Origin of the sequence: Streptomyces sp. NPDC060000 (genome assembly GCF_042737375.1) — a bacterium.
Classification (GTDB): domain Bacteria; phylum Actinomycetota; class Actinomycetes; order Streptomycetales; family Streptomycetaceae; genus Streptomyces.
Window position 1 is genome coordinate 1 of the sequence record NZ_JBHWUU010000017.1, and the last position, 56966, is coordinate 56966.

Annotated in this window: 48 protein-coding genes and 4 pseudogenes (1 of these 52 running past the window's edge); 25 read left to right on the plus strand and 27 right to left on the minus strand. The window is 72.1% G+C overall.

The features are described from left to right. Positions 1-230 precede the first annotated feature (230 nt). Complete coding sequence (locus tag ACFWBB_RS11665; protein WP_385269654.1) at positions 231-1112, plus strand: SIS domain-containing protein; 882 nt, start codon at positions 231-233, stop codon at positions 1110-1112. 17 nt (positions 1113-1129) lie between these two features. Continuing rightward, positions 1130-1972, plus strand: a complete 843-nt coding sequence (locus tag ACFWBB_RS11670; protein WP_385269656.1) for a ketose-bisphosphate aldolase — start codon at positions 1130-1132, stop codon at positions 1970-1972. Here the strand turns inward: ACFWBB_RS11670 and ACFWBB_RS11675 are convergent. Then, positions 1959-3098, minus strand: coding sequence for a methyltransferase (locus ACFWBB_RS11675; protein WP_385269818.1), 1140 nt, complete (start codon positions 3096-3098; stop codon positions 1959-1961). The two genes, ACFWBB_RS11670 and ACFWBB_RS11675, sit on opposite strands and share 14 nt — an antisense overlap. A 78-nt stretch (positions 3099-3176) precedes the next feature. Between ACFWBB_RS11675 and ACFWBB_RS11680 the strand changes: the two genes are divergently transcribed. Together ACFWBB_RS11680 and ACFWBB_RS11685 are read left to right on the plus strand one after the other, a co-directional pair. After that, positions 3177-3839: an alpha-ketoglutarate-dependent dioxygenase AlkB family protein gene (locus ACFWBB_RS11680; RefSeq protein WP_385269658.1), complete on the plus strand. Its 663-nt coding sequence runs from the start codon at positions 3177-3179 to the stop codon at positions 3837-3839. Positions 3840-3867: 28 nt separating this feature from the next. Beyond that, positions 3868-5112, plus strand: coding sequence for an ROK family protein (locus ACFWBB_RS11685; RefSeq protein ID WP_385269660.1), 1245 nt, complete (start codon positions 3868-3870; stop codon positions 5110-5112). A 93-nt stretch (positions 5113-5205) separates the two neighbouring features. Here the strand turns inward: ACFWBB_RS11685 and ACFWBB_RS11690 are convergent, their stop codons facing one another. Beyond that, entirely contained in the window at positions 5206-5424 is a 219-nt protein-coding gene (locus ACFWBB_RS11690) for a hypothetical protein (RefSeq protein ID WP_385269662.1), read from the minus strand. Between ACFWBB_RS11690 and ACFWBB_RS11695 the strand changes: the two genes are divergently transcribed. The 3 genes and pseudogenes from ACFWBB_RS11695 to ACFWBB_RS11705 form a co-directional block, all read left to right on the plus strand. Then, positions 5416-5586: a hypothetical protein gene (locus tag ACFWBB_RS11695; protein ID WP_385269664.1), complete on the plus strand. Its 171-nt coding sequence runs from the start codon at positions 5416-5418 to the stop codon at positions 5584-5586. The genes ACFWBB_RS11690 and ACFWBB_RS11695 overlap by 9 nt on opposite strands. Positions 5587-5595: 9 nt before the next feature. Beyond that, positions 5596-6480, plus strand: coding sequence for an NAD(P)-dependent oxidoreductase (locus ACFWBB_RS11700; RefSeq protein WP_385269666.1), 885 nt, complete (start codon positions 5596-5598; stop codon positions 6478-6480). 26 nt (positions 6481-6506) lie between these two features. Next, positions 6507-6926 (plus strand): annotated as a pseudogene (locus ACFWBB_RS11705) (pyridoxamine 5'-phosphate oxidase family protein); the annotation flags it as partial. A 70-nt stretch (positions 6927-6996) separates the two neighbouring features. On the opposite strand, the gene ACFWBB_RS11710 reads toward ACFWBB_RS11705, so the two are convergent. The 3 genes from ACFWBB_RS11710 to ACFWBB_RS11720 are packed head-to-tail and all read right to left on the minus strand — an operon-like array spanning position 6997 to position 9061. Then, the gene (locus tag ACFWBB_RS11710) at positions 6997-7905 is read right to left on the minus strand and encodes a phosphotriesterase (RefSeq protein ID WP_385269668.1); all 909 of its coding nucleotides are present in this window, start codon (positions 7903-7905) and stop codon (positions 6997-6999) included. After that, positions 7902-8486 carry a DUF4865 family protein gene (locus ACFWBB_RS11715; protein WP_385269670.1) on the minus strand — a complete coding sequence of 195 codons (585 nt, stop codon included), beginning with the start codon at positions 8484-8486 and terminating at the stop codon, positions 7902-7904. The genes ACFWBB_RS11710 and ACFWBB_RS11715 overlap by 4 nt, the downstream gene beginning before the upstream one ends. Then, entirely contained in the window at positions 8486-9061 is a 576-nt protein-coding gene (locus ACFWBB_RS11720) for a TetR/AcrR family transcriptional regulator (RefSeq protein WP_385269672.1), read from the minus strand. The genes ACFWBB_RS11715 and ACFWBB_RS11720 overlap by 1 nt, the downstream gene beginning before the upstream one ends. 187 nt (positions 9062-9248) lie before the next feature. Here ACFWBB_RS11720 and ACFWBB_RS11725 point away from each other — a divergent pair, with 187 nt between their 5' ends. Then, the gene (locus tag ACFWBB_RS11725; protein WP_385269674.1) at positions 9249-9542 is read left to right on the plus strand and encodes an SHOCT domain-containing protein; all 294 of its coding nucleotides are present in this window, start codon (positions 9249-9251) and stop codon (positions 9540-9542) included. A gap of 567 nt (positions 9543-10109) precedes the next feature. Here the strand turns inward: ACFWBB_RS11725 and ACFWBB_RS11730 are convergent. Then, the gene (locus ACFWBB_RS11730) at positions 10110-10646 is read right to left on the minus strand and encodes an ATP-binding protein (protein ID WP_385269676.1); all 537 of its coding nucleotides are present in this window, start codon (positions 10644-10646) and stop codon (positions 10110-10112) included. 214 nt (positions 10647-10860) lie between these two features. Continuing rightward, complete coding sequence (locus ACFWBB_RS11735) at positions 10861-11184, minus strand: hypothetical protein (protein WP_385269678.1); 324 nt, start codon at positions 11182-11184, stop codon at positions 10861-10863. A 400-nt stretch (positions 11185-11584) separates the two neighbouring features. On the opposite strand from ACFWBB_RS11735, the gene ACFWBB_RS11740 reads away from it, so the two are divergent. Continuing rightward, positions 11585-12709 carry a PLP-dependent cysteine synthase family protein gene (locus ACFWBB_RS11740; RefSeq protein WP_385269680.1) on the plus strand — a complete coding sequence of 375 codons (1125 nt, stop codon included), beginning with the start codon at positions 11585-11587 and terminating at the stop codon, positions 12707-12709. A gap of 34 nt (positions 12710-12743) precedes the next feature. Here the strand turns inward: ACFWBB_RS11740 and ACFWBB_RS11745 are convergent, their stop codons facing one another. Continuing rightward, the gene (locus ACFWBB_RS11745; protein WP_385269682.1) at positions 12744-13214 is read right to left on the minus strand and encodes an SRPBCC family protein; all 471 of its coding nucleotides are present in this window, start codon (positions 13212-13214) and stop codon (positions 12744-12746) included. Between the two features lie 55 nt (positions 13215-13269). Beyond that, the gene (locus tag ACFWBB_RS11750; protein WP_385269684.1) at positions 13270-14100 is read right to left on the minus strand and encodes a DeoR/GlpR family DNA-binding transcription regulator; all 831 of its coding nucleotides are present in this window, start codon (positions 14098-14100) and stop codon (positions 13270-13272) included. A 279-nt stretch (positions 14101-14379) separates the two neighbouring features. Between ACFWBB_RS11750 and ACFWBB_RS11755 the strand changes: the two genes are divergently transcribed. Continuing rightward, on the plus strand, positions 14380-16716 hold the full coding sequence (locus ACFWBB_RS11755) for a hypothetical protein (protein ID WP_385269686.1): 2337 nt from the start codon (positions 14380-14382) through the stop codon (positions 16714-16716). 5 nt (positions 16717-16721) lie between these two features. On the opposite strand, the gene ACFWBB_RS11760 is transcribed toward ACFWBB_RS11755, so the two are convergent. From ACFWBB_RS11760 to ACFWBB_RS11775, 4 genes are all read right to left on the minus strand, one after another. Then, positions 16722-19169, minus strand: coding sequence for a right-handed parallel beta-helix repeat-containing protein (locus ACFWBB_RS11760; protein ID WP_385269688.1), 2448 nt, complete (start codon positions 19167-19169; stop codon positions 16722-16724). Between the two features lie 107 nt (positions 19170-19276). Beyond that, positions 19277-19882 (minus strand): hypothetical protein, encoded by a 606-nt coding sequence (locus ACFWBB_RS11765; RefSeq protein WP_385269690.1) that lies wholly within the window; start codon positions 19880-19882, stop codon positions 19277-19279. Between the two features lie 183 nt (positions 19883-20065). Continuing rightward, on the minus strand, positions 20066-20890 hold the full coding sequence (locus tag ACFWBB_RS11770; protein ID WP_385269692.1) for an MOSC domain-containing protein: 825 nt from the start codon (positions 20888-20890) through the stop codon (positions 20066-20068). Between the two features lie 39 nt (positions 20891-20929). Then, positions 20930-21358 (minus strand): DUF6643 family protein, encoded by a 429-nt coding sequence (locus tag ACFWBB_RS11775; protein ID WP_385269694.1) that lies wholly within the window; start codon positions 21356-21358, stop codon positions 20930-20932. A 281-nt stretch (positions 21359-21639) separates the two neighbouring features. Between ACFWBB_RS11775 and ACFWBB_RS11780 the strand changes: the two genes are divergently transcribed. Then, a complete protein-coding gene (locus ACFWBB_RS11780; RefSeq protein ID WP_385269696.1) occupies positions 21640-22944 on the plus strand; it encodes a TerD family protein in 1305 nt (434 codons plus the stop codon). A gap of 49 nt (positions 22945-22993) precedes the next feature. On the opposite strand, the gene ACFWBB_RS11785 is transcribed toward ACFWBB_RS11780, so the two are convergent. Next, entirely contained in the window at positions 22994-24169 is a 1176-nt protein-coding gene (locus tag ACFWBB_RS11785; RefSeq protein ID WP_385269698.1) for a glycosyltransferase, read from the minus strand. 57 nt (positions 24170-24226) lie between these two features. On the opposite strand from ACFWBB_RS11785, the gene ACFWBB_RS11790 reads away from it, so the two are divergent. Next, complete coding sequence (locus ACFWBB_RS11790) at positions 24227-25012, plus strand: glutamate racemase (RefSeq protein ID WP_385269700.1); 786 nt, start codon at positions 24227-24229, stop codon at positions 25010-25012. Positions 25013-25129: 117 nt separating this feature from the next. Next, the gene (locus ACFWBB_RS11795) at positions 25130-25705 is read left to right on the plus strand and encodes a hypothetical protein (protein WP_385269702.1); all 576 of its coding nucleotides are present in this window, start codon (positions 25130-25132) and stop codon (positions 25703-25705) included. 24 nt (positions 25706-25729) lie between these two features. On the opposite strand, the gene ACFWBB_RS11800 is transcribed toward ACFWBB_RS11795, so the two are convergent. Continuing rightward, positions 25730-26749 (minus strand): O-antigen ligase family protein, encoded by a 1020-nt coding sequence (locus ACFWBB_RS11800; RefSeq protein ID WP_385269704.1) that lies wholly within the window; start codon positions 26747-26749, stop codon positions 25730-25732. Between the two features lie 274 nt (positions 26750-27023). Between ACFWBB_RS11800 and lnt the strand changes: the two genes are divergently transcribed. The 4 genes from lnt to ACFWBB_RS11820 all read left to right on the plus strand — a co-directional run bounded on the left by lnt (position 27024) and on the right by ACFWBB_RS11820 (position 32018). Beyond that, entirely contained in the window at positions 27024-28634 is a 1611-nt protein-coding gene (lnt, locus tag ACFWBB_RS11805) for an apolipoprotein N-acyltransferase (RefSeq protein WP_385269706.1), read from the plus strand. A gap of 26 nt (positions 28635-28660) precedes the next feature. Next, complete coding sequence (locus tag ACFWBB_RS11810; protein ID WP_385269708.1) at positions 28661-29140, plus strand: NUDIX domain-containing protein; 480 nt, start codon at positions 28661-28663, stop codon at positions 29138-29140. Positions 29141-29194: 54 nt separating this feature from the next. Then, positions 29195-29998, plus strand: coding sequence for a 3-hydroxybutyrate dehydrogenase (locus tag ACFWBB_RS11815; protein WP_385269710.1), 804 nt, complete (start codon positions 29195-29197; stop codon positions 29996-29998). Between the two features lie 85 nt (positions 29999-30083). Further along, complete coding sequence (locus ACFWBB_RS11820) at positions 30084-32018, plus strand: helix-turn-helix domain-containing protein (RefSeq protein WP_385269712.1); 1935 nt, start codon at positions 30084-30086, stop codon at positions 32016-32018. 190 nt (positions 32019-32208) lie between these two features. Here ACFWBB_RS11820 and ACFWBB_RS11825 read toward each other — a convergent pair whose 3' ends face one another. Beyond that, complete coding sequence (locus ACFWBB_RS11825; protein WP_385269714.1) at positions 32209-33624, minus strand: MFS transporter; 1416 nt, start codon at positions 33622-33624, stop codon at positions 32209-32211. Positions 33625-34516: 892 nt separating this feature from the next. On the opposite strand from ACFWBB_RS11825, the gene ACFWBB_RS11830 reads away from it, so the two are divergent. Continuing rightward, positions 34517-35182, plus strand: a complete 666-nt coding sequence (locus ACFWBB_RS11830; protein WP_385269716.1) for a TetR/AcrR family transcriptional regulator C-terminal domain-containing protein — start codon at positions 34517-34519, stop codon at positions 35180-35182. On the opposite strand, the gene ACFWBB_RS11835 is transcribed toward ACFWBB_RS11830, so the two are convergent. The 9 genes from ACFWBB_RS11835 to ACFWBB_RS11875 form a co-directional block, all read right to left on the minus strand. Further along, positions 35144-35356 carry a hypothetical protein gene (locus ACFWBB_RS11835; RefSeq protein ID WP_385269718.1) on the minus strand — a complete coding sequence of 71 codons (213 nt, stop codon included), beginning with the start codon at positions 35354-35356 and terminating at the stop codon, positions 35144-35146. The genes ACFWBB_RS11830 and ACFWBB_RS11835 overlap by 39 nt on opposite strands. A gap of 73 nt (positions 35357-35429) precedes the next feature. After that, entirely contained in the window at positions 35430-36236 is an 807-nt protein-coding gene (locus ACFWBB_RS11840) for an amidohydrolase family protein (RefSeq protein WP_385269720.1), read from the minus strand. Between the two features lie 11 nt (positions 36237-36247). After that, positions 36248-37426: an alpha/beta hydrolase gene (locus ACFWBB_RS11845; RefSeq protein WP_385269722.1), complete on the minus strand. Its 1179-nt coding sequence runs from the start codon at positions 37424-37426 to the stop codon at positions 36248-36250. A 530-nt stretch (positions 37427-37956) separates the two neighbouring features. Continuing rightward, positions 37957-39459, minus strand: a complete 1503-nt coding sequence (locus ACFWBB_RS11850) for an FAD-dependent monooxygenase (protein WP_385269724.1) — start codon at positions 39457-39459, stop codon at positions 37957-37959. 255 nt (positions 39460-39714) lie between these two features. Beyond that, positions 39715-40512, minus strand: a complete 798-nt coding sequence (locus ACFWBB_RS11855; RefSeq protein WP_385269726.1) for a TetR/AcrR family transcriptional regulator — start codon at positions 40510-40512, stop codon at positions 39715-39717. A gap of 161 nt (positions 40513-40673) precedes the next feature. After that, the gene (locus tag ACFWBB_RS11860; protein ID WP_385269728.1) at positions 40674-42671 is read right to left on the minus strand and encodes an acetoacetate--CoA ligase; all 1998 of its coding nucleotides are present in this window, start codon (positions 42669-42671) and stop codon (positions 40674-40676) included. Beyond that, positions 42668-44299, minus strand: a complete 1632-nt coding sequence (locus ACFWBB_RS11865) for a bifunctional 3-(3-hydroxy-phenyl)propionate/3-hydroxycinnamic acid hydroxylase (RefSeq protein WP_385269730.1) — start codon at positions 44297-44299, stop codon at positions 42668-42670. The genes ACFWBB_RS11860 and ACFWBB_RS11865 overlap by 4 nt, the downstream gene beginning before the upstream one ends. A gap of 33 nt (positions 44300-44332) precedes the next feature. Continuing rightward, positions 44333-45271 carry a fumarylacetoacetate hydrolase family protein gene (locus ACFWBB_RS11870; protein WP_385269732.1) on the minus strand — a complete coding sequence of 313 codons (939 nt, stop codon included), beginning with the start codon at positions 45269-45271 and terminating at the stop codon, positions 44333-44335. 31 nt (positions 45272-45302) lie between these two features. Beyond that, positions 45303-46448: a VOC family protein gene (locus ACFWBB_RS11875; protein ID WP_385269734.1), complete on the minus strand. Its 1146-nt coding sequence runs from the start codon at positions 46446-46448 to the stop codon at positions 45303-45305. A gap of 135 nt (positions 46449-46583) precedes the next feature. Between ACFWBB_RS11875 and ACFWBB_RS11880 the strand changes: the two genes are divergently transcribed. Further along, entirely contained in the window at positions 46584-47219 is a 636-nt protein-coding gene (locus tag ACFWBB_RS11880) for a TetR/AcrR family transcriptional regulator (protein ID WP_385269736.1), read from the plus strand. A 49-nt stretch (positions 47220-47268) separates the two neighbouring features. Here the strand turns inward: ACFWBB_RS11880 and ACFWBB_RS11885 are convergent. Beyond that, a pseudogene (locus ACFWBB_RS11885) lies at positions 47269-48890 on the minus strand (MFS transporter). Between the two features lie 121 nt (positions 48891-49011). Between ACFWBB_RS11885 and ACFWBB_RS11890 the strand changes: the two are divergent. Then, positions 49012-49164: pseudogene (locus ACFWBB_RS11890) on the plus strand (TetR/AcrR family transcriptional regulator); the annotation flags it as partial. A gap of 259 nt (positions 49165-49423) precedes the next feature. Continuing rightward, complete coding sequence (locus tag ACFWBB_RS11895; protein ID WP_385269738.1) at positions 49424-50122, plus strand: DUF2993 domain-containing protein; 699 nt, start codon at positions 49424-49426, stop codon at positions 50120-50122. Between the two features lie 8 nt (positions 50123-50130). Here ACFWBB_RS11895 and ACFWBB_RS11900 read toward each other — a convergent pair. Then, a pseudogene (locus ACFWBB_RS11900) lies at positions 50131-50776 on the minus strand (TetR/AcrR family transcriptional regulator). Between the two features lie 737 nt (positions 50777-51513). On the opposite strand from ACFWBB_RS11900, the gene ACFWBB_RS11905 reads away from it, so the two are divergent. The 4 genes in view from ACFWBB_RS11905 to ACFWBB_RS11920 are tightly spaced (at most 37 nt apart) and all read left to right on the plus strand, a layout consistent with a single transcriptional unit that may run on beyond the window. Next, entirely contained in the window at positions 51514-52791 is a 1278-nt protein-coding gene (locus tag ACFWBB_RS11905; protein WP_385269740.1) for a glycosyltransferase, read from the plus strand. Between the two features lie 29 nt (positions 52792-52820). Further along, positions 52821-55049, plus strand: coding sequence for an ArnT family glycosyltransferase (locus ACFWBB_RS11910; protein ID WP_385269742.1), 2229 nt, complete (start codon positions 52821-52823; stop codon positions 55047-55049). Between the two features lie 37 nt (positions 55050-55086). Continuing rightward, a complete protein-coding gene (locus ACFWBB_RS11915; RefSeq protein WP_385269744.1) occupies positions 55087-55836 on the plus strand; it encodes a response regulator transcription factor in 750 nt (249 codons plus the stop codon). Then, positions 55833-56966 carry the 5' portion of a sensor histidine kinase gene (locus ACFWBB_RS11920; RefSeq protein WP_385269746.1) on the plus strand. The gene runs 369 nt beyond the window's last position, so only the first 1134 of its 1503 coding nucleotides appear in the window; it begins with the start codon at positions 55833-55835; its stop codon lies beyond the right edge, outside the window. Before ACFWBB_RS11915 ends, ACFWBB_RS11920 begins: the two co-directional genes overlap by 4 nt.

A 56966-nucleotide genomic window follows, 5' to 3' on the forward strand; every position in this document is an offset into this window, starting at 1 on the left:
CAGGGGCAGAGCCTTCTGCCCGGCCCCCCGCCGCCAGGCCCGGCTCCCCGCCCGGCTCCCCGCGGACGCGGTCTGCTCGCTTACGCCGGGTACTGGTTCACCGACGAGGACCCGTGGTCGGAGCGGTCGTCGTGCCGACGGTCGTCGTGCCGACCCTCGGCACGAGCGCCTTCGCCGGGCAAGATGGTTCCGTCCTGCAGGAACCGTCACCCTCGGGAAGAGGCTGGGGCATGACCCACGTCGAGGACGAACTGACCGACCAGCCCGCGTGCTGGACCCGTGCCGCAGCGGAAGCGCCCCGATACGCTGGGGAGTTGCCGAGAGCCGGGGAGCGGGTGGCCGTCGTCGGCTGCGGCACCTCGTTCTTCATGGCGCAGGCGGCGGCCGCCCTGCGTGAGGGCGCCGGGCTCGGCGAGACCGACGCCTTCGCCGCCTCGGAGTTCCCCCACGGCCGCTCCTACGACCGGATCGTCGCCCTGACCCGCTCCGGTACCACCACCGAGGTCCTCCATCTGCTCGGCCGTCTGCGCGGACACACCCGCACGACCGCGATCACCGCCGACCCCGACACCCCGGTCGTGAAGTCCGCCGACCACGTCGTGGTCCTGGCCTACGCCGACGAACGCTCCGTCGTGCAGACCAGGTTCGCGACCACCGCGCTCACCCTGCTCCGCGCCCACCTGGGGCTGCACACCGACGCCGTCGTCACCGACGCCCGCACCGCGCTCACCGAGCCGCTTCCCCAAGGCCTGGTGAACTGCGAGCAGTTCACCTTCCTGGGGCGCGGCTGGACCGTGGGACTGGCGAACGAGGCCGCGCTGAAGATGCGTGAGGCGTCGCTCTCCTGGACCGAGGCCTACCCCGCGATGGAGTACCGGCATGGCCCCATCAGCATCGCCACCGCCTCCACGGCGACCTGGATGTTCGGCGAGGCACCCGACGGGCTGGCCCGGCAGGTGGCGGGCACCGGTGCGAGGTGGGTGCCGGGCGACTTGGACCCCCTCGCCGAACTGGTCCGCGCCCAGCGCCTCGCCGTGGCTGTCGCCGCCGCACGAGGCCTCGATCCGGACCGGCCGCGCCACCTCACCCGCTCGGTCGTCCTCACCCCCTGAGCCCCCGAGGAGTCGGCGTGCCGCTCACCACCACCGGCGAACTGGTCACCCGGGCCCGCACGGCCCGTACCGCCGTCGCAGCCTTCAACGTCATCACGCTGGAACACGTCGAGGCCGTCATCGCCGGCGCCGAGGCCGTCGGCGCGCCCGTCGTCCTCCAGGTCAGCGAGAACGCCGTCGCGTACCGCCACGGCCGGCTGCTCCCGCTCGCCCACGCTGCCGCTGCCGCCGCCGAACGGGCCGCCGTTCCGGTCGCGCTGCACCTCGACCACGTCCGGAGCGACCTCCTGCTGCGACAGGCGGCCGAGGCGGGCTTCAGCTCGGTCATGTACGACGCCTCCCGCCTGCCGTACGACGAGAACCTTGCCGCGACCCGTACCGCAGTCGACCGGGCGCACGCCCAAGGGCTCTGGATCGAGGCCGAGTTGGGAGAGATCGGCGGCAAGGGTGCGCATACGCCCGGCGCCCGCACCGACCCGGTCGAGGCCCGCGCGTTCGTCGCGGACTCCGGCGTGGACGCCCTGGCCGTGGCCATCGGCACCGTCCACGCGATGACCACCCGCACCGCCGCCCTCGACCACGACCTGCTCGGGCGGCTCGGCGCGGACCTCGACGTGCCCCTCGTCCTGCACGGCTCCTCCGGAGTCCCGGACCGCGAGCTGACGGCCGCCGTCGCGGGCGGCATCGCCAAGGTCAACATCGGCACCGCGCTCAACCAGGCCATGACCGGCGCGATCCGCGCTTATCTGACGGCGCATCCGGACGCGGTCGATGCGCGCACCTATCTGAGCGCGGGACGGGAGGCCATGGCGCACACCGTCGAGCGGATCATCACCGGCGTGGGGCTCAGCCTCGCCTGACCGACCTCAGCACCACGAACTTCCGGTCACCGGCGACGAGTTCGGCGTTGCCGAACAGCCGCTTCAGCTTCAGGTGATAGCCGAGGTGCCGGTTGCCCACCACCCACAGCTCGCCACCCGCCCGCAGCGCGCGCCGGGCCCCGGTGAACATCCGCCAGGCCGTGCCGTCCGTCGTCGCCTGGTGGGAGTGGAACGGCGGGTTGTTCAGCACGACGTCCACACTGCCGTCCGCCACCCCCGCCAGTCCGTCGCCGACCCGGAACTCGGCTTGCCCCGGCACCCCGTTCGCCTTGTACGTGGCCTCCGCCGACGCGACCGCCTGGAACGACTCGTCCGTGAACAGCACCTCGGCCTCCGGATTGGCCAGCGCCACCGCCGTGCCGACGATCCCGTTGCCGCAGCCCAGGTCGACCACCCGGCGGGCGCCGCTGGTCCTCGGCAGGTGCTGGAGGAGGAACCGGGTGCCGATGTCGAGCCGGTCGGCGCAGAACACACCCGCGTGATTGACGACCGGGCGGCCGGAGAGGATGCCGCCGATGTCGTCGGGAAGGTCGTAGGCGTACGGCCACGGGTTGCCGGGGCGCTTCAGCGACGGGTCCGGGGTGCAGAGGATCAGCCGGGCCTTCTGCTCGGCGAGAGACGTCCGGGTCGGTCCGAGGATCCGCTCGAACAGCCTCAGCGTCGAGGTGTGGATCTCCTTCACCATGCCGGTGCCGACGACGACCGTGTCCGCGTGCACGGCGGCCGCCAGCCGCTCCAACTGGTCCTCCAGCAGCGCCAGGCTCTTGGGCACCCGGACCAGGAGCACGTCGATCCGCTCCGGCACCGGGTCCTGGGTGGTGAGCAGCCGGACGGCGCCGGTCCCGACGCCGGCCCGCGCGAGGTTCGCCCGGGTCGCCTCCTGTCCCAGCCAGGAGTCGGTGATCTGCGTCGGTCCGTGCGCCGCGAGCGCCGTGACCAGCGCGCCCCAGCGGTCGCCGAGCACCACCACCGTGCCGGTCAGCGGAACGTCCTGCTCCGCGAGGTGCCTGAGCAGGTACGCGTCGGAGGCGTCCCAGGCGCGCAGCCTCTCGCGCGGATCCTCGGGGTGGCGGGCCAGTGCGACCTCGCCCCACGGCGTCGTCATACGGTCGTTCATCGTGCTTCAAGGCTAACCGAGCCGCAGCTCAGGCCAGGTGTCGGACCCGGGTAGGAGGATGGGTTCATGGACACCGAGCTGTTTCCCCGGGAACGTGCGCAGGTCGCTCCGGGCGCGGTGCATGTGCCCGGCTGGCTGGACGAGGCCCACCAGCGCGAGCTGCTGCGGGCCTGCCGGGACTGGGCCCGTCCGCCGGCCGGCCTGCGCACGGTCCGCACGCCCGGCGGCGGCACGATGACCGCCCGCCAGGTCTGTCTGGGCTGGCACTGGTACCCGTACGCCTACGCCCGCACGGCCGACGACGCTGACGGCGCACCCGTCAAGCCCTTCCCCGCCTGGCTGGGCGAACTGGGCCGGCGCGCGGTGACCGACGCGCTGGGGCCGGCACAGGCCCGGGGAGCCGCGTACGACATCGCACTGATCAACTTCTATGACGGTGACGCCCGGATGGGCATGCACCGGGACGCCGACGAGAAGTCCGGCGCGCCCGTGGTGTCCCTGAGCCTCGGCGACACCTGTGTCTTCCGCTTCGGCAACACCGAGACCCGCACCCGCCCCTACACCGACGTGGAGCTGCGCAGCGGTGACCTCTTCGTGTTCGGGGGGCCGTCCCGGCTCGCGTACCACGGGGTGCCGCGAGTCCTGCCGGGCACGGCGCCGGCCGGACTGGGGCTGAGCGGGCGGCTGAACGTCACCCTGCGGGTCAGTGGCTTCCCGGACGCCACCTGACGAAGCGGATCATGGGAGACTCGCCCTCATGAGCGGCAAGGCGGACCCCCGGCCGGCGGGGGATGGGACCACCTCGAGGGCGCGGCTGGACCGGGGGCGGAGCGCGCTCGGGCCCGCGTTGGAGCTCGTGCACACCGGGCGGGCACCCACCCGTGCGGTGCTCACCGCCGAACTCGGAGTCACCCGCGCGACGGCGGGCGCGGTCGCGGCGGAGCTGGAGGCGCTCGGCCTGATCAGGGTCGACGCGCGGCCCGGTGCCGCCGCCGGTTCGCAGGGCCGGCCCTCGCACCGGCTCGAGGTCGCGGAGGAGGGGCCGGTCGCCCTCGCCGCGCAGGTCCACGCCGACGGGTTCCGGGCCGCGCTGGTCGGTCTCGGCGGGCGGATCGTCGCCACCACGCCCAGCTGCGAGACCGTCGACGCCGATCCCGCCAAGGTGCTCGGCGCCGCCGTCGACGCCGGCGCCGAACTGCTGAGGGAGACGGGCCGGGCCTGTGTGGGCGCCGGCCTCGCCGTACCCTCCGCGGTCACCGAACCGGAGGGCCTCGCGCTGAACCCCCTGCACCTCGCGTGGCCGGTGGGCGCGCCCGTGCGGGAGATCTTCGCCGAGCGGATCCGCGCCGCCGGCCTCACCGGCCGCGCGTTCGTGGGCAACGACGTCAACCTCGCCGCCCTCGCGGAACACCGGCACGGCGCCGGGCGCGGCGCCCGCGACCTGCTGTGCGTCGCCACCGGACACCGGGGTGTCGGCGGTGCGCTGGTGCTCGACGGCAGGCTGCACACGGGCAGTTCGGGCCTCGCCCTCGAAGTCGGCCATCTCACGGTCAACCCCGAGGGCCGCCCCTGCTACTGCGGCAGCCGTGGCTGTCTCGACGTGGAGGCGGACCCGCTCGCGCTCCTCACCGCCGCCGGCCGCGACCCCGGCCCCGAGGGCTCCCTGCTCCAGCAGGCCAACGAACTGGTCCGCGAGGAGTACGGCGACCCGGTGGTCCGGACGGCCGCCGAAGCCCTGATCGACCGGCTCGGCCTGGGCCTGGCCGGTCTGGTGAACATCCTCAACCCCGACCGCATCATCCTCGGCGGCCTGCACCGCACCCTGCTCGACGCCGACCCGGACCGTCTGCGCGCGGTCGTCGCCGACCGGAGCCTGTGGGGGCGCAGCGGCGGCGTCCCCATCCTCGCCTGCTCCCTCGACCACAACAGCCTGGTCGGCGCGGCCGAGTTGGCCTGGCAGCCGGTACTGGACGATCCGCTGGGCGCGCTGCGCCCGGTGTGAGCCGCGGGCGCCGCCCACAGCGCGGCTCCGTTCGCCGGCGGTGCTGCCCGTAGCGCAGCGCAGCAGTGCAGGCAGCGCTGCACTGCTGCCGGCCTACAGCGTGGCCCCGCCGTCGATCACCGGGTCGGCGCCGAGTCCCGAGACCGGCCCGGCGAGCTCGGGTGCCTGCGGTGTGGGCTCCCCCCGGGACAGTCGGGTGAACGGTTCGCGTCCCGTCCGCTGCTCCAGGTCTCCGCCGCGGGTGTCGCCGGCCGCCTGTCCTGGGCGGCCGAGCAGGACGGCGCGCCCGAGGAGCGGCGCGACGTGCCGCACGCCTGGCCGGTGGAGGACCTGCCCGGGGGCCGGGTCCGGATCCTGACCCAGGGGACCCGGATCGGCCTGCCCGCCGCCGTCCTGGCCCACGAGCGGCCGAACCCGATGCTCGACGGCCACCAGGCGTGGTTGGACGGCCTGGTCGGCGCCGCGTCGAAGTAGGTTGACGCCATGACAGACGAACTGACCGTGGGTGTCCTGGGGACCGGCATCATGGGCGCCGCGATGGCCCGCAACCTCGTCCGGGCCGGCCACACCGTGCGGGCCTGGAATCGCACCCGGGCCAAGGCCGAGCCGCTCACCGCCGACGGCGCACACGTCGTCGACACCCCTGCCGAGGCCGTCGAGGGTGCGGATGTCGTCCTGACCATGCTCTACGACGGCCCCGCCACCCTGGAGGCCATGCGTAGGGCCGCGCCCGCCCTGCGCGCCGGGGCGGTCTGGGTGCAGTCGACGACCGCCGGGATCGGGGCCGTCGGCGATCTGGCGGCCTTCGCCCGCGCACACGACCTCGTCTTCTTCGACGCGCCCGTGCTGGGCACCCGGCAGCCCGCCGAGGCCGGCGGGCTGACCGTGCTGGCGGCGGGACCGAGCGAGCACCGCGACGCGGTGGCGCCCGTGTTCGACGCCGTGGGCGCACGCACGGTGTGGACGGGCGAGGACGGCGGCGAGGGCAGTGCGACCCGCTTGAAGCTGGTGGCCAACAGCTGGGTGATCGCGGCCACCGCCGCGGCCGGCGAGGTCCTCGCCCTGTCGCAGTCCCTGGACGTCGACCCGGAGGCGTTCTTCGCGCTGATCGCGGGTGGCCCGCTCGACATGGGATACCTGAAGGCGAAGACCGGCCTGATCCTCGAGGGCCGGCTCTCGCCGGCGCAGTTCGCGGTGGCGACCGCCGCGAAGGACGCGCGTCTGATCGTCGAGGCCGGCCGTGAGCACGGCGTCCGGCTGGACGTGGCGGTGGCGAGCGCCGAGCGGCTGGAGCGGGCGGCCGCTCAGGGCCACGGTGACGAGGACATGGCCGCCGCCTACTTCGCCAGCTTCGACAAGAACGACTGAAGGCGACCGAACCGCGAGGAGACCCTGTGTCCAGGCCACCGCTTCCGCCCGAGGCCGTCGAACTGCTGAGCCGCCCCAAACCCCTGTGTGAGGGCGACCCCGCGTTCCGACGGAGCGTCCGTCTCCACCCCCACCCGGTACGTCTGGGCGGACGGCCGGGTCCTGATCAGCCTGGACGAGAGCGGGTCCGCCTCCGGCCCCCGCACCGCGACCCGCGCCTGACCCTCACCGTCCTCGACGCCGACGACTGGTACACGCACGTCACCCTCGTCGGACGGGTGGCCGAACTGCGCGAGGACGACGGCCTGGCCGACATCGACCGCATCTCCACCCACTGCACGGGCAAGCCGTACCCCGACCGGGTGCGCTCCCGTGTCAGCGCCTGGACCGAGATCGACCGCCGACACGGGTGGGGCGCCTCGAAGGACAGCGGCCAGGCGTCCACCCGACCGTCCGCGCGGCCGCGCCGTCACACCACCGGCACGGCCGCCACTGGCACCGCCGCCGGGCCGTCGTTCAGCGCCAGTCGACGCCGAAGGCCCGCCCCGGGTTCTCCGTGAGGATCCGCGCCACGAGCTCCTCACCCACGGCGAGGGCCAGCCGCGGCCGGACCCGGCGCAGCAGATACGGCATCCCGGGGCCGCCGTCGACGGAACGGGCCGCGGCCGTCGTGGTGTCACCGCCCAGCAGCAGCCGGTCGCCGAAGCCGGCGTCGGCGAGGGCCCGTACGGCGTCCGGCATCCGCCAGTCGGTGGGATGGTTGGCGCGTGACGGGCCGTCGAAGGCCATCAGGCAGCCCGCCTCGGCGGCCAGGCGGTGCACCGCCGCGTCGGGGGAGCGGTTGAGGTGTCCCAGGATCACCCGGTGCGGGGGTACGCCCAGCTCCCCGCACAGCAGGTCGATCACGTCGAGCGCGCCGGTGCCCAGCTCCAGGTGGACGGCGATCGGGGCGTCGGTCGCGTGATGCGCCTCGGCCGCGGCGGTCATGGTCCAGCGGGCGTGCGCGTCGAGGGCGTGGAACCCGCCGGCGACCTTGACGAACCCGGCGCGGACCCCCGACGTCCCGATGCCCTCGGTCAGTTCGGCCACGAAGACCTCGGCGAGCCGGTGCCGCAGACCGCCGAGCGCCGCCCCGTCGTAGTGCACGTCCTGGTGCAGCCCCGTCGCGGCCACCACGTGCACCCCGGACTCCCGGGACAGCGGCGGCAGGTCCGCCGCGCGCCGCCCGAGCCCGTACGGCGTCCACTGCACGACGGCGTCACCTCCCTGCGCGCGGAACGCGTCGAGCTCGGCACGCGCCGCGGAGCGGCTGTCCAGTTCCTGGCCGGGCATCCTCGGAGTGCCGAAGAACAGGTGGTCGTGCGCGTTGCACACCCCGAGCCGCTCGGCCGGAATGTCCCCGAGCACCGTCCGTACGGCCCTCACCACTGCCGGCCCCCGGGCAGGGCGCTCCGCCCCGGCGCCGACAGGTGCAGCACCTGGAAGAGGTCACCGTCGGCCTTCGGCGTGTCGTGTTCCCAGAGCGAGAAGTGCACGCTCTCCCAGCGGCTGGTGTCCACCGCCGCCGCGGCCAACACCGCCCCGTCCTCCCGCGCCAGCCGCCCGGCCTCGTCCACCGCCTCCCGCACCGCCTCGGAGAGCACCGCCCCGTCCGGCACCGGCCGGCGCCGCCGTACGGCGAACAGGGCCGGGGAACCGGCGGCGACGCCCTCCTCGTGGGCCAGGCCGGTCCACTGACGGACCGTCGGACGCCCGAAGTCGTCGCTGAGCCCCTGGAAGCCGCCGCCCCAGAGGAAGGTGTTCATGCCCTCCACGGTGTTCCAGAGGTAGAACGGCGCGTACTGGTTGACCGGTGAACCGTGCACTCCGCGTTCGCGCACCAGATACGCCTTGAGGCCGAGACCCTCCCAGTCGTCCAGCAGACGCCCGACCCGGGACACGCGCGCGTGGATGACGCCCATGTCGTAGTCGGCGGGCAGCGTGAGCTCGTACTGCATGGCGTGCATCAGGCCTCCTGGTCGGCCGAACGGGGGGCGAGCAGCGACAGCAGTCCGCGGACGGCCGCGTCGAAGGCGGCCGGCGAACCGGACGCGCGGGCCAGGACGTATCCGCCCTGGACGGTCGCGACGACGGTGGCGGCGATCGCCTCACCGTCAAGCCCGGGACCGAACTCGCCCTGCTCCTTGCCCTCTTCGACGAGGTACGCGATCCGCTCCCGGATCAGGTCGATCGTCTCGTCGACGGGTGCGCGCAGCTCGTCACTGGCGATCACGTCCGGGTCCATGGTCAGCCGCCCGACGGGACAGCCGCGCAACACGTCCCGCTCGCGCGTGAGGTACGCCCTGATGCGCTCGTACGGCGTGCCCGGCCCGTCGAGTACTCCCTCGGCGGTGGCGCGCAGCTCGTCGGCCGTCCGCCGGATCGCCGCCAGCGCGAGGTCGGGCTTGCCCTTGAAGTGGTGGTACATGCTGCCCTGCCCGGCACCGGCGCGCTCCAGGATCGCCTTGGGGCTGGTCCCCACGTAACCGCGCTCCCAGAGCAGCTCCCGGGTGGACTCGATCAGTCGCTCCGAAGTGCTCATGACCTGACTGTACATACCAGTAGTTACAGAAGTCGAGCCGCAGAAGTCGATCCTCGGGGAGCAGTCGGGACGCGCGCGCGTACTCCCGGCGAGGTAGGCACACCGCCGCTGCCTGTACGACGACCCGGACCCCTGTCCGGCGGGACTCTCGAGGCATCACACGCACCCACCGAGGAGATGACCCGAGATGAACACCCTGGCGAACTGGGACGGTGGCGGACCCGGCCCGTGGATCCTGTTCTTCCCGCTGATCTGGGCGGTCGTGGTGATCGGCGTCGTCACGCTCCTGCGCCGCACCGTAGGGCGGGGCCGCCGCGGCCCCTGGAGCGCGGTCGGCGATCCCCGGCCCACCGGCGACTCCCCCCTCGCCGTCCTCGGCCGTCGTTTCGCCTCCGGCGAGATCGACGAGGACGAGTACTGGCGCCGGCTGTCCGTCCTGGACGAGCAGTTCGGCCGCGTGGGCAAGGGCGGTACGGCATGAGCACCGCGACCGCCACCACGGCCGCGCGAACGCCGCGCGGGTCGTCGACGCCGTGGACGTGTACGGCGTCGGCGACACCGCCGTACGGGCCCCCTGGACGGGGTGAGCTGGCCTTCCCGGCCGGGCGCTTCACCGCGATCACGGGCCCGTCCGGCTCCGGCGCCTCCACCCGCGTTCCGCACGGCGGGCGGCCCGGTCCGCGGCGCGTTCCCCGGCTGAGTGCCGGTACGGGCCTCCGACGGGGCGAGTGACAGCGCCTTCGCCTTCGAGCGGACGACTTCGGTGCCGAACTCACGCCGGGGCGTTCTCCTCGGCGAGCCGCCCACACCGCGCCGGTGCGGCCCGCGCGGCTCGCCGTGGTGGCCACGGCGTCGCCGTCGGAGCCCTCGCCGGCCGGCGCCCGCCCGGCGCGCGGCCCGTCTCGACGTGCTGCGGGCCGTCGCCGCCGGGTGAGGTGACGCCCGAGGGACGGGTACCCGGGTGACGTACGCCCGAATGGCGTACCTCCCGGGTACAGGTCACCGTGGCGCAGGGCGACGCGCACCCGGAGGTGACGTCACCGCCCGGTCAGCCGACGACGGCCGACCGGGCGGGGGCATGTGCGGGCCGCAGATCGTCGACGGAGACGACCTCCGTGAACCGGGGCGCGGCCTGCTCCCGGGGCGTACGACGCGGCGGACGCGCCGACAGCTCGCGCACGGCCACGGGCGCAGGCAGCGTGAACCACACGACCTTGCCCGCCTCGCCGTCCGGCCTGGCGCCCCAGCTCTCGCTCACCGCGGCCACCATGGCAAGCCCACGCCCACAGGTGGCGAGAGCCTCGTCGTCGAGGGGCCCCAGGACCGGCAGACGAGGGTCGTGGTCGCGTACGGAGACGGTGAGCCGGTCGAGCAGCAACTCCATCTTCACGACGCACGTCTTGTCGGGCTGCGCGTGCAGGTGGACGTTGGTCAGCAGCTCGGTCACACCGAGCGCGGCCCGGTCTATGAGCGGATCCATATGCCAGTAACGCAACTGCGCCGATACGATTCTGCGGACCTGGCCGATCCGCGACGGCAGGGCCTGAAGCTCGACCGTGCAGTGCCTGCTTGGGTTGGTGATCACGGCTGCGACTCCCCGACTTAGGTCCGGAAGAACACGGAGTTCGGATCGAGCAGGGCAACTGCGCAAGGCGGCCGCCTGCTGTCGTGGCCGGCGGGGCTGGTTCGCAGCGTTATCGCCGGTAAACCCAGAGTGACGTGAGACCAGAGTGGCGCAGCGGCCGCGGTGCCGCAACTCGCAGTGGGCCGACCGTCGTAAGGGCCCGCGTCAGCGCCGGCTAGCCGCCGCGCCCCGCCGCCCTGCGTACGGCCTCGATGAAGCGGCGCGCCGCTGGTGGTCCGGGTTGGCCGGGCGCCGGGTCGTGCTCGCCGAGCGTCAGCAGATACCGGTTGCCGTTGAGGTCGGCCAGTGCCCGGTCCTCCGGCGCGAACCAGGGCCTCGAGGCACGGACCGCCTGCACGGGCGCGCTGTCGATCTCGCTGCCGTAGCTGGTCAGCAACTCCAGCCTGCCGTCGCTGATCCGGACCTGGCCGGCTCGGGTGAGCGAACGCAGCCGCTTGCCGATGCGCACGCCCGTAGCCGTGAACTCCGGCTCCGCCATGCCTCCCCGCCCCCTTGTGTACCTGGGCGGGCCGATCCGTGCACCCGCGTGGGTCGTCGTGATCGAGCCCGCGTCGTGATCGAACCTGTCCTCGATCCAGTGTGCGCCCCCGTCCGGGACACGCGTCCGGACCGGCGCCATCACCCCGCCCGGACCTTCGCCCGACCCGGTGCAGTCTGCCCGCGCCCGGCGTCGAGCACCAGTGCGTACGCCGTCTCGGCGACACCCGTCCGGAGCATTCACGGGAATGCGCCCCCAGGTGCCCGCAATCGCCCCCCAGGCCCGCCTTTGGGGCTCTCAAAGGTGTGTTTATGCAGGTGAGAAGCGTGTGGATGGTGTTTATGATCGGTGCGTCGGCCGCGCGGACCACCGTCGGCGCACAGCTGAAGGAGCCCCCGCCGTGACCACCCCCGAGCACCCCAGGACGGGCGCCACCCTCGACGTCGACCGCACCGACACCGCCTACCGCGACTGGCTGAAAGAAGCCGTCCGCAAGGTCCAGGCGGACGCCAACCGCTCGGCCGACACGCATCTGCTGCGCTTCCCCCTCCCGGAGAAGTGGGGCATCGACCTGTACTTGAAGGACGAGTCGACCCACCCCACCGGCAGCCTCAAGCACCGGCTCGCCCGCTCCCTCTTCCTCTACGGCCTGTGCAATGGCTGGATCCGGCCGGGCCGCCCGGTGATCGAGGCGTCCAGCGGCTCGACGGCCGTGTCCGAGGCGTACTTCGCCAAACTGATCGGCGTGCCCTTCATCGCGGTCATGCCGCGCACGACGAGCGCCGAGAAGATCCGCCTGATCGAGTTCCACGGCGGCCGGTGCCACTTCGTCGGCGACCCCCGCACGATGTACGAGGAGTCGGCACGCCTCGCGGCGGACAGCGGCGGCCACTACATGGACCAGTTCACCTACGCCGAACGGGCCACGGACTGGCGCGGCAACAACAACATCGCCGAATCCATCTTCCGGCAACTGGAGTGGGAACGGTTCCCGGAGCCGGCCTGGATCGTGGCCACGGCCGGCACCGGCGGCACCTCCGCGACGCTAGCCCGCTACGTGCACTACACGCAGCGCAACACCCGTATCTGCGTCGCCGACCCGGAGAACTCGTGCTTCTTCGAGGGCTGGACCACCGGCGATCCGGACGTCACCTGCGACTGCGGCTCACGCATCGAGGGCATCGGCCGCCCGCGCATGGAGCCCAGCTTCGTGCCCGGCGCCGTCGACCGGATGATGAAGGTCCCGGACGCGGCCAGCATCGCCGCCGTACGGGCTCTGGAACGGGTTATCGGCCGCAAGGCGGGCGGCTCGACGGGCACCGGACTGTGGAGCGCGCTGAAGATCGTCGCCGAGATGGTGGCCGACGGGCAGCGGGGCAGCGTGGTCACCCTGCTGTGCGACCCGGGCGACCGCTACCTCGACAAGTACTACTCCGACGCCTGGCTCGCCGAGCAGGGCCTCGACATCACCGCATACGCGGCCGCGATCGAGTCGCTGCTGGCCACGGGCGTGTGGCAGGCCTGACCCGCGAGTTCATCGAGGCGCCGGGCCATGGCCCTCAGGGGACGAGCCGGCGGTCCAGCCGTGTCACCGCGCCCCGGAACGACCGCCCCAGACCGGCCCGGGCCGGTCGCAGGACCGCCCGGAACACCCCGTTCCCGTCGGCGGCGAACGTCCACTGCACCCGTGTCCCCGTCCCGGCCGGCGACAGGCGCCACTCCTCGACCAGTGCCCGGGCGCCCGGCGCGTTGGTGACGTCCACGCGGTAGGCGTACACCCGCGGCCCCTCCGCCGCCAGCACCGTCTCCCGGAAACGGCCGCCGCCCCAGAGCCGTACGTCGCGCCCCGCGCCGTCGTCCAGGGGCCGCACCGAGGTCACCGCGGGGAACCACTCCGCCCAGCCGGACACGTCCTCGGCGAGCGCGTGGAAGACACGCTCGGGCGACGCGGACATCTCCTGGGCGAAGACCAGCCGTACAGGAGCCGTCCCGACGAAGCCGAGCCCTTCGGGGCGCAACCGGTGAGCCATACGCGCGACCTCCTCATGGCGAGGAAACGGGTGCGCCACCCTAGCCGCAGTCGCCTCAGATGTCTGTACCCTCACCGGGCTCGCCCGCGACCACCAGCCGCCGCAGCTGCCCGGCGATCTCCTCGCGCGCCGCCTCAGGCAGCCCCGCGTCCGTCACCAGCGTGTCGACCTGTTCCAGCGCCGCGAACGAACTGAGGCCCACCACACCCCACTTGGTGTGGTCCGCGACCACCACGACCCGGCGCGCCGACTGCACCAGGCGCCGGTTGGTCTCGGCCTCCGCGAGGTTCGGCGTCGACAGACCGGCCTCGGCCGATATCCCGTGCACACCGAGGAACAGCATGTCGAAGTGGAGTGTCGCGATGGCCTGGTCCGCGACCGGGCCCACCAGCGAGTCGGACGGCGTGCGTACCCCGCCGGTCAGCACGACCGTGGCCGCGCCCTGCCGGGGGCCCGAGGTGCGCTGCGCCATGTGGAAGACGTCGGCCACCCGCACCGAGTTGGTCACCACGGTCAGATCCGGCACGTCCAGCAGATGATGCGCCAGCGCGAACGTCGTCGTACCGCCCGACAGCGCGATCGCGCTGCCCGGGGTGACGAGCTCCGCCGCCGCCTTCGCGATGTCCTCCTTGGCGGTCAGCTCCAGGCCCGACTTCGCCTCGAAGCCGGGCTCGTGGGTGCTCGCCTCCACGACCGGCACCGCGCCGCCGTGCACCTTCTCCAGGACACCCTGACGCGCCAGCGCGTCGAGGTCGCGGCGCACCGTCATGTCCGACACGCCGAGCTTGCGGGTCAGCTCGTTGACACGGACGCCGCCACGGCGGCGTACCTCGTCCAGGATCAGGGCGCGGCGCTGCTCCGCGAGGAGGTTCTGATTCTCACTCACGTACGCTCCGGTCCTTTCCCTCGACCCGTCCGACAGGCCCGCTCACCTGCTCCGACGAGGACATTCTCGCCGATCCCGGTGCGGGGGCGTCCCATCCTCGCACGGCTCGCTCACACGAGGTCCACCACCCCGACGCGTCCATGCCACCCAGGCGTCGCACCGGCGTTCGTCGCACAGCCCTGGAGGTTCCGTGACGGGAGGTGTATCAAGCCTGTGGAGTGGCGATCCTTATGTCCGCATGACACATGTCGAAGGCGTGTCACGGGGGAAGTGCGAACAGTGGAACGTGTCTCTGCGGACAGAACGGCCCTGGAACTCCTGGTCCACGGCGTGGGTGGCGCCAGGCCCGAGAAGATGCTGAACGATCCGCGCACGGTGCGGATCGCCGGCGACGACACGGCGGCCCTGTTCCGGCGCGCCGACGACGTCACCGCGGACACCGGCCCCGCCGACGACCGAGGCCGCGACGCCCCGGTACCCGAGGCCTACGTGTGGTCCAACCTCACGTCCGGCAACGGCACCCGTGCCCTGTGGCTCCTGCTGCTGCCGTTCATGGTCGTCAACCTCGCCCACTGGATGCGCCCCGCCGCGCGGGAAGGCCTTCGCGCGGTGCGGTTGTACGGGCTGCTGGTGCGGCTCGCGGCGCTCAGCCTGACGGTGCTGCTCGTCGCCGCGGCCTGCGAGGTCGCCGTCGACCTGACCGCCTGGCAGTGCGCGGGCACGACCGCGTGCGCCGCGCGTCACTCCTGGCTGGGTTTCCTCTCACCCGCGGTCTCGGACGGCGGCTGGTGGAGCCTGCCCGGCCGCCGGCTCGCGCTGGCCGCCCTGGTCCCGACCGCGCTCACCGGTCTCCTCTGGTACCTGTCCCACCGCACCTGGCGGGCCTACGAGTCCCAGGAACCCCTGGACCGCATGCCCGAACCCGAGGACGGCCCCGGTCACACCGCGCTCGGCCGGCCCGGCTTCTGGTACGGGCGCCGGCTGGTGGCCCGACTGCGCGCGGCCCACACGGCGGCGGGCCTGCTGACGGTGGCGGCGGCGGTCGGTACGGCGGCCGTACGCCAGGACCGCCGACCCGGCGGCCCTCCCGTCCTCGACGTGTTCGGCCGGCTGCTGGAGGCGTCGCTGGTGGCGGGCGCGCTGGCCACGCTGTGGGTGGTGTGCCGCCGGGGCCGCAGCGAGCACCGCCTCGACCGCCGCCTCGACGCGCACCTCGTCCACCGTCTGCCCCTGGCCGCCTTCGCCCTGCTCGCCCTCACCCTGGTGTACGCCGGGTGGGAGCGCCCCGGCTGGCACTCCGGGGGACGACTCCCCGGCGACGCGGTCTTCGGCGGTCTCGCCCTCGCACAGGGCGCCCTGGTGGTCGCCCTCGCCGTCGTCGCCCGGGCCCTGCACCACTGTCCGCGGGAGGTATCCGCGCCGGGGGACCCGGACGGGATGGCTGCCGTCCGGCACTTCCCGCAGGAGCGCTGCGCCCTGCGCGGGCTCGGGGGCCCCGCGGTCGCGATGCTGGCCTGCGCGCTCGGCGGAGTGATGTCCGGCGGGGTGTCGCAGCGCGTGTCGGACTGGCTGGACGGCACCGGGACCTACCTCGACGGACCGCCCGTGCTGCTGACCTGGCAGGCGTCCGTGATTCCCGTGCTGATCGTCGTCCTGCTGGTGCTGTGCGGACTGCTCGCCCGGCGGACCCTGCTGCTGACCCGGGCCGAGCAGGACGCCGTGGCCGGGGAGTACGAGGTGCGGCACGGCGACCCGGCCCGCACCCGTCGTATCGCCCGCGCCCGCGCGATGGCCACGCTCACCGACCGCGGCCCGCTCCTGGTGGCCGTCACCTCCACCGCGACCCTGCTGCTGGGGGCCGGCGCGCTCGTCGGCGCCTTCAGCACCGGGAAGACCCCGGCGCGGGCCGGGGACGGCGCCCAGCCCTTCGTGCAGGGTGCCGCCCAGACCGCTCAGGCGCTGGGCTCCTGGCTCATCGGGCTGGGCTTCGTCCTCTTCGTCACCTGGGGCCGACGTGCCTACAAGGACGCCTCGGCGCGGCGCACGATCGGCATCCTCTGGGACGTCGGCACCTTCTGGCCGCGCGCCGCGCACCCCTTCGCCCCACCCTGCTACGCGGAGCGCGCGGTCCCCGACCTGACCTGGCGCATGGCCAGTTGGACGCGCGCCACGGGCGGACGTCTGGTGATCTCCGGTCACTCCCAGGGCAGCGTCCTCGCGGCCGCCGCGGCCTGGCAACTGAAACCCTCCGACCGCAAGCGGGTCGCCCTGCTCACCTACGGCTCCCCGATCGAGCGGCTCTACGGCCGCTGGTTCCCGGCCCACTTCGGCCCGGCCGCGCTCGCCGCCCTGCACGAGGACATCGCCTGCTGGCGGAACCTGTACCGGCTCACCGACCCCATCGGCGGTCCGGTCCGGCTGTCCGGCGACGACTGCGGCCCCCGGGTGGACCGCGAGCCTCTCGCGGACCCGCTGGCGTACGGGCGCGACGAGGCGCACCCGCTGCCCACGCCGATCCTGGGCCACTCCGACTACCAGGCCGACCCGGCGTTCGCGGAGGAACGCGAGAAGCTGCTGGGGCGGCTGCGGCCGGAGGTGCCCCAGCAGCGCACCTGAGCTGATCAGGGCAGCTCGGGCAGGTCCTCCGCGTACACCAGCGTCAACTCGTCCGTGCTCGGCTCCGCCACCTGGGCGACCCGGCTCGCGTGCCGCTCGACCATCGCCTCGAACGTCTGGCGCGCGGTACGTCCGTTGCCGAAGGCGGGCCCCTTGGGGAGCTCCGTGAAGTACTTCAGCAGGGCGTCCGCGGTGCCGGGGCCGAGCCGGTACTCGTGCTCCTCTGCCTGCTGCTCCACGATCCGCAGCAGCTCGTCGGGGCCGTAGTCGCCGAAGGTGATGGTCCGTGAGAAGCGGGACGCCACACCGGGGTTGACCGAGAGGAAGCGCTCCATCTCCGCCGTGTAGCCCGCCACGATCACGACCACCGAGTCCCGGTGGTCCTCCATCAGCTTCACCAGGGTGTCGATGGCCTCCTTACCGAAGTCCCGGCCCGCGTCCTCCGGCGACAGCGCGTACGCCTCGTCGATGAACAGCACACCGCCGTGAGCCCGTTGGAAGGCCTCCTGGGTACGGATCGCCGTCGAGCCGATGTGCTCACCGACCAGGTCGACGCGGGACACCTCGACGAGATGCCCCTTCTCCAGGACGTCCAGAGCGGCGAGGATCTCGCCGTAGAGGCGGGCGACCGTCGTCTTGCCGGTGCCGGGGGAGCCGGTGAAGACCAGATGGCGCTTGACCGACGCCGCCTTGAGTCCCGCCCGCTGACGGCGCCGGCCCACCTCGATCATGTCGATGAGGGCCCGCACCTCCCGCTTGACGCTCTCCAGGCCCACCAGCGTGTCCAGTTCGCCGAGAACGTCCGTCGAGGCCCGCGCCGATGTCTCCGGCTCGACGGCGGTCCCCTGCGGCTCCGGGGCGGTGACCCGCTGCTCGGGAACCATGCCCAGCAGCCCGGGCGACTGTGCGGTCGCCTGCACGGCCGTCTCCGGCGCCGCCGCGGCCCCCGGGGTCCGCACGCCCGCGCTCTCGTCGCTGGTGCAGTCCTCGACCACGGGACCGGTGCCCGACCCCGCGTCCGCCCCGGCGTCGGCGAACTCGTAACCACCGCGCGCGCAGCGCTCCGTACGGCACTTCCGCAGCGTCGTACGGCTGCCGTCTATGACGTGGAAGCCGTAGCCGCCGCTGTTCGTCACCCGGCAGTTCAGGAAGCTGCCGCGGCCGCCGGCCGACACATAGAACCCGGCCTCGGCGGGGGAGTCGACGGTGCAGCGCTCGACGGTGGGATCGGCGCCCTTGGTGACGATCACCCCGGTCTGGGTGCTGTCGACGGTGCAGTTGTTGAGGGTGCCGCCGCTGCCGTGGTCGCGGAACCACGCGCCGGTCGCCGCGTCCCGGATCCGGCAGTCGTCGAGCTGGGCGGTCGCCCCGTCGCTCACCGACACGGCCGTGTTGCGCACCTGGGACAGGTCGCTGTCCACGACGTCCGCACGGGAGCCGCGGTCGAGGACGAACAGGGCGTCGGGTACGTCGTGCACCCGGCAGGAGTCGAGGACCGCCGTGGCGCCGTCGCTGACCCAGACGGCCGGGTAGTCGCCGGTGCTGTCGAAGATCTCGCACTGGTTGGCGTCCACGCGGGTGCCCGGATCCCACACCGACAGTCCGTTACGGCCGAACTGACGCACCGTCGTGCGGGTCAGCGTCAGGACGGAGCGGGAGCGCAGGTCGACCGCGTTCTCCGGGATGTCGTGGATACGGCAGTCGGCAAGGGTCAGCACGGCGTCCGTGTCGAGGGTGACGCCGTCGGAGGTCGTGCGGTGCACATCGCAGTCGGTGAGGTGCGCGGTGGCCCGGGCGGTGATCTGGACGCCGCTGCCCCTGACCTCGTAGACCTCGCAACCCACCGCTTCCAGGGAGGAGCCGTCGCCGGTCGCGCTCAGGCCCGCGCCCGACGTGTGGTGGACACGGCAGCGCTCCAGCCGGGGGTGGGCGCCGCCGCGCACCGAGACGCCGGCCTGCCCCGCCGCGACGACCTCGCACTCCTCGAAGACACCACCGCCGCCGTCGACCACGGCGATGCCGATGCCCGCCGGGTTGTCGACGGTGCACCGCCGGACCGTCGGACGGGCACTGCCGCGCACCTCGATGCCCGCCGCGGACCGCGTGACGATCCGGAGGTCCAGCAGCTCCGGTGTGCCCTCCTCGACGAGCACCGCGGGCGCGGCCGCGTCCTGGCCCTCCACGTGCAGGTCCTGCACCACCGCCGAGGCACGTACGGTCAACGGCACCCCGTCCAGGGGCGCGAGACGCACGGAACCCGGGGAACCCTCGGGGCCGCGCAGCGTCACCGACCGCTCCACGACCAGGTTCTCCCGGTAGGTTCCGGGAGCGATGGTGAGGACGTCACCCTCGGCCGCGGCCTCCAGGGCGGCGGCGAGCGACGCGTACTCACCCGTGCGGCGCCGCCACCTCGATGTGCCGGTGTGCGTCACCTGGACCGTGCCCTGTGCCATGGCGTTGATGTGCCCCCACCTCGTGATACGCGGGTTGATGCCGAATGGTTCGGCCGGACCACCGTAGCGTGCGCGCGGGTGGTGGGTTGACCAGAGACGGAAGGCCGTCAGCTGCCGGTGCCGGTGCGGCCCCAGTCCGGGCCCACCCGGTCCCAGGCCTGGTCCCAACGGGCGTAGCGGCGGCGGACCATGCGCCAGACGATGAGCCGCCGGCCGCCCTCGCAGGTGCCTGCGGTGAGCAGGGCCGCGCCGAAGCCGGCGAGCACGGCGTGCGTCGTCGCCGTGGCGGAGTCCAGCGGGCGGGCTACCAGCGCGCCGTGCCCGTCCGTCCATATCTCGAAGTGGTCGCCGCTGTGCGGGGTCTTGAGGCCCGCGAGAACCGTGCCGTGCTGTGCCGTGCCGTCCGGTGCCTTCCAGTCCGCGACGACCCGGGTGCGGGCCTCGCGGCCGGTGGCCGTCTCCGGGTCCACCTCCAGCGGCGAACCATGCGCCCTACGCACCACGGTGGCGGTGACCTCGTGGCGGGACTGCCGCTGCTCGCGGACCGACTGCTGCAGGACGTCCTGTACGACGGCGCCGACGAGGGAGCCCACCACGGGCGCGACGAGGAGGATCAGCAGCAGGGCCGACAACGTCACCCACGCCTCGACCAGATCCGTCGTACGGCGCAGTGGGTTGTGTCGCCAGCGCCAGATTCCGCCGATCGCTCGCACCGCCCGCACCCCCTTCCCGCTCCGTGATAACTCCCGTTGGAGCCGTTCACGCGCCAGTCCGGGGAAAGAGAGAGCGAAATCACCAGGGCCCGGGACCTCTCATGAACTTCTCTCGCCATCCCAACGCCGCGAGGCCGTGCGGGGGTTCCCGCGGATCGCCCGGTCCGGTGACCGAGGCCGGAACTACGAGATGACGTGCACCGGATCGCCGACTCTGATCGTGCCGCGACGAAGCGGGACCAGGTTCTGTCCGAAGACGAGCCGGCCGCCCAGGCGCCGGTGCCGGCCCAGGGTGTACAGGGGTTCCCTGCCGCGAGCGGCGGTGCCCTGGTCGGTGGTGGTCACGACGCACCGGCCGCACGGCTTGGCGACCCGGAACTCGACCTCGCCGACCGTGAGCCGCGACCAGCCGTCCTCGGCCCACGGGTCGGTGCCCGCCAGGACCAGGTTCGGCCGGAAACGGTTCATCGGCAGCGGTCCCTCACCGGCGTGCCGGTCCTGGGCGATCAGCGAGTTGAGGGCGTCGAGGGAAGCGGTCGTGGTCGCCAGCAGCGGATATCCGTCGGCGAAGGTGACGGTCTCGCCGGGCCGCGCGTACTGCGGGTCGACGGGCCGACGCGTCGCGGGGTCGTCCATGTGCACCAGCCGCACGTCGGCGCCGACATGGGCGGTGCACCAGGCGTGCGCGGCGTCGCCGGCGAGGACCCCCTCCACCTTGTCGCGGAAGATCTCCAGCGACACCGTGCCCGCCGGCTCGGGCACCGGCACGGTCAGCGGCTCGAGACCGGGCGCGGACAGCCGTACACCGCCGCCGGGCTGAAGCTCGGCGGCGGCCAGCGCGAGACGCGGCCGCTGCCGTTGCGTGACGACCTTTCCCCCGTCGTCGATCAGCGCCCAGCGCCGGTCACCAGCCAGCCCCCAGGGCTCCACGACGGCCTCCAGGGGCGACTGGCCCCGGAACGCCTTGACCGGATGGACGTGAATCGACAGCAGCTCCCCTTGGCCCATGGGGTCATCCTGCCAGGTGGCACCGACAACCCGGTCGGCTCAGTAGCCGCGGTACTGCTGGTTGTACGGGTCCTGGTACTGCGGCGCGGCGGGCCGGGGAGCGGCCGGGCGCATCGCGTCGTAGCCCGTGCCGGGACCCGCCGGACGCGGCTGCTGCTGCGCCTGGGGCCCGGGGTAGCCGCGCGGCGCGGCGGGCTGCGACGGGATGTACGCCGCAGGGGCCTGCTGCAACGGCGCGGGCTGCTGCGCCTGCGGGTAGCCGTAGGACATCTGCGAGGGGCCCGCCGGGAGGGCGGGCAGTGCCGACGGCAGCGCGGGCAGGTTGCTGCTGCCCATGTCGTACGCGGCGGGGACCCGGATCGGGGCGATCTGCGGGGTGCCCCGCTCGGCCACGAGCGAGTCGTAGATCGGTGTGTCCGGGAAGGAGGCGTAGTAGCCGCCGCCGTAGGTGGAGCGGGGGGAGGTCATGGTGCATAAGTTAAGCCCACGATGTGCTGGTTGGGGAGACCGATAAGAGGGTTGATTTCCGTGTCCGCAGTGGCTTCGGCCCCCCAATGTGAGCGAACGTGGGAAAAAGGGACGGCGAACACCCGTCGGATCCTGTAAAGGCCGAGTTCCAAGCGGGTTACCAGCGGTTGGGGCAGAGCTGTTCCCGCGCTCCCGATGGGCGTTCTCCGCCCCGCGCAATAGGTTGGCCGGACAGGCAAGCCGAGGGTGCCGAGGCGTGCGGCCCGGTGCACTGACACGCGATGGGGGCGTACATGTCAATGTCGAAGGGGTCCAATGCTCCGGTGCCGACCACGGCACTGCGGGTCGAACTGGGCTGGCGCTCGGGACCCGGCGTTCCGGACACGGACGCGTCGGCACTGCTGCTGGTGGGCGGAAAGGTCCGCTCCGACGCGGACTTCGTCTTCTACAACCAGCCGGCCCACTCCTCCGGAGCCGTCCGCCACGAGGGCAAGCGCGACGCGGGGGGCCGGGTGACCGACAGCCTCCTCGTCGACCTCGCGCGCGTGGAGCCCGCGATCGAGACCGTCGTCCTCGTGGCCTCGGCGGACGGCGGGTCGTTCGGCCAGGTGCCCGGCCTCTACATCGAGGTACGCGACGCCGCGCAGGGCACCGTCGTGGCGCGTTTCGACAGCGCCGGCGCGACGGTGGAGACGGCCTTCGTACTGGGGGAGTTCTACCGCAGACAGGGCGCCTGGAAGTTCCGGGCCGTCGGACAGGGCTACGGCACCGGCCTCGAGGGTCTGGCCACCGACTTCGGCATCGCCGTGGACGAGCCGCAGCGAGCGGCCGCCCCGGCTCCGGCGGCCCCGCAGTCTTCCCCGCCCCCGCCGCCGACCGTGCCCGCCTTTCCGGCCGCGGTGCCCCCGCCCGTCCACCAGGCCCCGCCGCCTCCGCCCGTCGCGCCGGTCCGGCTGACCAAGGTGACGCTCACCAAGGCGGCCCCGTCGGTGTCCCTGAGCAAGCAGGGCGGCACCTCGGGCGCCCTGCGCGTCAACCTCAACTGGGAGATGCGCAAGCAGTTCTCGGGGTGGGGCGGCAAGCGCGGGCGCGCGGTCGCCATGCACAACGACCTCGACCTCGACCTGTGCGCCCTGTTCGAGCTCGCCGACGGCCGCAAGGGCGTGGTCCAGGCCCTCGGCAACGCCTTCGGCGCCCTGCACCAGCCGCCGTACATCCACCTCGACGGCGACGACCGCACCGGCGCCGCGACGAGCGGTGAGAACCTGACGGTCAACCTCGACCACAAGAACGACTTCCGGCGCATCCTCGTCTTCGTGACCATCTACGAGGGCGCCCGTTCCTTCGCCGACCTGCACGCCACGGTCACGCTGCAACCCCAGTACGGCGCACCGATCGACTTCTCCCTGGACGAGTGCACGGTCCCCTCGACGGTGGCGGCGCTCGCGCTGATCACCAACAACGGCGGCGACCTCGTCGTCCAGCGCGAGGCCCGCTACCTGGTGCCCCAGCGCGGGGTCAGCCCGCAGCGGACCGTCGACCAGGTCTACGGGTGGGGCATGAACTGGACGCCGGGCCGCAAGTAGCGAGCCTCTCAGCAGGGGCCCCGCGCGCCGGAGGCCCCTGCACCGGGGCTCAGCCCTCGTCGGGGACGGCGTCCGGACGGGTATAGGTGCGGCCCTTCCAAGCGGCACCGCGCCCCCTGTAGTGCTGGACCGCGGAGTCGACCGTCATCAGCAGATAGAGGAACGCGGTGAACGGCAGCAGGGGAGCGAGCCACAGCGGCTGACGGTGGTAGCGCAGCATCGGGACGTACGTCCCGGCCATCACCAGCCACGCCAGACCGCCGCACACCGCGGTCGTCGTGGCGCCGACGGCGAGCCCGCCGACCAGGGTGAGCGGCGGGACCAGGTACACGAGCGCGAGGCCGAGCACCGTGCCGGTCAGCAGCAGCGGACTGTGCCGCAGCTGCGCGTAGGCGCTGCGCGAGACCATCCGCCACAGGTCGTGCAGCCCCGGGTACGGGCGCACGCTGACCACGTGGTCGGCCAGCCCCAGCCAGATGTGGCCGCCCGCGCCCCGCACCGCCCGCGCGAGTGCCACGTCGTCGATGACGGCGTGCCGGATGGCGTCCGGGATCCGCGCACGCTCGGCCGCTTCGGTGCGCAGCAGGACACAGCCGCCCGCCGCTGCCGCCGTCCGCGCCCCGCGCCGGCCGATCCGGCGGAAGGGATAGAGCTGCGCGAAGAAGTAGACGAAGGCCGGCACCACCAGCCGCTCCCACCGGCTCTCCACCCGCAGCCGCGCCATCAGGGAGACGACGTCGAACCCCCCGGTGCGCGCCGCCGCCACCAGCTCCCGCAGACTGCCGGGCCCGTGCGCGATGTCGGCGTCCGTGAGGAGGAGGTACTCGGGCTCACGCGCGCGTGCCAGGCCGATGCCATGGCGCACCGCCCACAGCTTCCCGGTCCACCCCGCGGGAGGTTCGCCCGGTGAGTCCACCGTCAGCGGGAGCCCGCCGTGCCGCCGGGCGAGCGCGCGCGCCAGTTCTCCCGTGCCGTCGGAGCTGCCGTCGTCGACGAGGAAGATCTCCGCCCGGCCCGGGTAGTCCTGCGTGAGCAGGGAGGGCAGGCTCGCGGCCAGCACCGCCGCCTCGTCGCGCGCGGGGACGACCACGCAGACGGACGGCCACTCCCGCGGCTCCTGACGGACCGGCAGTCTGACGTCCGTGCGCCAGAAGAAGCCCTGACAGAGCAGCAGCCACAGCCAGGCGGCCAGGGACACGGCGGCGATCCACGCGATGGCGCTCACGCGCGCAGTCTCCCCCACGCCGCCGGGCCGCAGGGGCACATCGTCTATGGTGGCCGGGTGAAGATCGCGCTCATGGACTCCGGAATCGGCCTGCTGGCGGCCACCGCCGCGGTATGGCGCCTGCGGCCCGACGCCGATCTCGTGCTCTCTCTCGACCCCGACGGCATGCCCTGGGGGCCGCGCACCCCGCAGGACCTCACCGCGCGTGCCGTCGCCGTCGCCGAGGCCGCCGCGGCGCACCGGCCCGAGGCCCTCATCGTCGGCTGCAACACGGCGACCGTGCACGCCCTGCCCGCGCTGCGGTCCCTCCTCGAACCCGGCATCCCGGTGATCGGCACCGTCCCGGCGATCAAGCCGGCCGCGGCCGGCGGCGGCCCCGTCGCGATCTGGGCCACGCCCGCCACCACCGGCAGTCCCTATCAGCGCAACCTCATCCAGGACTTCGCCGGTGACGTCCCGGTGACGGAGGTGCCCTGCTGGGGTCTGGCGGAGGCGGTGGAGCACGCGGACGAGGCGGCGATCGACGCCGCGGTCACCGCGGCCGCCGCTCTCACGCCCGAGGAGGTGACGACCGTCGTCCTGGGCTGCACCCATTACGAACTGGTCGCCGACCGCATCCGTGCCGCCGTGCAGCGCCCCGGGCGGCCGCCGCTCGTCCTGCACGGCTCGGCGGGCGCCGTGGCCGCGCAGGCACTGCGCCGCATCGGCGCGCGGCCGGCACCCGAGGCGCCGGCCCTCGGCACCGTGACGGTCCTCCTCAGCGGACGTCCGGGTGGGCTCCCGGCGCCCGCCCTGGCCTACGCCGAAGGCCGGCTGCTCCAGGTCGTCAGCCCGGCCCAGTAGCGCCCAGTGGGCGAGGCGACTTCCCGGGCCGGACCTCGGACCGCCCACCGCCCGGGCGGAGCAGTCACCGTGCGCAACGCGCTACCGGCACAGCGAAACCTGAGTAACCTCATGAATATGAGGGACCACCCCCACGACGAGAGCACCCCGCTTCCGGACGTCCCGCATCGCGACGCCCCGCATCCCGAGGTCTGGACCGGGCGCGCCACCAACCGGGTCCAGTGGCTGCTGGCACTCGTCGGCGCCGCCTGTCTGGCGCTCGGCATCGAGCTCGCCGTCGAATCCGCGTGGACGTCCGGCATCGCCCCGCTCGCCATGTCCGTCGTCGGCTGTATCGCCGCGGGGCTGCTCGTTCTCTTCGGCACCCTCGCCTTCGTCCACGTGGACCTCAAGCTCGACAGGGAGTCGCTCGAAGTGCGCTGCGGCCACATCGGGCTGCCGCGCCGGCGCATTCCGCTGACCCATGTGGCCGGGGCCGACTTCGAACCGCTCGTCACTCCGCGCCACTGGGGCGGCTGGGGCTACCGCTGGCGTCCGGACAAGGGCACGGCCGTCGTGGTCCGCCGCGGGGAGGGCGTGGTGCTGCGGCTCTGGGACGGTCACACGTTCACGATCACCGTGGACGACGCGGAGTCGGCGGTCCGCGTCATCAAGGACCGGCTGCGGACGGGCACCACGGGCACCGCGCCCTGATCCCCGCACCGGTCGCGCGCCGGGTCAGACGGCCGGGCGGTCGCCGTGGCGCAGGTCCCGGGCGGACCGCGACCGCGCTTCGGGCGCCGTGGGCTCGTCGGCGAGCGGCCGGGCCGTGGCCAGGCCGGCCAGCAGCCCCGCGCCCACCGACACCGTCGTGAAGCTCAGCGCGTTGCCGATCGCGGCGACGGCGGCCAGAGCCGTCAGCGCGGCACCCGCGGTGAGGACGACCGGCGTGGGGCGCGGCGCACGCCACAGGGCGAGCAGCACCCAGCAGAAGACCGCGGCGAGCAGCAGCACACCGACGACACCCTGCTCCGCGGCCAGTTGAAGCGGCGCCGAGTGCGGCCTGCCGTCGGACGGCGTGGACCGGGCCGGCGCACTGCTCAGCTCTCCGAAGCGCCCGGGCCCCACTCCGAGACCGGCCTCCCGGTGGGCCAGGCCCAGGGCGTCGCGCCAGAGGTCGACCCGGTGCGGTGTCAGCCGGTCCGTCAGTGAGCCGGTGAGGCCGCCGGGCAGGGCGTTCCCGGCGACCGCCCAGACCAGACCCGTCACCAGGGCTGCGGCCACGGCCGACGCGGCGAGGCCCGGCCCCCGGTGGGGCATCCGGCCGGCGGCCAGGGAGCACAGCAGCACCGCGCCGCACGTCACCACCGCCGTGCTGGAGCCCAGCAGGGCCCCGGTGACCGTGACGCCCGCGGCGAGCAGCCGCAGCCCGAACCGCAGCACGGGCACGGGCGTCGCCCAGGCGGCGCAGCAGGCGGCACCGGCCGACAGGGTCAGCACCGCGGCGGTGGCACCGGCGTGGCCCAGCGGCGCGACGATCTCGGGTCCCGGGTCGAGCCGGGGCCGGGTCACCGGCAGAGTGAGCCCCGCCAGCGCCGCGGCGCAGGGCGCGGCGACCGGCAGCAGCGCCCCGAGAATCCGCCCCGCCGCATAGCCGGCGGCCAGCGCCAGCACCGCGAGCAGGACACCCTCGGGGCGTCCGTCGTGCACGGCGGCGGTGACCAGGGACCAGATCGCACAGGCCCCGAGCACGACCATGCCCGCCGCGTCAGAAACGTTTCGTCTTTCCCCGTCCGCGTCGGCCGCGGACGTCATCCCCGTGGAACCCACCCGTCCCCCCGAAACCGGTCGCCCCCGACCGTGACGGCCCTGAACCGTGACGGACCCCGGTCACCCGCACGACCGGAACTCTGGCACACCGTAACGGCTGATGGGCGATTTGTGGATGAGTCGCGTCGGCCCGGACGGCCCCCGCAGGCCGCTCCACGGACTGCGCTGTCGGCCAAAAGGTCACCCGCCGTACACTCCCGGAGTGACCGTCACCGCTACTTCCGTGGGCCAGCCGGACCAGCTGGAGCCCCAGGCCGCGCGGGCCACGCGCGGCGCGCGGCTCCTGCGCCTCGTCCCGGCCGCCGCAGCGGCGCTCTCCGGAGTGCTGCTCTACGTCAGTTTCCCGCCGCGCACCCTGTGGTGGCTGGCGCTGCCGGCCTTCGCCGTTCTCGGCTGGGTGCTGCGCGGGCGCAGCTGGAAGGCGGCCTTCGGCCTCGGGTACCTCTTCGGGCTCGGTTTCCTGCTGCCGCTCCTCGTGTGGACCGGTGTCGAGGTCGGGCCCGGGCCCTGGCTCGCCCTGGTGGCCATCGAGGCGGTCTTCGTCGCCCTGGTCGGCGTGGGCATCGCCACCGTGGCGAAGCTCCCGGCCTGGCCGCTGTGGGCGGCGGCGCTCTGGATCGCCGGCGAGGCCGCCCGCGCGCGCGTGCCCTTCCGCGGCTTCCCCTGGGGCAAGATCGCCTTCGGCCAGGCGGACGGCGTCTTCCTGCCCCTCGCCGCGGTCGGCGGCACCCCCGTACTCGGCTTCGCCGTCGTCCTGTGCGGCTTCGGCCTGTACGAGGTCGTGCGCCTCGTACAGAAGCGGCGGCGCTCGGGCGAGGTGCGGCGCTCGGCGGCCGCTCTGGCACTGCTCGGCGTGGCCGTCCCGGTCGTAGCGGCCGTGGCCGCCCGGCCCCTGGTCAGCGACAAGGCGGAGGACGGCACCGCGACGGTGGCAGTCATCCAGGGCAACGTCCCCCGCCTCGGTCTGGAGTTCAATGCCCAGCGCCGGGCCGTGCTCGACTACCACGCGCGCGAGACGGAGCGTCTGGCCGCCGAGGTCAAGGCGGGCAAGATCGCCCAGCCCGACCTCGTGCTGTGGCCCGAGAACTCCTCCGACATCGACCCCTTCACCTACGCCGACGCGGCCGTCGTCATCGACAACGCGGCCAAGGCGATCAACGCCCCCATCTCGGTCGGCGGGGTCGTCGAGCGGGACGGCGAGCTCTACAACGAGCAGATCCTGTGGGACCCGGTCAAGGGGCCCACCCAGACGTACGACAAGCGGCAGGTCCAGCCGTTCGGCGAGTACCTCCCGATGCGCTCGCTCATCGGCGCCATCAACAAGAACTGGACCTCCATGGTCCGCCAGGACTTCAGCCGGGGCAGCAAGCCGGGTGTGTTCGACATGAACGGCACCAAGGTCGGCCTCGCCACCTGCTACGAGGCGGCCTTCGACTGGGCCGTGCGCGACACCGTCACCCACGGCGCCCAGCTGATCTCGGTGCCCAGCAACAACGCCACCTTCGACCGCAGCGAGATGACCTACCAGCAGCTGGCCATGTCGCGCGTCCGCGCCGTCGAGCACAGCCGGACCGTCACGGTGCCCGTGACCAGCGGCGTCAGCGCGATCATCATGCCGGACGGGAAGATCACCAAGAAGACCGGCATGTTCGTCGCCGACTCCCTGGTCCAGAAGGTGCCCCTGCGCTCCTCGGAGACGCCGGCGACGAAGCTGGGCATCCTGCCCGAGATCGCCCTGTTCCTCATCGCCGCCGGCGGCCTGGGATGGGCGATCGGCGCCGGGCTGCGGGCCCGGCGGAGCACGACCGGCTGAACGGGCGGCCCGGATAGAGTCGCCGTATGCCGACTCCTGACTTCATCACCGAGATCCGGGCCACCGCGGGCCACCAGCTGCTCTGGCTCCCCGGCGTCAGCGCCGTCGTCTTCGACGACGACGGGCGGGTGCTGCTGGGCCAGCGCGCGGACAACCACCAGTGGTGCGTGATCTCGGGCATCCCGGACCCGGGCGAGCAGCCCGCGGACTGCGCGGTGCGGGAGGTGTACGAGGAGGCGGGCGTGCACTGTGTCCCCGAGCGCGTCGTCCTGGTCCGCGCCGGAAGCCGGATGGCGTTTCCGAACGGCGACGAATGCCAGTTCATGGACGTCACCTTCCGCTGCCGGGCCGTGGGCGGCGAGGCGCGGGTCAACGACGACGAGTCCATCGAGGTGGGCTGGTTCGCGCTGGACGCCCTGCCGCCGATGCACGACCGGCAGCTGTTCCGCATCAAGCAGGCGCTCTCCGACGAACCCACGTGGTTCGAGACCACGCCTTCCGAATGAAGTATGGGCGGTGACCACATGGGGCGGGGAGCGGGCTCTGCCTAGGGTCGAGGCATGACTCCGCCCCACCAGGTCGCCCCCGGTCACGCCGCCCCCTCACCCGACCTCGGCGGCCGGACCGCCCTCGTCACCGGCGCCGCCGGCGGCATCGGACGCGCCTGCGCGCTGCGGCTCGCCGCCGCCGGGGCCGCGGTCCGCGCCGTCGACCGGGACGCGGCAGGGCTGGAGGCGCTCGCCGCAAGCGCGGCCGGCCTGCCCGGCTCGGTCGAACCGTACGTCCTGGACCTCACCGACCTGGACGCCGCCGAATCGGCCGCCGCCGGGACCGACGTCCTGGTCAACAACGCCGGGCTGCAACGGGTGGCCCCCCTGGAGGAGTTCCCGCCGGACGTCTTCCACACGGTCCTCACCGTGATGCTGGAGGCTCCCTTCCGGCTCATCCGCGGCGCCCTGCCCCACATGTACGGGCAGGGCTGGGGCCGCATCGTCAACGTGTCCTCCGTACACGGACTGCGCGCCTCCGCCTACAAGTCGGCCTACGTCGCCGCCAAACACGGACTCGAGGGCCTCTCCAAGACCGCCGCCCTCGAGGGCGCCCCCCACGGTGTGACCTCCAACTGCGTCAATCCGGCCTATGTGCGCACCCCGCTCGTGCAACGGCAGCTCGCCGACCAGGCGCGGACGCACGGCATCCCCGAAGAGCGTGTGCTGGCCGACGTGCTCCTGCGGGACAGCGCCGTCAAACGACTCATCGAACCGGAGGAGGTCGCCGAGGCCGTCGCGTACCTGTGCGGCCCGCAGGCGTCCTTCGTGACGGGTACCTCGCTGGTCCTCGACGGCGGCTGGACCGCGCACTGAGCGCCCCGCCGCGCCGCGCGGACGAAGCGGACGAAGTTGTCCACAGGGCTGACGGGGCGGCCCGGCTATGAGGAATCCTGTGAGCATGTCCCGCGATCACCTGAAGGGCGCCACGGCAGCCCCCGGCCCCGCCTACGACGCCGACGCGCCGTTCCTCGAGCTGCTCGCCCGGGGCGCGGCCGCCGAGGCGTACGACCGGCCCGTGCTGCTCGCCCGCGCCGAGGGAGGGGACGGCGAGCGGATCGCGGCACTCGAACACGCCAAGCTGCTCGCGCTGCGGGTACGTTCGGAACTCGAGGGCAGGCGTCGGCGGGAGGCCGAGCTGTCGGCGCTCTTCGAGACGGCCCACGACCTCGCGGGCCCACGGGACGTGGACGCCGTGCTCCAGGCGATCGTGCAACGGGCCCGCTCGCTGCTCGGCACCGACATCGCCTACCTCAGCCTGCACGACCCGGCCAGGGGCGACACGTACATGCGGGTCACCGAAGGCTCGGTCGCGGCCCGCTTCCAGCAGCTGCGCCTCGGCATGGGGGAAGGGCTCGGCGGCCTGGTCGCCCAGACCGCCCGTCCCTACGTCACCGACGACTACTTCCGCGACGACCGCTTCCGCCATACGACGACCATCGACGCGGGCGTACGCGACGAGGGACTGGTGGCGATCCTCGGAGTTCCGCTGACCCTGGGACCCCACGTCATCGGGGTGCTGTTCGCCGCCGACCGGCGCGCCCGGGTCTTCGAACGGGAGCAGATCGCCCTGCTCGCCTCCTTCGCCGCCCTCGCCGCGGCCGCCATCGACACCGCCAACCTGCTCACCGAGACGCGTTCGGCCCTGGCCGGCATCGAGCGTGCCAACGAGATCATCCGGGACCGCAGCGCGGTCATCGAGCGCGCCTCGGACGTCCACGACCGGCTGGCCGAACTGGTCCTGCGCGGTGGCGGGGTCCACGACGTGGCCGCCGCGGTGTCCCAAGTGCTCGGCGGCACCGTGGAGTTCCTGGAAAGCGCACCGGCCGGCGCGTTGGAGGCCTCCCGCGCGGAAGGCCACGCCGTACGTCATCAGGACGACTGGATCGCGGCGGTCGCGGCGGGCGGGGAACTGCTCGGCGCTCTGGTACTGCACGGCCATCCGGCCCTCGACCCGGTCGACCAGCGCACCCTGGAGCGGGCCGCGATGGTCACGTCCCTGCTCCTCCTGGCCAGACGCTCCGCCGCCGAGGCCGAACAACGCGTCCGCGGCGAGCTCCTCGACGACCTGCTCGAGGCCCGCGACCGTGACCCGCGCCTGCTGCGCGAGCGCGCCGCCCGGCTGCACGCCGACCTCGACGCGACCCACGTCGTGCTCGCGGCCCGCCTCGACGCCGCCGCGCCCGACGCCGACCAGGAGGCGGCCGCGCGGCGTCGCCTGTGGTCCGCCGCCTCCCACCTCGCCGCTACCCGGCACGGCCTGGCCGCCGCCCGCGACGGCGGCACGGTCCTGCTGATGCCCCTCGAATACGGCGACAACGCAACGGAGTTGGCCCGCCGGACCGCGCTGCACCTCGGCGCCGCCGTCCAGGAAGCGGTCACCGTCGGCGCGTCCGCCCCGGTGCGCGACCTCGCCGCCCACCCGGACACGGTGGTCGCCGCGTACGCGGAGGGCCGCCGCTGCCTCGACGCCCTGCGTCTGCTGGGCCGTTCCGGCGACGGAGCGGCCGCCGAGGACTTCGGCTTCCTGGGGCTGCTCCTCGCCGGCGACCGGGACGTGGCGGGCTTCGTGGACCGCACCGTAGGCCGGGTCGTCGCCTACGACGAGCGGCGCGGCACCGACCTGCTGCGTACCCTCGACGCATACTTCGCCGCAGGCATGAGCCCGGCCCGCACCAAGGACGAACTCCACGTTCACGTCAACACGGTGGCCCAGCGACTCGAGCGGGTGGGGCACCTTCTGGGCGAGGACTGGCAGAGCCCCGCCCGCGCACTGGAGATCCAACTCGCCCTGAGACTGCACAGGTTGACGGCTCCGTCTCCGGCACCGCACTGATCCCTTGCGCCTGACCACCTCGTACCGACCCTCCTCGCGCTGACCCCCTTCGCAACGATGGCCTTCGCGCCGAGCCGCGGACGCGCTGACCCCGTACGCGCTGACCCCGTACGCGCGGGTGGCGTACGGGGGGCGGCCGTGCGCCGGGGATGGGGACGGAACCGGCGAGGGGACGGGGGCGGGGACGGGATCAGACGGCGCGCGCGTCCGTCGCCGGGGTCTGCGTGTGTTCCGTGCCGGCGGCAGGCCCGCTGTCGGCCGGCTCGGTGCCGGTCAGGTCGTCGTCGGCCAGGTCGCGGTGGCGGGTTTCCTTGGCGACTCCCACGGCGACGACCGTCAGCAGGGCCGCGGCGATCACATACAGGGCGATCGGCGTGGAGCTGTCGTAGTCGGCGAGCAGCGCGGTGGCGATCAGCGGCGCCGGCGCGCCCGCGGCCACGGAGGCGAACTGGGCGCCGATGGAAGCGCCCGAGTAGCGCATCCGGGTCGCGAACATCTCTGAGAAGAAGGCCGCCTGGGGCGCGTACATCGCGCCGTGCAGCACCAGGCCCACCGTCACGGCGAGGACGAGGCTGCCGAAGGTGCCGGTGTCGACGAGCGAGAAGAACGGGAACATCCAGAGCCCGATCCCGACCGCGCCCAGCAGGTACACGGGCCGTCGCCCGATCCGGTCGGAGAGCGCACCCCAGGCGGGAATCACCGCGAAGTGCACCGCGGAGGCGAGGAGTACGGCGTTGAGCGCGGTCTGCTTGGAGACACCCGCCGAGGTGGTCGCGTACACGAGGATGAACGCGGTGATGACGTAGTAGGAGATGTTCTCCGCCATCCGCGCACCCATCGCGACCAGCACGTCCCGCCAGTGGTGCCGCAGCACCGACACCAGCGGCAGCTGCTCGGCCTCCGGCGCACGTACCGCTTTGCGGGCCTCGGCCCGCGCCAACGCCTGCCGGAAGACAGGGGATTCGTCGACAGACAGACGTATCCACAAACCGACGACCACCAGCACCCCGGAGAGCAGGAAGGGGATCCGCCAGCCCCAGGAGGCGAAGGCGGAGTCGGAGAGCACGGCGGTCAGCAGGGACAGCACGCCGGTCGCGAGCAACTGCCCGGCGGGCGCGCCCATCTGCGGCCACGAGGCCCAGAAACCGCGCCGCCTCGCGTCCCCGTGCTCGGACACCAGCAGAACGGCTCCGCCCCACTCACCGCCGAGCGCGAAGCCCTGGACCAGCCGCAGCAGGGTCAGCAGCACCGGAGCGGCGCTCCCGACCGTCGCATGCGTCGGCAGCAGCCCGATCGCGAACGTCGCCCCGCCCATCAGCAGCAGACTCAGCACCAGCAGCTTCTTGCGCCCGAGCCGGTCGCCGTAGTGCCCGAAGACGAGGGCGCCCAGTGGACGTGCGGCGAACCCGACCGCGTACGTCAGGAACGACAGGAGCGTGCCGACCAGCGGATCGGAGCCGGGAAAGAACAGCTTGTTGAAGACGAGGGCGGCGGCGGAGCCGTAGAGAAAGAAGTCGTACCACTCGATGGTGGTGCCGATGAGGGACGCGGCGACGATGCGCTTGAGGCTGGCGGGGGGTGGGGGAGCGGTCGCGGGGGAGGACATCGGCACCACTTCCAAGCGGTTGGCGGGGACGGGTTCGTGTCGCCATACCGTAGGAATCCGCAGGTCGGGGGCACATGTGGTGGGACACCATAGTTCGAGGGTCGGCTGTGCGTGTGGCCACCAGGCCGGCTCATGGAAAGGCGGTTCAGGGGCTTGATGGTGGTCGAAACGAGTGCCGTCCGGGACGCGTAGTTCAGGGTGATTTGACGGTGCGGTATTGACTCCCGTGCTGGTTCGGTGCTGACTAAAAGCCCACGTCATCACCCGTCTTCACCTGACCCGTGCTGACTTGGTGCTGACTACGCTCCGTTGAACTCGGGCATCTGGGGCTGATTGACTCAGAGTCGTTGCGTAGTAGGTGACCGGACTGAGAGACCGAGCCTGGCCTTGCCGATCAGCCGCCGTGGGCATGGGCAAGACGCTGCGTCTGGGCGCGGTGCGCGCTTGTCCCAGCAGATTCTTCGTCTCCTGGTGCTCCGAGGTCCACGCGCGGATGACCAGCGAAAACGCCCGCGATCGAGACAAGCAGGGGTGCGCTGGCCGGGAATGGTCCGGATCTTGGTCTGAGGCGCCCCGCCGTCGGCGTTGACAATATGGTTACGTGGTAGCCATAATGAAGTCTTGATCTCATGGCGTCAAACGTGAGGCAGTGGGCGAGACGGCGAGGACGTGCGGCGTCGGTGCCTGATGCCCCTGCGGGAAGACATCCGTCGTGCAGCTGTCGAAAACGGATACGATAAAGCCGAAAATCCTGCTTTGGATACGCGTGGACAGTAGACCTGGCTGAGAGGGTGACCGCGTCATGGCTTCGGAGGCCCAGCCGGTTCCGGGAAGTCCCGCTTGGTGGGCGAGTCGGACGCCCGCCCCTGTGTACCGGCGTGGGCGCCCCCCGATGGACGTCGGGCGGATCGTCGACACGGCCCTGAAGCTCATCGATGAAGTCGGGATCCAGGCGCTGACCCTACGGATGCTCGCCGACGCCCTGGACTCGGGCACGGCGACGCTCTACCGGCACTTCAACGGCAAGGACGAACTCCTCGCTCTCGTCGCCGACAGAATCCTGGGCGAAGTCCACGTCCCGTCAGAGGAGTTGGACGGTCTGTCCTGGCGGGAAGCAGTGACCGTCGTGGCGAAGGCCTTCTACGGCACCCTGTGCCGGCACCCCCATGCGCTGCCTTTGCTGGCGGCCCAGGTTCCCGTCGGTCCCAACGGTCTCCGAAGCAGGGAACGGCTCATCACCCTGTTCCTCAGCCATGGGTTCCCGGTCGGCCTGGCCGCGCGGGCCTTCACGGCCATCGGCCACTACGTGATCGGTTTCGCCATCCAGCAGCACGGCCCCGGGACAGCATGCCCCGAGGACCAGCTGCAGCTGCGGGAGTACTACAACTCGCTTGACCCGACCGCCTATCCGGCCACGATGGCGGCGGCCGACGAGTTGACCTCCGTACCGCTGCACGAGGAGTTCCGGTTCGGCCTGGACCTGCTCCTCGTCGGGCTGGAGAAGGCCGGGCTCGACCCGTCACAGGATCCTGAGGAAGGCACAGGGGCAGCCGGATAGCGGCTCTCGGGCGCCGGACTCGGTGTTGCGGAAATCGTCATCTTTGCCGTCGAGCGGTTCGTCGGCGGCGGGGTACATGCCCGGTTCGACGTGCAGCTCGCACGCGACGGCGGCGTCGCGCAGGTGGCGGGCATATGTGACGGCCGAGGCATGGCAGGGGTCGATGTCGCCCACACTCGGTCCTGAACGGCTTCTGCTCGGGCGAGGTCCAGATGCACGCCCCCGAGCCCTGGCGGCGCGCGGCTCGTCAGTGCCAGCCGATCCAGTCGGCCAGGGCGCGGCCCATGACCAGCTCCAGGTCGCGGCCCTTCAGCCAGGGCAGCTCCTCGGTGAACATCGTCACCGCCTCGCGCCATGAGCAAGGGAGGCGCGTGATGTCGGTGCCCCAGAACATCCGCTCGGAGCCGTACGCGTCGAAGACCTGCCGCAGTACGCCGTGGGTGCTGGCGAACGGGTACGGGTCCGTCGCCATGCTCGGTATGCCCGTCGCCTTGACCGCGATATTGGGGTGGCGTGCGAGGGCGAGCAGGGCGTCGAGGTGCGCGGCCGCGTCGGGCAGCTTCTCGAACGGGTTGGTCGCGAGGTGGTCGATCATGAGGCGCATCTGCGGGTACCGTGCGGCGATGTCGCCGACGGCGGGCAGGTAGGGGGGCATCACCATGAGCGCCATGGCGATGCCGCGCCGGTCGGCGGCCGCCCACAGCCGGTCGAGCCCGCCCGACGCGAGCTTGTCGCCCATCTCGGGCGCCGCCAGCATGAAGCGCAGGCCCAGCATGCCGGGTTTGTCGAGCCAGGCATCGACGAGGGACTCGTCCGCGGTCTCGTCGAGGGGGAACCAGCCGAGGGTCGCGAACCGCTCAGGATGGTGCTTCGCCGCCTCGACCGCGTAGTCGTTCGCGTCGGCGTCCCAGATCGCCGGACAGTTGACGGCGCGGTCCACGCCTGCCTCGTCCATGTCACGCAGGGCGGTGTCGACGGTGTACGGCGCGCGCCAGTGGTGCGGCGGCGCGCTCTCGCCGGCCCAGAGGTGGATCTGTGCGTCGATGATCTGCACGGGGCTTCCTCTCAGTTCGCGATCGCGGGGCTCGGCCGGCCGCACAGGCGCGCCCTCGTCCAGTCGGCGACGAGTGCGTCGCGGTCGTGCTGGTGGTTGTAGACGCAGTGGTTGCCGTCGGAGAAGACCACCATCTGCGTGTCGTCCGTGGGGGCACCCTTCAGGAGGATCTCCGCGAGGTCGTTCGAGACCATGGGGTCCTTGCCGCCCTGCACGACCAGCAGCGGATAGCCGGCGTTGGGTCCGTCGGCGAGCGGGGTGACGGTCTTCCACACGTCCATGGCCCGGTCCGCGTCCTCGGTTCCGCAGGCGGCCACCATCTTCGAGAAGAAGGTCCCCATGGTCGGCGGTACGAGCCACGGGGCGTGGATGCCGCCGTTGTCGACACATGCCCGGATCCGGGTGTCCTGTGCCGCGACGGCCATGGCGACGCTGCCGCCCATGCTGTTGCCGATGAAGCCGATCGGGTGGCCCGGCGAGCGCTCAGCGAGGAAGTCGACGGCTCGCCGGTAGGCGTCACGCCAGTGATCCGTGAGGTAGTGCTCGTGCGTGAGCCGTGTTTCGCCCTGCCCCGGCCCGTCGAGCATCAGCGTGTCGACGCCGCGCGCCGCGAGCGCCTCGCCGAGGCTGTCGAAATCCATGGCCCAGCCCTCGACGCCCCCGATGACGATGGCCGAGGCGACCGCGGTGTCGCACGTGGGGATCAGCCACCCCGTCAAGGGACCGCGGTCGGTTTTGACGGTGACGCGCTCGCGGTCGGCGCTCAGTTCGGCGGCCTGTGTGTAGACCTCCGCGGCCCGCGCGAAGATCTGCCGGCGCTCCGCGGTGTCGGACAGCATCATCACCTGACTCATGCGGAGCAGGGCGGACGCCCGCCGCAGGTACCCGATCCGGGTGGGCCTCCCGGCGACCTCCGTGGTGCCTCCGACGCGACGCAGGCACACCTCCGCGAGCTGCGTGGCGGCCGAGCGCCAGTCCTGCCCCTCGACCACGCGGGCACGCACCTCGACGGCGTCCGCGTAGTCGACGCCGTAGCCGGTCATGCGCTCCAGCGAGAACTGGCGCAGCGCGGCCTGCGATTCGACCGAGAGCCTCGACGTGGCTTCCTCCGTCTCCGCGCGGCTGCCGACGAAGTCGAGGGTCACGACCGGTGCCGGGCGGTCCTCGGCGACCTCCTGCTGTGCTGACATTCCTGAAGCTCCTCCTGTTCGGTCTGACACATGGCGGTACGCCCAGCAGCTGTCCGGCGAGCTGCGGCAGCGTGGGATGCGCCTGTAACAGCCGTCGTGGGGAAAGGTGCAGCGCTGGAGGGCGGCTGGTCCAGAATTACCGGCAGTCGCAATTTCGATTACAACGTATCCGTAATGACATGCCGACGCAACGGGCACCGGCGGCAAAGTCCGGTGCGGGTCAGGGCACCAAGACGATCCGGTCGGACATGCCGGCGGTCGCGGTCCAGACGCGCTCGACCTCCGCGAGGGGTACAGCGCGTGCCCGGACGTCGAAATCGCCATGCGCGACGGCGGATACGAGCCTGGGGAGCTCCTTGACGAAGTCGCGGCCGGGGACTGATCCGATACCGGAACGCCGATCTGCAGTCGCGTCGAGCGCAGCGCCGCGGAGGGGATCGGTGCCGTTGGACCGGCGACTATTCCTGGTCTCGTCGAGTGGGTTCAGGCGAGCTGCGCGTCGAGTAACGCTCACCGCGCCGGGACGGCTGTCACCTCGGGGTGAACGCCTCGACTGCGGCGGCGAAGGAGGCCGCCCAGTCGCTCGTGATGATGCCGCCGATGTATCCGTCGGGCCGGATCAGAATCAACGCGTCGCCGTCGACGCCGTAGATGCCGGCCAGTTGGCCGGTGGCGTCGGTGATGTGGCCACTGTCGATTCCGCGTCCGCCGCGGACGGCGTAGCGGCGCAGTTCGGCACCCTCGGAAGGCCACGTCAGGTGAGGCAGCGCCTCGGTGGCGTTGGGGCCGAACGCCAGCACGGTGAAATGCGATCCCCGGAAGACCTCGAACAGGCGGCTGGTGCCGGGCGCGGTGCACGGCGCGTCCGGTGCCCGGTCGCCCACGCGCAGGGTCTTGGTGGCCGGAGCGTCGGCGGGGGCGAGAGGACCACCGTGGTAGGAGAGCGAGAGCTGTCGCTCCTCGTCGCCGCGCTTCAGGCCGGAGACACGGTGCTTGCTGAGGCTCTGGTAGAGCTCGCTGGACTTGCCGAGGACGCCTGCGGCGATCGGGAGCCGTTCGGCCTCGTAGCTGTCGAGCAGCCTGTCCGGCGCGCCGGCGATCGCCTGGCCGAGCTTCCAGCCCAGGTTGTACCCGTCCTGCACACCGGTGTTGAGGCCCTGCGCGCCGGCCGGGGTGTGCACGTGGGCGGCGTCGCCCGCCAGGAAGACCCGGCCCACGCGATAGTGCTCGACGAGTCGGACGTTGGGCCGGAACGCCGAAGTCCAGCTGATGTCACGGAGCTTGAGGCCGGTGAGCGCGTGGAACCGGTCGGCCAGGGCGGCATGGTCCAGGTTCGGGGTGTCGCCCGGCGTCAGCCGGATCATCACCTGGAACTGGTCGGAGTGCGGCAGCGGGCACGCTCCTGCGGAGGCCCGGGGCCACATGTGCCACCGGTCGCGGGACAGTCCGTCGATCGTGCAGTCGATGATGAGGGTCTTGTCGGAGTCGTCGGTGTCCCCGACGAAGCCGAGACCGGTGGCCGCCCGGACGGCGCTCGCGCCGCCGTCGGCGCCGACGAGGTACTTGCCGCGCACCAGCTCGCCGGTGGAGAGCTTCGCCGTGACACCCTCGGAGTCCTGCTCGAAGCCTTCCAGGGCGACGCCGTAGTCGATGGTCAGTCCCTGGCGTTCGAGCCTGCGGTGCAGGATGGCGTCGGTACGGTGCTGCGGCAGCAGAAGAATGTTCGGGTAGGGGACGTCCGGGGTCGGCTTGTTCCGCTGCTGCATCTTCCACGGCGCCGTGACGGGCCCGAGGTGGAGACCCGCGAGCGGATAGGGTCCGCCCTCCGCGTGCGCCTCGTGCAGCACGCCGAGATCCTCGAACACTTCCTGGGTGCGGGGCTGGATCCCCTTGGCGCGGGAGCCCTCGAAGGCGTGCGGCGCCTTGTCGACGACACGGACGCGAAGACCGCGCCGCAGCAGGTCGGCCGCGAGGGTGGAGCCGGTCGGGCCGCCCCCGGCGACGAGGACGTCGATGTCGTGGGGTTCTGTCATGGTGATCGACCTCAATTGTTTGTCTCGAACAGGGCGGCGAGCGGCCGTGCTGCGCTGTGGGGGCCTTCGAGCTGGATCATGTGTCCGCGCTCGGCGGCGGGTGACACTCGACTGGATGGAGTAGTTCCCGGACGGCGTCGGGGTTGTGCTCCCTCTCGCCTCTCACTTCTCGCATATCGGCTACGGTGTAGCCACTCATTTCGGCTACACCGTAGCCGTTTATGGGGGTGGGGGCAAGTTGTGAGACCTGGCCTGTCACGCGGCCGGTTCGTTTTTCTCCATGCCTCGCGGGACACGTACGGGCGGGTGTCTGCCGGGCCCCATCGAGCCTTGAGGCTCTTCACGAGCGGCCAGCTCCAGGCCGTCGAGGAGTAGGCCCAGGCCGAACCAGAGTTCCTCGTGCAGTGGTACGGAGGTCAGCTCGTCGGCGCTCGCCGTCGTCGCCGGGTAGGTGGCCGGGTCGAGTGAGCGGTAGTACTCCCGCAACGCCGCTTGGTCCTCGGGGCTTGGTGTTCCGAGATCGTGCTGTCGGATGGCGAAGCCGATCACGTAGTGGCCGATGGCGGTGAAGGCGCGGGCGGCCAGGGGGACCGAGAATCCGTGCCGCAGGAGCAGCCCTCCGAGCCATTCTCTGGCGCGGAGGCCGTTGGGGCCGACGGGGACCTGGGCGGCGAGCAAAGGGAGCGCGTTGGGGTGCCGACGAAGGGTGTCGTGAAAGGCGTCTGCGGCGGCAGCCACGGCTTCCCGCCAGGGGAGGCCTTCCAGTTGCTCGGGCGCGGCGCGCACTTCGCCCAGAATTCTCTCTGCCACGAGGGCGAGTAGCTCGTCCTTGCTGTTGAAACGACGGTAGGGCGTCGCCGTGCCCGATCCGAGGGTCTCGGCGAGAGCGCGCAGGGTCAGTGCCCGGATCCCCATGTCATCGATGAGCTTGAGGGCCGTGTCGACGATCCGGCCGACGTCCGTCTGTGGACGGCCGTGCGGACGTGTAAGTTCGGGTGCCCGGCTCGCCCACCAGGCGGGACTGCCCGGAAGGGGCTGAGCCTGCGAAGTCATGCAGCGTGGGTTCTGGCGGGGCCCCGCGGGGAGCGGAGGGGCCCGGTGATCTACCGAGGTGGGCTGCCGCCTCCCGCATGACCGGTAGAGCGGCGATCTTCGCCCCTCCCGGCGGCAGGAAGACCAGGGCCGGCAGACGGCGGTGTTGATCTGTGCCGTTCTCACGCCTCGGCGCTCATTCGACTGCGGCGGTCGGCTCCCAGACGGGCGTAGTAGTCGACGAGTCCCGGGGCGTCCACTGCGGCCGGATCGAGGACCTGCTCGGCGGGCGTGCCCTGGAGGAGTCGCTTCACCGGGACTTCGAGTTTCTTGCCGGTCCGAGTGTGGGGGATGGCCGGTACTTCGAGGATCTCGTCGGGGACATGGCGCGGTGAGGCGCCGGTGCGGATCGCCTCCTTGATCTTCTCGCGCAGGACGTCGTCCAACGTGACCCCGGCCGCCGGGACCACGAAGAGAGGCATCCAGTAGCCGCCGTCGGGTTCCTCCGCGCCGATGACCAGCGCCTCGGTGATCTCCGGCAGGCGCTCGACGACGTCATGGATGTCGGCGCTGCCGAGGCGTACGCCGTTGCGGTTGAGGGTGGAGTCGGAGCGGCCGTGGACGATCACCGAGCCGTGGGAGGTGTGAGTGACCCAGTCACCGTGCCGCCAAACGCCGGGGTAGGCCGCGAAATAGGCGTCGTGGTAACGGCTGCCGTCGGGGTCGTTCCAGAAGTACAGCGGCATCGAAGGCATGGGACGGGTGACGACCAGCTCGCCGACCCGGTCCACCACCGGGTATCCCTCGGCGTCGTAGGCGGCCAGGGCGACCCCAAGGTGAGGGGCGGACAACTCGCCCGCCCAAACGGGGGTGGTGGGGGTGCTGCCGGCGAAGCCGGAGACGACGTCCGTGCCGCCGGTGCTGGAGGCCAGCAGGACGCGGTCGCCCACGTGGTCGCGGACCCAGGGGTAGGCGGAGGCGGGCAGGGTGGAGCCGGTGCAGCCGATGGCGCGGATCGACGACAGGTCGTGGACGGACGGGTCGATGCCGAACTTGGCCATGCCCAGGAGGTATTGAGGGCTGGTGCCGAAAAGTGTGACGCGATGGCGGGCGGCCAGTTCCCACAGGACGTCGGGGTGGGTGAGCGGGGCCGGGCTGCCGTCGTACGTGCACGTGGCGGCGCCGGTCAGCAGTGTCGAGGCGAGCAGGTTCCACATCATCCAGTGGGTGGTGGTGTACCAGAGGAGACGGTCGCCGGGGCCCAGGTCGGAGTGCAGGCCCAGGGTCTTCAGGTGCTCCAGCAGGACTCCGCCGTGGCCGTGCACGATGCCCTTGGGCAGGCCGGTGGTGCCGGACGAGAAGACGACCCACAGAGGGTGGTCGAACGGTACGGCGGTACAGGTGAGTTCTTCCGAGCGGGTGGAGGCGTCCTCCCATGGGACGACCAGCGACGGATGGTTCCGCGAGGGCCACGGCAGGCCCACATGGCCCACGAGCAGGGTGGCCTTCAACGTCGGAAGGGCCTGGGCGAGGTCGAGTGCGGCGTCGCGGCGGTCGTGCTTGGTGCCGTTGAAGAGGTAGCCGTCGGCGGCGATCAGGACGGTTGGTTCCAGCTGGGCGAAACGGTCGGCGGCCGCCTTGGGGGCGTAGTCCTGGCCGCACACCGACCAGACCGCGCCGAGACTCGCGGCGGCGAGGGAGGCGACGATCGCGTGCGGGGTGTTGGGGAGGTATCCGACGACCCGGTCGCCCGCCCCTACGCCCAGGTCGCGCAAGGTGGCGGCGACGGAAGCGACCTGGGAGCGCAGTCGCTTCCCGGTCACCTCGTACCCGGAACCGCTCTCATCGAGAGCGACGATCGCCACGTCGTCGTCCGCGAGGTTGCGCAGAGCGTGGTGGGCGTAGTTGAGGGTGGCGCCGGGGAACCAGCGGGCGCCGGGCATCCTGTCCTCGGCCAGCACCTGTTCGTACGGTGTCTCCGAGTCGATGTCGAAGTACTCCCACACGGCACCCCAGAAGCTCTCCAGGTCGGTGACCGACCAGCGGTGCAGGGCGGCGTAGTCGGCGTCGGCCTCCACGCCGCGGTGCCGGGCCGCCCAGCGGGCGAAGTCCGTCATGCGGCTGGCGGCTGCCGTCTCCGGGGCAGGCGTGAAGAAGGGGGGCGGGTACGGGGTATTCATCGCGTGGTGCTCCTCAACAGGGCCTTCTCAACGATCCGTTGGGAAGGAATGGGGCTTCGTGTGGTGTGCAGCAGGGACGCCCACCCGGCCGTACCCGTGAAGTCGCGACCGCCGGACGGGACGACGTCCAACACGACGCGATCCGGCCGCAGCAGCACGGCGTCCGCCCGCCCCTCGCGCAGCCAGTCGGTGAGACGGCCGTCGTCGCCGAGGTCGGCCGCGGAGAGAACCCGGGCACCAAGTCCGTCGGCGACCGCCTTCAGAGAGGGGGTGAGCGGTACGGCGCTCAGTACGGCGAAGGAGTCGCCGAGCAGGTCGTCGAGGCGGGCGCGCCGCCCATCGACGTTCACCCAGGGCTGCGGGCACAAGCCGCCTACGAGACCGCGTCCGCCGAGGCGGGGTCGGCGTCGTACGAGCGGCCCGGCGGTCAGTGCCGGGCTGAGGCCATTGGCAACCGCCGTGGTCAGGCCGGGGAGACGAACGGCCGCGCTCAGGGCACCGCGGCGGATGGCCGCGAGCCCGTCCTGGCCACCGGTCATGGCCCAGCCCGTTGCGACCGCGAGCCGGATCACATGGCGGGCATGGGGCTTGCGTTCGCTTTCGTACGTCTCCAACATGCGCTCGTCCGCACCCTGTCGGAGGACACGCGCGAGCTTCCAGGTCACGTTGTAGGCATCGCGCAGGCCCGAGCACAGCCCCTGACCGATGAACGGCGGGGTGAGGTGCGCGGCATCGCCGAGGAGGAAGACGCGTCCCCGACGCCAGCGGTCGGCGATGCGGGCTCGGAAGGTGTACTGCGCCTGCCGCACCAGCTCGAAGTCGGCGCCGTGCGCGAGATCCACCCACGGAGCGATCAGCTCCCTCAGTCGCTCGTGATCCGGTTCCGAGTCGTCCTGGAGGCGGAACTCCCAGCGGTAGCGGTCCTCGCCGATGCGCATGAACGTGGCGGGCCGCTGCGGATCACAGATCTGTTCGACGCCTTCCCAGCAGCGGACCGGGAGGCTGGTGCGCACGTCGATGACCGTCCAGCGTTCCTCGAAGTGCAGGTCCTCCCAGGCGGCGCCGACGGCGTCGCGGGTCAGGCTGCCCGCGCCGTCGCAGCCGAGGACGGCGTCCGCCCGCACGAGGTGTTCGCCCTCGTTGTCGTGGTAGGCCACCCGGACCGGACCGTCGCCGTCCTGCTCGACGCCGACGACCTCAACGCCCCCGCGCAGCTCGGACTCCGGGGCGCGGGCCAGGGCGTCGCGCAGCACCCGTTCCAGTTCGGGTTGGTCGAACATGCTGGTCTGCGGGAAGCCGTGCGCTCCCTGAGCGGCCCGCGGGAAGTCGGCCATCACACGGTGCCGGGCGTCCAGCAGCCGCAGCCCCCGTGCCGGGCGGGCGATCGCGGCGAACTCCTCTTCGACTCCTGCCGCCTGGAGGATGCGGCGGACCTCGTCGTCGGTGGCGACGGCACGCGGAAGGGGGTAGAGGTCGTGGTGACGTTCGAGGACGACGGTCCTCACACCACGCCGGGCGAGCAGGAGGGCGGCGGTCACGCCCACGGGCCCGGCTCCGACAATCACTACGGGTATGTGTTCCGGCCCGGGCACGGCCTCCCGTGGTCCGGCGGCTTGGTCGACGGTCATGTGCGGCTCACTTCGGGTCTCGGTTCGCGTCGGTCATGTCGCGTCGGTCACGGGGGTGCGCTGCTCGCCGAGATCGATGCGCCCGTCCGGCGTGGCGATGGTGGCGGTCACGAGGTCGCCGGCGTGCAGGTAGTGCGGGTTGCGGGCCTGGCTCTTGAAGAACGCCTTCCACTTCGCGGCGGGCGGCAGCAGCGCGCCGATCTTCTCGATGGCCTTGGGCGGGGCCTTCAGGGCGGTGCCGCCGGGGGTGCCGGTCAGCAGCAGGTCGCCGGGGTCGAGGGTCTGGAAGCGGGCCAGCAGGGTCAGCGCCTGCGCCGGGCGGACGATCATGTCGGCGAGGGTGCGGTCCTGACGCAGGTCGCCGTTGACGGACAGCTTCAGCCGCAGGTCGAGGAGGTGGGCGAAGTCCTCCGGCTCCAGCAGGGAGAGGTACGGGCCGGTCGGAGTGAAGGTGGGATACGACTTGCTCTCGTAGAACTGGGTCTTGGTCAGCTGGACGTCGCGGGCGCTGACGTCGTTGGTGACGACGAGCCCGGCGACGTACGAGGGCAGGTCCTGCTCGGTGACGGCGGTGCCCACGGGCAGGGTCGCGCCCATGACCAGGCCGAGTTCGACCTCGTAGTCGAGGAACTTCACGTGGGAGGGCCGGACGACCGCGTCGTGCGGGCCGCTGACCGAGCCGGACGCCTTGCGGAAGAAGGTGGGCGGGATCTCGCCGGTGAAACCCGAATCTCGGGCGTGGCTGCGGTAGTTGACCATCTGGGCCACTACGCGACAGGGAGTGGTGACGGGGGAGAGTGCCACCAGGTCGGCCACAGGCGTGCCCGCCTCGCCGCTCGTGGCGGCTTCCCGGACGGCGTCGCGAGCGGCCAGAAGCTCGGCGGTGGTGACGGCCTTGGTGTCGATACGGACGGCGCACGCGTCGCGCACCACCCACCAGCCGTCGGCTGCGCGCAGGACGTTGATGCTCATGTCAGTGCCTTCATCAGGGGATTGGGGGGCGTCAGGAGTTCGCGGCCTTCAGCAGACCGAACAGGCGCGCCGGGTCGAGTTCGTTGTCGCCGCGCAGGGCATGCAGCACCTCACGGACCTTGGCGGGAGACGGATTCGCGCCGAGGAAGTCCCGGGTCGCCGGCGGCCCCCATTGCGCGAGGCCGCTCGCCGACATGGCTGACCAGCCGGGTTCGAGGTCGCTGGAGAAGAGGTCGCCGTCGGCGAAGTGCTCCAGCATGAAGCGGTCCGGGTCACGCCAGTAGTCGAAGAGCTGGCTGCCCAGGATGTGCCGGCCGATGCCCCAGCTGCGCTGATAGCCGCGCTCGGCCAGGTACTCCCCGCCCGCGGCGATCGAGTCGAGATCGGTGACCTGGTAGGCGGAGTGGACATAACCCGTCCCCGGCCCCAGGTGCATCGCCAGCGTGTGGTGGTCCACCGCGACGCTTCCCTGGTCGCAGCGGATGAACGCCATGACCGGTCCGCGCACGCGCTGACCGTCCAGGAAGTGGAAATCGCTGACGATCATGCCGAGCGTGTCGAGGTACCAGTCCAGGGCCCGCGCGAACACACGAGTCTCCAGGACCACATGCCCCAGGCGCTGGATACGTGACGGCTCACGCGGCGGGCGCTGCGTGACGTTCGTACGGCGGTGGTCCGTCCCGAAGTTGAGAAGGAGCGGCAACTGTTCGGGCAGCGCGGGCAGTTCCTCGCCACGGTGTACGACCCGCACCGGGAGGCCGGAGGGGTCGAGCAGGTCGACCACCTTGCCGCCGCCGGGCGCGTCCGCGTCTCGCACGGCGGAGCCGGTGGCGCGGGCGAGCCGGTCAAGGTCGGCACGCTCGGCCGCGCGGAACGCCGGGCCGATGAAACGGGACGTACGGCCGCGCCGGATCACCATGCAGGGCGAGCCGGCGAAGGTGCCCCGCAGCCACAGAGCGCGCTCACTGCGGGCAACGATCCCGAAACCGAAGTCACGCGCGAAGACCTCCGCGCGATCCAGATCGGGCTTCTCGAACTCCAGCCAGGCCAGGTCGGCCACCTTGATCAGCGGATTGCGGGAACGCCCGGGGTGCTCGCCGCGCAGGGCCCCCTGCTCGCTGTGGAGATCCTGATGGACCGTCTTGACGGCGGCCCCGATGACACGGGTTTCAGACATGGCACCCTCCAAGCAACGTAGCCGTAATGATGGAAGCCTCATCATTGAGGACCTCATCGTCAAGGGCTTGGTCGGATAAAATGATGAGTGCATCAGAAATGCGATCGTTATCGTCACCGTTGTTAGACTCACCGCATGTCGACCTCAGCCCCGCCCAGCAACCGCTTCGAACGACGCCGCGCCGAGACCCGCCAGGCGCTCGTCCGTGCGGCCCGGCAGATCCTGGCCGACACCGGAGACACGAGCGCGAGCATCCAGGCGATCGCGGAGCGCGCGGACGTGGGTTTCGGCACCTTCTACAACCACTTCGAGTCGAAGGCGGAACTGTTCGACGCGGCGGTGATGGACGCGCTCGAAGAGTTCGGCCGGGCCGTCGACGAGCGTCTGCAGGGGACCGACGACCCGGCCGAGCTCGTCGCGGCGGGCCTGAGGCTCAGCCTGCGCATGGTCGACTCCCACCCGGAGCTCATGCAGGTACTGCGCCACCGCGGACTCGCTCATATCCACTCCGACGGGGGGCTGGCGCCCCGGGCCCTGCGTGACCTCGAACGCGGTGTCGCCGCGGGCCGGTTCGTCGACGTGGACCCGACCGTCGCCCGGTCCGCGCTGGGCGGGTCCCTGCTGTCCCTGGTGGAGCTGAGGTTCGCCCGCCCCGAGCTCGATGCTGACGAGGCGGCCGCCAACCTGGCGGAGATGGTGCTGCGCATGCTGGGGGTTCCCCCGGACGACGCCCGCGATATCGCCCGTCACCCCCTGCCCGATCTGGCCTGACCGGGGCTGCCTGTTCGGCCGGATCGGGCAGGATGTGACGGGCCGGGATTCAGCGGGCGCCGGTGTAGCTCTCTTCCGTGCCGTGCGCTCCTTCTGTCGCCGAACCCTCCGACCGGCGCTTCCCCGAGCCGGAGCGGCCGGGCAGGACTGCCAGGACGATCAGGGTCCCGGCGGCCATGATGATCCCGCCGACGATGCTGGTCTGGGCGACACTGTGGGCGAATGCCTGATGGACGGCGTCGACGAGGGCCTGGGTCTGTTGCGGTCCGGCGGCCGGGTCCTTCGCCATCTGCTCGGCGACAGCCAGGCCGCCGCCCACCGAGTCCTTTGCGGTGTCGAGGGCCGGGGCCGGCAGCTGCCCGCCGACCAGGTCGGTCAGCTTGTCCCGGTAGCTCGTGGCGAGGAATGAGCCGAGGACCGCGATGCCGAGGGCGGCGCCGAGTTCCAGCGCGGTGTCGTTGGCGCCGCCGCCGACGCCCAACTCGGCCTCGGGGAAGGAGTCCATGATGGCGTCCGTGGCCGGGGCCGCGCTCAGCCCGATCGCGAAACCGAGCATCATCATCGGCGCCAGGAAGTCGGTGTACGTCGAGCTCTTGTCGACCTGCGTGAGCAGGGAGACCGCTGCGGTACCGACCACCATGCCGGCGATGACCGACGCCTTCATGCCGGCCAGAAGGGTCAGCCGGCTGGTGAGGGCGGCACCGACGAAGACCGCGCCGGCCAGCGGCAGCAGCCGTACGCCGGTCTCCAGCGCGCCGTAGCCCAGGACGAACTGCAGGAACTGGGTGGCGTAGTAGATCGCGCCGAACGTACCGAAGAAGAAGAACAGCACCGCGAGCATCGACCCGCTGAAGGGCCGCAGCCGGAACTTGCGCACGTCCAGCATGGGGCGCGGGTGCCGCAGCTCCCACCACACGAAGGCCACCAGGCCTGCACCGGCGACCACGGCCGCCGTGACGGGCCCGGTGCCCCAGCCGAAGTGCGGGCCTTCGATGGCCGCGTAGACGAGGCAACCGACGGAGGTGATGGAGAGGAGGCCGCCCACGTAGTCGATCCGGCCCATGTCCTTGGCCCTGGACGGAGGTACGAGGAAGAGCGCACCGACGATGGCGGCGACGACGATCGGGACGTTGATCAGGAAGGTCGAGCCCCAGGCGTGGTCCTCCAGCAGCCAGCCGGCGACCAGGGGGCCGACGGCGATCGCGAGGCCCGAGGTGGCCGACCAAGCGGTGATGGCGCGGGCCCGCTCGGCCCGCGGGAAGGTGGCGACCAGCAGGGACAGCGTGGCGGGCATCACCACGGCGGCGCCGACGCCCATGACGACCCGGGTCGCGATCACCAGTCCGGTCTCGTCGACCAGGCTGCCCATCACCGCACCAGCGCCGAAGATCACCAGACCGGCGATCAGGGCGCCCCGCCGGCTGTACTTGTCGCCGATCGCGCCCAGGACGAGCATCATGCGGCGTACGGGACGGTGTAGCCGTCGATGACCCACTGCAGATCACTGCTGCTCAGGTTCAGATCCCGGGTCATGTCGGGGGCGGCCACCATCAGCGACGTGTTCGCCATGACCACGATCAACAGGCTCAGGCACAGCACCAGCAGGGCCCACCAGCGCCGTGAGTACGGCCCGGTCATTTTCTCGACGGGGGTCTGTGCGAGGAGAGGCATCGGTAGCTCCTAGGGGACGAGTTAATTGCCCACCGATGTGCAGACTAGTTTGTTGCTCGTCGATGTGCAAATATCTCGATGACCGCCACCCCGCCCAGAGGCCCCGCACCGAGGTGCCGACATGACCAACCCCCCAGCCCCGCACGGAGCACGTCTCCACAGACCGCGCGCCACGCGGACCCGCATCCTCGAAGGGGCCCGCCTCGTGCTGGGTCAGGACCCCGACAGCAGCCTCGGCGCCATCGCCGAGGCCGCCGGGGTGGCACGGCGTACCGTCTACGGCCACTTCGCCGGCCGGGCCGCGCTGATCGAGGGACTCACCGCTGACGCCGCGGAGGCGGTGCGGCTCGAGATCGCCATCACCCGCACCCCGCACCCCGCAGCCGCGCCCGGACCCGGCAACCGCCCTGGCGCGCTTCGTCCTCACTCTGTGGCCGGTCGGCGACCGCTACCGCACCCTGATCCGACTCGCACCTCAGGACCTTGGGGCGCAGCGAGTCCCCATGCATCAACGCCCCGTAGGCCGCTCGCTTTTGCGGACGGACGTCATCGCCGTCGCGGCCCTTCTCGCGCTGGCCTTCCTCACCGTCTCGGCCGACCTCTTGGCGACAACCTGGGCGGAGGCCCATACGGCCAAGGCGTTGCAGGAAGGCATGGAGACTCCTGCGCCACCCGAGGTTCACGCGCGCGGACTTCCCGTCCTGAACCAGTTGATCGCCGGCACGCTGCGCCGTGTGGACATCACCGCGCACGACATACCGGCCAAGGGAACCGAGCGCCCGTTACCGGTGACCGAACTCACCCTCCGCCTCGACGACTTGAGGAAGTCCGATGACGACAGTGAGGCACACGCTCGCTCGGCGGAGGCCATCGCTGACCTGTCCTACAAGGATGTGTCGAACGCCCTCGGCCTGGAGATCTCCCAAGGCGCCCGTCCCGGCCAGGTGAGTGCGGCCGTCCTGCTGCCTCCAGGCAACGAAATCACTGTGACCACGAACGTCTCGGCGGCCTCCGGCAACCGCATCGCCTTCAAGGACTTCCATGTCACGGGCAGCCAGCCGTCGGCCGCCGGGGAAGACCTGCTCAACAAGGCTTTCGAAAAGCCGATCCAGCCGCGGAACATCCCCGTGGGCCTGCACCTGCGCACGATCACCACCACGGCAACGGGCCTGAGCGCCCGTTTCACGGGTCGCTCGGTCGCCTTCCGCCCTCACCGCGCGGGCGACGCCTGAGAGTCTGCTCAGGCGTCGGCGGCCGGATCCGCGCCTACCGTCGTCGCGACGTCGTTCACCACGACACTCGCCCGCTTCTCAGGCACCCCGGCCGCGATCAGCGTGGCGACGGCGATCCGGGTCCCGTCGTCCTCCCACGCCCCGGTATTGACACTCTCCAGCAGGGCGATGTTCAGAGCTTCCAAGCCTGCGCTGAGTACGGCCGGCGGCACATTCGTGTGAAAGACACCGTCCCTGTCCCTCCTCCAGGATGGCCGCGACCGAGGCGCGGGCGGGTGCGAGGATCTCGGCCACCCTGTCCATGCGCAGGTCCCGGCGAGCCAACGCGAGCAGCATCCGGTAGCGGTCTCCCACGGGCCACATCGAGATCAGGAAACGCGCGAGTGCGCGCTCAGCCGGTTCCTCCGGCTTCACTCCGCCCGCCACCGCACCCCGCAACGCCTCGGACGCCTCCTCGGCGAGAGCCTCCAGCAAGGCGGCCCGCCCGGGAAAGTGACCGAACAGCGTCCGGCGTACGACACCGGAGGCCCGCGCGAGCTCCTCCAGGGTGATGTCCGGATTCCGTCCGAGCTCCTGGCGGGCGGTGGCCAGGATGCGCGCCCGATTCGACCGCGAGTTGCGTCTCATCGGCTCGCGGGCCACGGGCTTGCTCAAGACAACAACCTCATCGGATCAGACGGGCGACGTCGGAGGACGAACACCACATCCATTCTGGCATGGTGGCACGGACCCCTTCCGGCGACCGAGCCTGCGTCACCGGCCCGGCACCTCATGGGCGGCCACCTCGACGCCGACGGACCCTCGCATGCCCCCCTATGCGGACGTACGGACCGCGTGCCTGCTGACGGCTGACACCGAGCAGGCGCGCTGGTACTGCGTGCCGAGGTGCGTGCGGCCACCATGACGACGCCGACGCCGACGCCTCTACGAGAGCCTCAATCGACGGGCGAGCCTCGGTCGGTGGTCGCCTCTGATGGGGCGACCTTCGTATAGCCGAACCGGCGGCGACCCACCCATGAAGGTGCTTAACCGCCTTTGTGCCCTCTTGGCAGTGGCAACAGATGACGAGATCCCGTTCCTCCCGGCAGATTCCCGGTCCCGCCGGTCCCGCCGTGGCCGCCTGCTGTTCCGGGTCGACGGCCTGCTCGGCACGGCTTCGGGGAGCTGCCTCCGGGCTTGAGCGGTCACGCAGCGCGTCGGTGTGCAGAGATGTGCAGGTGGTGATGGTTCCACAGCATCCTCTCGGCGGGTTCCCGGGTTGCTGACCTCGGCTTCCCAGGTCGCACGGCAAGGATCGGCGACGTCCCCCGCCGCCTGCCGGCGGGCGGACTGACAGCGGACTCCCCGTCAGTTCCCAGCCTTCTCCCCGCGTTCGCCCTGGCGAGGAATCCATGACGCAAACCAGCAGCAGTCTGCCCACGGCTCGGCGATTCCAGCCGGCGGCGCGGGCCGGTGTCCCCGGCTCGACCACCACGCACACGCCGACCGTCGAGATCGTCATCCCCGTCTACAACGAGGAACGGTCCCTGCCCGGCTGCGTCCGCACCCTCCACGCCCGACTGCGGGACCAGTTGCCGTACCCCTGGCGGATCACCGTCGCGGACAACGCCAGCGTCGACCGCACCCTCGCCGTGGCCCGCGAGCTGTCCGAGGAGCTGCCTGGTGTCGGCGTCCTCCACCTGGAGCGCAAAGGCCGGGGCCTCGCGCTGCGCACCGTCTGGGCCATGAGTGACGCCGACATCGCCGTCTACATGGACGTCGATCTCTCCACCGGCCTGGACGGACTGCTCCCGCTGATCGCCCCGCTGGCTAGCGGTCACTCCGACCTCGCCATCGGCAGCCGCCTCGCCCCTGGTGCCCGCACCGTGCGCGGCCCGCGCCGCGAGCTGATCTCCCGCTGCTACAACGCGTTGATCCGGCTCACCCACGGAGCCCGCTTCAGTGACGCCCAGTGCGGGTTCAAGGCGGCCCGCACCGACGTGCTCCGCCCGCTGCTGGCCAAGACCGAGGACGACGCCTGGTTCTTCGACACCGAACTGCTGCTGCTCGCCGAGCACAACGGTCTGCGCATCCACGAGGTCCCCGTCGACTGGGTGGAGGACGGCGACACCCGGGTGGACGTGGTCGGCACGGCCACCGACGACCTCAAGGGCCTGTGGCGCATGGCCCGGCTCAAGGCGTCGGGCGCTGCCCGCGTCCCGGTTCCGCGCCGCCCACAGCCCGCCGCCGAACACCCGGACGCCGTCCTGGCGCCGGACGCGGCCCGCTCCCAACTCGCCTGGCAGATGGGCTGCTTCGTCCTCATCGGCATCGCCTCGACCGCCGGACAGGCCCTCCTGTACTGGTTGCTGCGCGACTGGTGGCAGCCCGTCGTGGCCAACTTCGTCTCGCTCCTCGTGCTCACCCTGCTGAACACCGAGGCCAATCGTCGCCTGACCTTCCGCCACTCCGCGGACGGTGTCGGGGCGGGGCGGGCACATCTGGGCGCCGGCGCCCTGTTCGTTGTCGGCTACCTCACCACCTCGGCCGCGGTCCTGGTGTTCCGCGACGCCGTGCCCGACGCCTCGGCGGCCGCCGAGACACTCGTCCTCGCCGCCTCCTCGGTCCTGGTGACCGCCCTGCGCTTCCTGGTGCTGCGACTGGCCGTCTTCCGCCGCCGCGCCTCCTGACCGCCTACTCCCCGAGAGTGAATCCCACCATGACCCCCACCACCGAGGCGCACGCGGCCCCCGTCCTGCGTCTCCCCGTCACGAGCCGTGCCCTGCCACGCTGGGCGGCCCCCGCCGCCCTGGGCGCGATCCTGCTCCTGTCCGCGCTGCTGTACGGCTGGGCCCTCGGCTCCCTCGGCTGGGCCAACAGCTACTACTCGGCCGCGGTGAAGTCGATGGGCCGCGACTGGACGGACTTCCTGTTCGGCGCCTTCGACCCGGCCGGCGTCGTCACGGTCGACAAGCCACCGGCGGCGCTCTGGCCGCAGGTCGTCAGCAGCAAGATCTTCGGCATGCACGGGTGGGCGCTGATCCTGCCCCAGGTGGTGGAGGGCGTCGCCGCCGTCCTCGTGCTGCACCGTACGGTCCGGCGGTGGGCGGGCGAGGGCGCGGCGCTGCTCGCCGCCCTGGTGATGACACTGACCCCGATCACCGTCGCCATCAACCGCGACAACAACCCAGACACGCTGCTGGTGCTGTTCCTGGTCGCCGCCGCCTATGCGCTGACCCGTGCCCTGCAGACCGACTCGGGCCGGGGTTCCACCTGGTGGCTGTGCGCGAGCGGGATTTTGATCGGCTGTGGGTTCCTCACGAAGATGATGGCGGCCTGGATGGTGCTGCCGGCCCTCACGGCGGCCTGGCTGGTGGGTGCGCGGGGGACCTGGCCCGCGCGGGCCGGGCGGCTGCTGACCGCCGGTGCCGTGTGCGGGGTGTCCTCGCTGTGGTGGGTGCTGATGGTCGCCTGGTGGCCAGGTGAGAAGCCGTACATCGGCGGCAGCACCGACGGCGGTGCCTGGGACCTGGTGACCGGATACAACGGGCTGGGCCGGATCTTCGGCGACAGCGCGGGAGGTGGCGGCATGGGCAACTTCGCCGGCGGCTTCGGCGGCGAGGCCGGGCTGCTGCGGCTGTTCAACGACCAAGTGGCCGGGCAGATCAGCTGGCTGCTGCCGGCGAGTGCCGTGGCCCTGGTCGTGGCGGTGGCCGCAGCGGTTCTGCGCCGGCGGGGCAGTGGTTCGACGGGTGAGGCCCTCGCGGGTTCGGGATGGCTGCTGTGGGGGACCTGGCTGGTGGTGTGCGGGCTGGTGTACTCCACTCAGGAGGGCATCTTCCACCCGTACTACACGACCCAACTCGCCCCCGCGGTGGCCGCGTTGACCGCCGGACTGGCGACCGCGCTATTGCGGGCGCACCGGGCCGGGGCGCGCTGGGCGCTGCCCGTCGGTGCCGGGACCGTACTGGTGACCATCGTCTGGGCCGTGGTCGTGATCCGCCGAGTGCCGTCCTGGCACGGATGGCTGGCCTGGCTCGTTCTGCTGCTGGGACTGATCGCCGTCGGCCTGCTGATGGCCGCGGGGTGGGCGGCGCGGCTGGTTCCGGTCGCCCTGGGCGGTGCGCTCGTGGCGGTGCTGCTCGCGCCCGCCGCGTGGGCGGTGAGTGTGATCGGCGGGTCCGGGTCGGCGATGGGCGGAGCCAACCCGACGGCCGGGCCGGCGACGATGTCGTTCGGTGGCAGGAGCGGCGGAGCGCTGCCCAAGGGCTTCGAACTGCCCGAGGGCTTCGGCGGCGGCGGGTCCGGCACGCCCGGCGGCGCCTCGGGCGGGTCGCCTCAGGGCATGCCCTCGGGAATGCCCACCGACATGCCCGGTCTGCCTGGAGGGAGTGGCGGCGGCTCGGGCTCCGCAGGGGGCTCGATGCCTTCCTTCCCGGGAGCCGGTGGCGGCAGCGGCTCGGGCGGCCGGGGCGGTTTCGGCGGACCTGGCGGTGCCACGACGCTCACCTCCGACCAGCGCAGGATCCTCGACTTCGCCACCGAGCACTCCGACGGCGCCCGCATCACCCTCGCGGTCGAAGGGGGAGCCCAGGGCGCGGCCACGTTCATCCTGAACAGCGACGCCACGGTCATCGGCATGGGCGGCTTCAGCGGCACTGACAACGCACCCTCCGTGCGACAGCTGCAGAAGTGGACCGAGGACGGCGAACTGCGCTACGTACTCGGCTCCGGCTCGTCCGGTGGCATCGGCGCCATGATGGGCGGTAGGGACAACGCGGCCTCCCAGCGGGCGGCATGGATCGGCGAGCACTGCACCAAGGTGCCCGCCAGGGAGTACGGCGGCGCCGGCAGCTCCGGCGCCGGCAGCTCCGACGGCAGCGGCTCCGCCGCGGGCGGCATCATGGGCCTCGCCGGAACGACCTTGTACGACTGCGCCGCCAAGTAGCCGGTAGCGGCAGCGGCAGAACGGACGACACTGCGCCATGCCCGAATCGCCCGAACCGCCCGCAGTCCCGGCCCCGTACCGGCTCCTGGTGGTCGAGGACGATCCCAGTATCCGCATGCTGCTGGAGTCGGCGCTGCGGCTGTCCGGCTACGCGGTCGCCGGCGCCGCCACCGGACGGGACGCCCTGCGGGACATCGAGGGGCTGCGCCCCGACCTCGTCCTGCTGGACGTGATGCTGCCCGACCTGGACGGCTTCGAGGTCACCCGCAGTCTGCGCGCCGCGGGTGTGCGGACGCCGGTGCTGTTCCTCACGGCTCGCGGTGAGGTCGCCGACCGCATCGCGGGCCTGAGCGCCGGCGGCGACGACTACGTGACCAAGCCGTTCAGCATCGAGGAGGTGCTGCTGCGCATCCGCGCCATCCTGCGGCGCACGGACCCCGGCCACCTCTTCGACGCGGAGAGCGCCGACGGCGGGATCCTGCGCTTCGCCGACCTGGAGCTGGACGAGAACGCCCATGAGGTGCACCGGGCCGGCGAGTACATCCCCCTGTCACCGACCGAGTTCAACCTGCTCACCTACCTCATGGAGAACGCCAACCGGGTACTGAGCAAGACCAAGATCCTCAACCATGTGTGGGGGTACGACTTCGCCGGCGACGGCCGCATCGTGGAGACGTACGTCAAGTACCTGCGCCGCAAGATCGACCGCTTCGACCCGCCCCTGCTGCACACCGTGCGCGGCGTGGGCTACTGTCTGCGCCTGCCGCGGAGCGGGGCGGACCGGTGATCCGCGGCCGTCCCCGGTCGCTGCGCAGCCGGCTCGTGTGGGGCGTCACCCTGCTCGCCGCGGTCGCGGTTCTCACCGCACAGACCATCGGGTTCCTCGTACTGCATTCCTGGCTGCTCAACCGGGTCGACCAGCAGCTGTCGGAGTTCGTCCTCCCGGACCGTGCCTTCGCCGAAGGGGCCGGGCTGCCCACCAGGCCGGCCCCGGACTCCGTCACCCTGCCCTCGGACTTCCGGATGACCTTCTACGACGCCTCGGGCAAGCAGCGGGGAACTCTCGGCGGCGGGAAGAAGCCGGGCCCGGCGCTCCCGCGGAACACCAGCGAACTCCACCTGGAAAAGGGGCATCAGGCCACCGTTCCGGCCGAGTCCGGCGCCGGTCACTGGCGGGTGCTGTGGAAGGACGCCAAGCTCGGTGGCACCACCTTCGTGGTCGCCCTGCCGCTCGACACCGTGGACGGGGCCACGTCGAAACTGCTCGCCCTCAACGTGGCCGTGTTCGCCGTGGCCGTGGTCGGACTGATCGCGGTCGGCCGGTGGGTCGTCCGCCTGGGCCTCCTTCCGCTCACCAGGATGGAGCACACGGCTCAGGACATCACCGCGGGGGATCTGAGCGCACGGCTGCCCGACACCGACCCGCGTACCGAGACCGGCCGCCTCGGAACCGTACTCAACGACATGCTCGAACGCCTCCAACAGGCCTTGTATCAGCGGGAGTTCTCGGAGGCCCGGCTGCGTCGCTTCGTGGCCGACGCCGGACACGAGCTGCGTACGCCCCTCACCTCCATCCAGGGCTTCGCCCAGCTGGCCCTGCGCCACCCGGACCGCCCCGCCGCACAACGCCGGGCGGCCGACGAACAGGTCGTCAGGAACGCCGAGCGCATGAACCACCTCGTCGACGACCTGCTCCTGCTGGCCAGACTCGACCAGGAGCCGGCCTACCGCGCCGTCCCCGTCGACCTGCTGTCCCTCGCGGCCGACGCGGTGAGTGCGGCGGCCGTACGGAGCGGGGGAGGCCACCGGGTGACCCTCAGCCCGCTCGATGCGAAGGCCGAAGACTGCGAACTCGAGGTCGTGGAGACGGTGGGGGATCCGGACCGTCTGCTCCAAGTGGTGAACAACCTGCTGTCC

Coding starts and splice junctions, on each gene's coding strand:
- ACFWBB_RS11665 (WP_385269654.1), top strand. CDS start 231: ATGACCCACGTCGAGGACGAACTGACCGACCAGCCCGCGTGCTGGACC.
- ACFWBB_RS11675 (WP_385269818.1), bottom strand. CDS start 3,098: ATGACGACGCCGTGGGGCGAGGTCGCACTGGCCCGCCACCCCGAGGAT.
- ACFWBB_RS11680 (WP_385269658.1), top strand. CDS start 3,177: ATGGACACCGAGCTGTTTCCCCGGGAACGTGCGCAGGTCGCTCCGGGC.
- ACFWBB_RS11685 (WP_385269660.1), top strand. CDS start 3,868: ATGAGCGGCAAGGCGGACCCCCGGCCGGCGGGGGATGGGACCACCTCG.
- ACFWBB_RS11700 (WP_385269666.1), top strand. CDS start 5,596: ATGACAGACGAACTGACCGTGGGTGTCCTGGGGACCGGCATCATGGGC.
- ACFWBB_RS11715 (WP_385269670.1), bottom strand. CDS start 8,486: ATGCACGCCATGCAGTACGAGCTCACGCTGCCCGCCGACTACGACATG.
- ACFWBB_RS11720 (WP_385269672.1), bottom strand. CDS start 9,061: ATGAGCACTTCGGAGCGACTGATCGAGTCCACCCGGGAGCTGCTCTGG.
- ACFWBB_RS11725 (WP_385269674.1), top strand. CDS start 9,249: ATGAACACCCTGGCGAACTGGGACGGTGGCGGACCCGGCCCGTGGATC.
- ACFWBB_RS11735 (WP_385269678.1), bottom strand. CDS start 11,184: ATGGCGGAGCCGGAGTTCACGGCTACGGGCGTGCGCATCGGCAAGCGG.
- ACFWBB_RS11745 (WP_385269682.1), bottom strand. CDS start 13,214: ATGGCTCACCGGTTGCGCCCCGAAGGGCTCGGCTTCGTCGGGACGGCT.
- ACFWBB_RS11760 (WP_385269688.1), bottom strand. CDS start 19,169: ATGGCACAGGGCACGGTCCAGGTGACGCACACCGGCACATCGAGGTGG.
- ACFWBB_RS11770 (WP_385269692.1), bottom strand. CDS start 20,890: ATGGGCCAAGGGGAGCTGCTGTCGATTCACGTCCATCCGGTCAAGGCG.
- ACFWBB_RS11775 (WP_385269694.1), bottom strand. CDS start 21,358: ATGACCTCCCCCCGCTCCACCTACGGCGGCGGCTACTACGCCTCCTTC.
- ACFWBB_RS11780 (WP_385269696.1), top strand. CDS start 21,640: ATGGGGGCGTACATGTCAATGTCGAAGGGGTCCAATGCTCCGGTGCCG.
- ACFWBB_RS11795 (WP_385269702.1), top strand. CDS start 25,130: ATGAGGGACCACCCCCACGACGAGAGCACCCCGCTTCCGGACGTCCCG.
- ACFWBB_RS11800 (WP_385269704.1), bottom strand. CDS start 26,749: ATGGTCGTGCTCGGGGCCTGTGCGATCTGGTCCCTGGTCACCGCCGCC.
- ACFWBB_RS11810 (WP_385269708.1), top strand. CDS start 28,661: ATGCCGACTCCTGACTTCATCACCGAGATCCGGGCCACCGCGGGCCAC.
- ACFWBB_RS11815 (WP_385269710.1), top strand. CDS start 29,195: ATGACTCCGCCCCACCAGGTCGCCCCCGGTCACGCCGCCCCCTCACCC.
- ACFWBB_RS11820 (WP_385269712.1), top strand. CDS start 30,084: ATGTCCCGCGATCACCTGAAGGGCGCCACGGCAGCCCCCGGCCCCGCC.
- ACFWBB_RS11825 (WP_385269714.1), bottom strand. CDS start 33,624: ATGTCCTCCCCCGCGACCGCTCCCCCACCCCCCGCCAGCCTCAAGCGC.
- ACFWBB_RS11830 (WP_385269716.1), top strand. CDS start 34,517: ATGGACGTCGGGCGGATCGTCGACACGGCCCTGAAGCTCATCGATGAA.
- ACFWBB_RS11845 (WP_385269722.1), bottom strand. CDS start 37,426: ATGTCAGCACAGCAGGAGGTCGCCGAGGACCGCCCGGCACCGGTCGTG.
- ACFWBB_RS11850 (WP_385269724.1), bottom strand. CDS start 39,459: ATGACAGAACCCCACGACATCGACGTCCTCGTCGCCGGGGGCGGCCCG.
- ACFWBB_RS11855 (WP_385269726.1), bottom strand. CDS start 40,512: ATGACTTCGCAGGCTCAGCCCCTTCCGGGCAGTCCCGCCTGGTGGGCG.
- ACFWBB_RS11860 (WP_385269728.1), bottom strand. CDS start 42,671: ATGAATACCCCGTACCCGCCCCCCTTCTTCACGCCTGCCCCGGAGACG.
- ACFWBB_RS11865 (WP_385269730.1), bottom strand. CDS start 44,299: ATGACCGTCGACCAAGCCGCCGGACCACGGGAGGCCGTGCCCGGGCCG.
- ACFWBB_RS11870 (WP_385269732.1), bottom strand. CDS start 45,271: ATGAGCATCAACGTCCTGCGCGCAGCCGACGGCTGGTGGGTGGTGCGC.
- ACFWBB_RS11875 (WP_385269734.1), bottom strand. CDS start 46,448: ATGTCTGAAACCCGTGTCATCGGGGCCGCCGTCAAGACGGTCCATCAG.
- ACFWBB_RS11880 (WP_385269736.1), top strand. CDS start 46,584: ATGTCGACCTCAGCCCCGCCCAGCAACCGCTTCGAACGACGCCGCGCC.
- ACFWBB_RS11905 (WP_385269740.1), top strand. CDS start 51,514: ATGACGCAAACCAGCAGCAGTCTGCCCACGGCTCGGCGATTCCAGCCG.
- ACFWBB_RS11910 (WP_385269742.1), top strand. CDS start 52,821: ATGACCCCCACCACCGAGGCGCACGCGGCCCCCGTCCTGCGTCTCCCC.
- ACFWBB_RS11915 (WP_385269744.1), top strand. CDS start 55,087: ATGCCCGAATCGCCCGAACCGCCCGCAGTCCCGGCCCCGTACCGGCTC.